General features: G+C 61.3%; 48 protein-coding genes (1 of these 48 running past the window's edge). 23 read left to right on the forward strand and 25 right to left on the reverse strand.

All coding sequences use genetic code 11. The features are described 5' to 3' along the window. Nucleotides 1–478 precede the first annotated feature (478 nt). On the forward strand, nt 479–1333 hold the full coding sequence (locus tag D8U60_RS17685) for a DUF2242 domain-containing protein (protein WP_122612103.1): 855 nt from the start codon (nt 479–481) through the stop codon (nt 1331–1333). Between the two features lie 388 nt (nt 1334–1721). On the opposite strand, the gene D8U60_RS17695 is transcribed toward D8U60_RS17685, so the two are convergent. After that, a complete protein-coding gene (locus D8U60_RS17695) occupies nt 1722–2762 on the reverse strand; it encodes an AraC family transcriptional regulator (protein WP_130900602.1) in 1041 nt (346 codons plus the stop codon). A 3-nt stretch (nt 2763–2765) separates the two neighbouring features. Next, nucleotides 2766–3896, reverse strand: coding sequence for a nitrilase-related carbon-nitrogen hydrolase (locus tag D8U60_RS17700; protein ID WP_122612106.1), 1131 nt, complete (start codon nt 3894–3896; stop codon nt 2766–2768). A gap of 207 nt (nt 3897–4103) precedes the next feature. Between D8U60_RS17700 and D8U60_RS17705 the strand changes: the two genes are divergently transcribed. Both D8U60_RS17705 and D8U60_RS17710 read left to right on the forward strand, forming a co-directional pair. After that, nucleotides 4104–6143, forward strand: coding sequence for an NADPH-dependent 2,4-dienoyl-CoA reductase (locus tag D8U60_RS17705; RefSeq protein ID WP_130900603.1), 2040 nt, complete (start codon nt 4104–4106; stop codon nt 6141–6143). 125 nt (nt 6144–6268) lie between these two features. Further along, nucleotides 6269–7192, forward strand: a complete 924-nt coding sequence (locus tag D8U60_RS17710) for a pyridoxal-phosphate dependent enzyme (RefSeq protein WP_130900604.1) — start codon at nt 6269–6271, stop codon at nt 7190–7192. Between the two features lie 141 nt (nt 7193–7333). On the opposite strand, the gene D8U60_RS27685 is transcribed toward D8U60_RS17710, so the two are convergent. Beyond that, the gene (locus tag D8U60_RS27685) at nt 7334–7696 is read right to left on the reverse strand and encodes a hypothetical protein (protein ID WP_241663551.1); all 363 of its coding nucleotides are present in this window, start codon (nt 7694–7696) and stop codon (nt 7334–7336) included. Here D8U60_RS27685 and D8U60_RS17720 point away from each other — a divergent pair. Next, nucleotides 7674–8015: a hypothetical protein gene (locus D8U60_RS17720; RefSeq protein WP_016770552.1), complete on the forward strand. Its 342-nt coding sequence runs from the start codon at nt 7674–7676 to the stop codon at nt 8013–8015. The genes D8U60_RS27685 and D8U60_RS17720 overlap by 23 nt on opposite strands. An 84-nt stretch (nt 8016–8099) precedes the next feature. Here D8U60_RS17720 and phnX read toward each other — a convergent pair whose 3' ends face one another. After that, nucleotides 8100–8927 (reverse strand): phosphonoacetaldehyde hydrolase, encoded by an 828-nt coding sequence (gene phnX, locus D8U60_RS17725; protein WP_041477139.1) that lies wholly within the window; start codon nt 8925–8927, stop codon nt 8100–8102. 141 nt (nt 8928–9068) lie between these two features. After that, nucleotides 9069–10178, reverse strand: coding sequence for a 2-aminoethylphosphonate--pyruvate transaminase (locus D8U60_RS17730; RefSeq protein WP_130900605.1), 1110 nt, complete (start codon nt 10176–10178; stop codon nt 9069–9071). A gap of 113 nt (nt 10179–10291) precedes the next feature. Here D8U60_RS17730 and D8U60_RS17735 point away from each other — a divergent pair, with 113 nt between their 5' ends. Beyond that, nucleotides 10292–11158 (forward strand): LysR substrate-binding domain-containing protein, encoded by an 867-nt coding sequence (locus D8U60_RS17735; RefSeq protein WP_130900606.1) that lies wholly within the window; start codon nt 10292–10294, stop codon nt 11156–11158. A 125-nt stretch (nt 11159–11283) separates the two neighbouring features. Here D8U60_RS17735 and D8U60_RS17740 read toward each other — a convergent pair whose 3' ends face one another. Further along, a complete protein-coding gene (locus D8U60_RS17740; RefSeq protein WP_130900607.1) occupies nt 11284–12156 on the reverse strand; it encodes a LysR family transcriptional regulator in 873 nt (290 codons plus the stop codon). A gap of 270 nt (nt 12157–12426) precedes the next feature. Here D8U60_RS17740 and D8U60_RS17745 point away from each other — a divergent pair, with 270 nt between their 5' ends. After that, entirely contained in the window at nt 12427–13752 is a 1326-nt protein-coding gene (locus D8U60_RS17745) for an MFS transporter (protein WP_016775327.1), read from the forward strand. Between the two features lie 72 nt (nt 13753–13824). Continuing rightward, the gene (locus tag D8U60_RS17750) at nt 13825–15216 is read left to right on the forward strand and encodes an FAD-dependent oxidoreductase (RefSeq protein WP_130900608.1); all 1392 of its coding nucleotides are present in this window, start codon (nt 13825–13827) and stop codon (nt 15214–15216) included. A gap of 8 nt (nt 15217–15224) precedes the next feature. On the opposite strand, the gene tssI is transcribed toward D8U60_RS17750, so the two are convergent. Beyond that, a complete protein-coding gene (gene tssI, locus D8U60_RS17755) occupies nt 15225–16613 on the reverse strand; it encodes a type VI secretion system tip protein TssI/VgrG (protein ID WP_130900609.1) in 1389 nt (462 codons plus the stop codon). A 221-nt stretch (nt 16614–16834) separates the two neighbouring features. Here tssI and D8U60_RS17760 point away from each other — a divergent pair, with 221 nt between their 5' ends. Next, nucleotides 16835–17539 carry a YebC/PmpR family DNA-binding transcriptional regulator gene (locus D8U60_RS17760; RefSeq protein ID WP_130900610.1) on the forward strand — a complete coding sequence of 235 codons (705 nt, stop codon included), beginning with the start codon at nt 16835–16837 and terminating at the stop codon, nt 17537–17539. Nucleotides 17540–17641: 102 nt separating this feature from the next. Here the strand turns inward: D8U60_RS17760 and D8U60_RS17765 are convergent, their stop codons facing one another. The 4 genes from D8U60_RS17765 to D8U60_RS17780 form a co-directional block, all read right to left on the reverse strand. After that, the gene (locus D8U60_RS17765; protein ID WP_130900611.1) at nt 17642–18955 is read right to left on the reverse strand and encodes a protein kinase; all 1314 of its coding nucleotides are present in this window, start codon (nt 18953–18955) and stop codon (nt 17642–17644) included. Nucleotides 18956–19099: 144 nt separating this feature from the next. Continuing rightward, complete coding sequence (gene zapE / locus D8U60_RS17770) at nt 19100–20230, reverse strand: cell division protein ZapE (protein WP_130900612.1); 1131 nt, start codon at nt 20228–20230, stop codon at nt 19100–19102. 208 nt (nt 20231–20438) lie between these two features. Next, on the reverse strand, nt 20439–21194 hold the full coding sequence (locus D8U60_RS17775) for an anti-sigma factor (RefSeq protein WP_122880189.1): 756 nt from the start codon (nt 21192–21194) through the stop codon (nt 20439–20441). Beyond that, a complete protein-coding gene (locus tag D8U60_RS17780; protein ID WP_016775320.1) occupies nt 21191–21697 on the reverse strand; it encodes a sigma-70 family RNA polymerase sigma factor in 507 nt (168 codons plus the stop codon). Before D8U60_RS17780 ends, D8U60_RS17775 begins: the two co-directional genes overlap by 4 nt. 156 nt (nt 21698–21853) lie before the next feature. Here D8U60_RS17780 and D8U60_RS17785 point away from each other — a divergent pair, with 156 nt between their 5' ends. Further along, the gene (locus D8U60_RS17785; protein ID WP_130900613.1) at nt 21854–22960 is read left to right on the forward strand and encodes a catalase family peroxidase; all 1107 of its coding nucleotides are present in this window, start codon (nt 21854–21856) and stop codon (nt 22958–22960) included. Next, on the forward strand, nt 22957–23502 hold the full coding sequence (locus D8U60_RS17790) for a cytochrome b (RefSeq protein ID WP_122880191.1): 546 nt from the start codon (nt 22957–22959) through the stop codon (nt 23500–23502). The genes D8U60_RS17785 and D8U60_RS17790 overlap by 4 nt, the downstream gene beginning before the upstream one ends. Nucleotides 23503–23562: 60 nt before the next feature. On the opposite strand, the gene D8U60_RS17795 is transcribed toward D8U60_RS17790, so the two are convergent. Next, on the reverse strand, nt 23563–24714 hold the full coding sequence (locus D8U60_RS17795; RefSeq protein WP_073471325.1) for a M14-type cytosolic carboxypeptidase: 1152 nt from the start codon (nt 24712–24714) through the stop codon (nt 23563–23565). Between the two features lie 95 nt (nt 24715–24809). On the opposite strand from D8U60_RS17795, the gene D8U60_RS17800 reads away from it, so the two are divergent. Continuing rightward, nucleotides 24810–25028, forward strand: coding sequence for a hypothetical protein (locus D8U60_RS17800; RefSeq protein WP_125927390.1), 219 nt, complete (start codon nt 24810–24812; stop codon nt 25026–25028). A 104-nt stretch (nt 25029–25132) separates the two neighbouring features. Here the strand turns inward: D8U60_RS17800 and D8U60_RS17805 are convergent, their stop codons facing one another. Beyond that, nucleotides 25133–25531, reverse strand: coding sequence for a DUF3077 domain-containing protein (locus tag D8U60_RS17805; RefSeq protein ID WP_071172941.1), 399 nt, complete (start codon nt 25529–25531; stop codon nt 25133–25135). Nucleotides 25532–25661: 130 nt separating this feature from the next. Here D8U60_RS17805 and D8U60_RS17810 point away from each other — a divergent pair, with 130 nt between their 5' ends. Further along, the gene (locus tag D8U60_RS17810; RefSeq protein ID WP_038861876.1) at nt 25662–26321 is read left to right on the forward strand and encodes a S24 family peptidase; all 660 of its coding nucleotides are present in this window, start codon (nt 25662–25664) and stop codon (nt 26319–26321) included. Nucleotides 26322–26363: 42 nt separating this feature from the next. Here D8U60_RS17810 and D8U60_RS17815 read toward each other — a convergent pair whose 3' ends face one another. The 4 genes from D8U60_RS17815 to D8U60_RS17830 form a co-directional block, all read right to left on the reverse strand. After that, entirely contained in the window at nt 26364–28313 is a 1950-nt protein-coding gene (locus D8U60_RS17815) for an acetyl/propionyl/methylcrotonyl-CoA carboxylase subunit alpha (RefSeq protein ID WP_130900614.1), read from the reverse strand. Continuing rightward, a complete protein-coding gene (locus tag D8U60_RS17820; protein ID WP_122880194.1) occupies nt 28313–29125 on the reverse strand; it encodes a gamma-carboxygeranoyl-CoA hydratase in 813 nt (270 codons plus the stop codon). The genes D8U60_RS17815 and D8U60_RS17820 overlap by 1 nt, the downstream gene beginning before the upstream one ends. 13 nt (nt 29126–29138) lie before the next feature. Next, nucleotides 29139–30743 (reverse strand): carboxyl transferase domain-containing protein, encoded by a 1605-nt coding sequence (locus D8U60_RS17825; protein WP_130900615.1) that lies wholly within the window; start codon nt 30741–30743, stop codon nt 29139–29141. Between the two features lie 107 nt (nt 30744–30850). Continuing rightward, on the reverse strand, nt 30851–32014 hold the full coding sequence (locus D8U60_RS17830; protein ID WP_130900616.1) for an isovaleryl-CoA dehydrogenase: 1164 nt from the start codon (nt 32012–32014) through the stop codon (nt 30851–30853). 299 nt (nt 32015–32313) lie between these two features. Here D8U60_RS17830 and D8U60_RS17835 point away from each other — a divergent pair, with 299 nt between their 5' ends. Further along, the gene (locus D8U60_RS17835; protein WP_130900617.1) at nt 32314–34011 is read left to right on the forward strand and encodes an AMP-binding protein; all 1698 of its coding nucleotides are present in this window, start codon (nt 32314–32316) and stop codon (nt 34009–34011) included. Nucleotides 34012–34663: 652 nt separating this feature from the next. Here D8U60_RS17835 and D8U60_RS17845 read toward each other — a convergent pair. The 3 genes from D8U60_RS17845 to D8U60_RS17855 form a co-directional block, all read right to left on the reverse strand. After that, complete coding sequence (locus tag D8U60_RS17845; protein ID WP_130900618.1) at nt 34664–35563, reverse strand: hydroxymethylglutaryl-CoA lyase; 900 nt, start codon at nt 35561–35563, stop codon at nt 34664–34666. A gap of 145 nt (nt 35564–35708) precedes the next feature. After that, nucleotides 35709–36110 carry a MerR family DNA-binding transcriptional regulator gene (locus tag D8U60_RS17850; protein WP_041477108.1) on the reverse strand — a complete coding sequence of 134 codons (402 nt, stop codon included), beginning with the start codon at nt 36108–36110 and terminating at the stop codon, nt 35709–35711. Between the two features lie 151 nt (nt 36111–36261). Next, nucleotides 36262–37197 carry a LysR family transcriptional regulator gene (locus D8U60_RS17855; RefSeq protein ID WP_071172922.1) on the reverse strand — a complete coding sequence of 312 codons (936 nt, stop codon included), beginning with the start codon at nt 37195–37197 and terminating at the stop codon, nt 36262–36264. Nucleotides 37198–37368: 171 nt separating this feature from the next. Between D8U60_RS17855 and D8U60_RS17860 the strand changes: the two genes are divergently transcribed. Continuing rightward, entirely contained in the window at nt 37369–38598 is a 1230-nt protein-coding gene (locus tag D8U60_RS17860) for an acyl-CoA dehydrogenase (protein WP_024013435.1), read from the forward strand. 149 nt (nt 38599–38747) lie between these two features. Here D8U60_RS17860 and D8U60_RS17865 read toward each other — a convergent pair whose 3' ends face one another. Beyond that, nucleotides 38748–40082, reverse strand: coding sequence for a phosphate ABC transporter substrate-binding/OmpA family protein (locus D8U60_RS17865; RefSeq protein ID WP_130900619.1), 1335 nt, complete (start codon nt 40080–40082; stop codon nt 38748–38750). Nucleotides 40083–40236: 154 nt separating this feature from the next. Continuing rightward, nucleotides 40237–41049 carry an exodeoxyribonuclease III gene (gene xthA / locus D8U60_RS17870; protein WP_122698434.1) on the reverse strand — a complete coding sequence of 271 codons (813 nt, stop codon included), beginning with the start codon at nt 41047–41049 and terminating at the stop codon, nt 40237–40239. A 324-nt stretch (nt 41050–41373) separates the two neighbouring features. Between xthA and D8U60_RS17875 the strand changes: the two genes are divergently transcribed. From D8U60_RS17875 to D8U60_RS17910, 7 genes are all read left to right on the forward strand, one after another. Beyond that, nucleotides 41374–42024: a GNAT family N-acetyltransferase gene (locus D8U60_RS17875; protein ID WP_016775303.1), complete on the forward strand. Its 651-nt coding sequence runs from the start codon at nt 41374–41376 to the stop codon at nt 42022–42024. A 66-nt stretch (nt 42025–42090) separates the two neighbouring features. Next, complete coding sequence (locus D8U60_RS17880) at nt 42091–43818, forward strand: autotransporter assembly complex family protein (protein ID WP_016775302.1); 1728 nt, start codon at nt 42091–42093, stop codon at nt 43816–43818. After that, nucleotides 43815–47489, forward strand: a complete 3675-nt coding sequence (locus D8U60_RS17885; protein WP_130900620.1) for a translocation/assembly module TamB domain-containing protein — start codon at nt 43815–43817, stop codon at nt 47487–47489. Before D8U60_RS17880 ends, D8U60_RS17885 begins: the two co-directional genes overlap by 4 nt. Nucleotides 47490–47739: 250 nt before the next feature. Beyond that, nucleotides 47740–48222 (forward strand): MarR family transcriptional regulator, encoded by a 483-nt coding sequence (locus D8U60_RS17890; RefSeq protein WP_016775300.1) that lies wholly within the window; start codon nt 47740–47742, stop codon nt 48220–48222. Beyond that, nucleotides 48212–49681, forward strand: coding sequence for an efflux transporter outer membrane subunit (locus D8U60_RS17895; RefSeq protein ID WP_130900621.1), 1470 nt, complete (start codon nt 48212–48214; stop codon nt 49679–49681). The genes D8U60_RS17890 and D8U60_RS17895 overlap by 11 nt, the downstream gene beginning before the upstream one ends. A gap of 15 nt (nt 49682–49696) precedes the next feature. Then, nucleotides 49697–50899 (forward strand): HlyD family efflux transporter periplasmic adaptor subunit, encoded by a 1203-nt coding sequence (locus D8U60_RS17900; protein WP_024013427.1) that lies wholly within the window; start codon nt 49697–49699, stop codon nt 50897–50899. Between the two features lie 219 nt (nt 50900–51118). Further along, nucleotides 51119–52648 (forward strand): DHA2 family efflux MFS transporter permease subunit, encoded by a 1530-nt coding sequence (locus D8U60_RS17910; RefSeq protein WP_039763332.1) that lies wholly within the window; start codon nt 51119–51121, stop codon nt 52646–52648. Between the two features lie 120 nt (nt 52649–52768). Here the strand turns inward: D8U60_RS17910 and lpxH are convergent, their stop codons facing one another. Together lpxH and D8U60_RS17925 are read right to left on the reverse strand one after the other, a co-directional pair. Continuing rightward, nucleotides 52769–53521, reverse strand: a complete 753-nt coding sequence (lpxH, locus tag D8U60_RS17920) for a UDP-2,3-diacylglucosamine diphosphatase (RefSeq protein ID WP_024013425.1) — start codon at nt 53519–53521, stop codon at nt 52769–52771. Further along, a complete protein-coding gene (locus tag D8U60_RS17925) occupies nt 53518–54024 on the reverse strand; it encodes a peptidylprolyl isomerase (protein WP_038862220.1) in 507 nt (168 codons plus the stop codon). Before D8U60_RS17925 ends, lpxH begins: the two co-directional genes overlap by 4 nt. Nucleotides 54025–54275: 251 nt before the next feature. Between D8U60_RS17925 and D8U60_RS17930 the strand changes: the two genes are divergently transcribed. Then, complete coding sequence (locus D8U60_RS17930; RefSeq protein WP_024013424.1) at nt 54276–55973, forward strand: glutamine--tRNA ligase/YqeY domain fusion protein; 1698 nt, start codon at nt 54276–54278, stop codon at nt 55971–55973. A gap of 18 nt (nt 55974–55991) precedes the next feature. Further along, complete coding sequence (cysS, locus tag D8U60_RS17935; RefSeq protein ID WP_122612129.1) at nt 55992–57374, forward strand: cysteine--tRNA ligase; 1383 nt, start codon at nt 55992–55994, stop codon at nt 57372–57374. Between the two features lie 162 nt (nt 57375–57536). On the opposite strand, the gene D8U60_RS17940 is transcribed toward cysS, so the two are convergent. After that, nucleotides 57537–57671, reverse strand: partial view of a sigma-54-dependent Fis family transcriptional regulator gene (locus tag D8U60_RS17940; protein ID WP_130900623.1) — the 3' end only. It continues 1701 nt past the right edge of the window; the window shows 135 of its 1836 coding nt (coding positions 1702–1836); the start codon falls outside the window, past its right edge; its stop codon occupies nt 57537–57539.

The raw sequence follows: 57671 nt of genomic DNA on the forward strand, positions 1-57671 counted from the left end.
CGGTTTGCTTCGCTGCACCTCCTTGCGCTGTGTCTGGCTGCGCCAGACGGTCGCTACGCACCCACACCCGGATCAATCCCTCCGCTCAGCCTTCCGACGTCGCCGGTGGATCAAAAGCAAGATCAGAAGCACTCGAGCTTGCGCTCATTGTGTAGGAGCTGCCGAAGGCTGCGATCTTTTGCTTTTGCCTTTCTGTGGGAGCGAGCCTGCTCGCGAAGGCGGCCTGACAGCCGACCTGATTCTTGGATGTACACCGTCCCTTGGCGTTTAGAACGCGTCGGGCGGTTAGGGTGTTATGGCCGTCGAGTGAACAAGCGACAGCGAAATTGCTCGCGTTGATCGATCATTTGTCCACGCGGCTTTTTCCTGGCGGTCATGATCGGTAAAGTTGTAACCGATTCTTGACACTATTCCATGCGCCATGGGGCGGCGATCTGTTGCACAATACGCCCCGGACTGTTTTCCCTCAGGATGTTCAATGTTGATTTCCACTCCCATGCGTGTTGTCGGGCTGGCGCTTTTGTTGACTGCGGTGGCCGGTTGTTCGAAGGACAAGCCGATCTATGAGCATGAGAACTTCGATGACTCCGGCACCTTTTCGCGCAATTACCCGGTAACCGACACCGCCAGTTGCGAAGCGGCCCGGCGCGCTTTGCTCAGTCAGGGCTACATCATTACCAGCAGTGATCCCAAACTGGTCAGCGGGCACAAGAGCTTCCAGCAGACCGGCGAGACCCATCTCGAGATCAGCTTCAACGTGGTCTGCGCCGAAGATGGCAGCGCCGGCCATCATGCGACGGTGTTCGCCAACGCCTTGCAGGATCGTTATGCGTTGAAGAAGACCAACAATTCCGCCAGTCTCGGGGTTGGTGTATTGGGCTCGGTGTCGATGCCGATCGGCTCCTCGGATGATTCGATGGTCAAGGTCGCCAGTGAGACGGTCACGGCGCAGAAGTTCTACGAGCGCTTCTTCACGCTGGTGGAGCAGTTCCTGCCCGCCGATGCGAAGAAAGCTGCACACATCGAAGAAAAGCCGAAAACGGATCTTGGTGTGCCAGAACCAAAAGCGGCACCTGCACCTGCGCCTCTGGTGCCGACACCGGCAGCAGAACCGGTCCCTGCGCCGGCTGCGGAACCTGCACCGGCCCCGGTTGAAGCCGCGCCAGTGAGCTCCGAGCCGGTGGTACCGCCAGCGGAGTCGACGCCGATTACGCCGGCGCCAGCGCCCGTGGAAGAGCCCGCGCCGGCCAGCGAAACCATCACGCCACCGACCAACCCGGATATTCCTCCACCGTCCGAGCCGATTCCGGCGATGCCTGCGTCGGGCCAATAAGAAACCAAGCGAAACCCTGTGGGAGCGAGCCTGCTCGCGAAGGCGGTGTATCAGTCGACAGATGATCAGACTGAGACACCGCCTCCGCGAGCAGGCTCGCTCCCACAGTGGTTTTCGGGTTGGCTTCAGATCTGGTTACATACCTGCGACATCATCGCCGCGATAAATCCCCAGCCACCTGCTACGTTTTATTCATGAAGGCTGCGTTTCACTTTTCCTTCACACGGGCACTTTATGCTCGGGGCACAGGTCGATTGATCAGGCCATTTTCATAGCGGGTAGTTGGGGGATTTATACGATGGATGAGTATCAGGAAGAACTGCTCGAATACCAGGCCTTTGAACTGGATCAACCAGAACCGGCTGACGACGCGACGGAGCTCTGAGCTTCAGGTTCCCGAGCGGTAATTTCGTCGGGATTCGCCGGGCGTCTGCCCGCTCCAGCGCTTGAATGCACGCTGGAAGGCTTCGGCTGAGGCAAAGCCCAGCAGGTAGGCGATCTCGCCGAACGCCAGTTCGGTGTCGCGGATGTAGGTCATCGCCAAATCGCGGCGTGTGTCATTGAGGATCGCGCGAAATTGCGTGCCTTCCTCTGTGAGCTTGCGCCGCAACGTCCAGGTCGGCAGTTTCAGGCGTGCCGCGACTTCCTCCAGATCCGGCTCGCGGCCGCCGTTGAGCAGCGGGCCGAGCAACTGAGTGATGCGCTCGCGCAGGCTGCGGGTGCGGGTCAGTTGTTCCAGCTCCCGCTCGCACAATTGCAGCAGATGTCGCCAGGTGCTCGGGCAATGTTCGGGATTGCGCAGGGCAAGGCTGTTCAGGCTCAGGCGCAGCTGATTGCGTTCGGCGCTGAACTGGATCGGGCAGTCGCCAAGCATTGTGTAGGCGTCGCGGTAATCCGGCGCTTCGAATTCGATTTCGATTCTCTCGGCGCGCAACGTTTCGCCGCACAGGCTCGACAACTGATGCAGCCAGCCGGCGAGGATCGAGTCGACCACGAAGCGGTTATAGGCGTTGTAAGGGCTGATCGAGTAGAAGCGCAGCCACGCACCGTTGGCATCTTCGTGAAAACTGGACTGCCCGCGATAGTTGGAGCCGTATAGCGGTTCGAAGCGCGTCAGGCAGCGGGCCGCCTCGCGCACGGTCGGCGCTTGCGCGGCGGTGATGCCGGCCAGCCCAGCCTGATTCAAGCGGATCATCCGGCCCATGCGCAGGCCCAGGGCCGGATCGCCGGTCAGTTGAATCGCCGCATGGCCCAGGCGCATGTAACGCGGGATCGACAAGCGTGCCCCGGCCTCGGCCAGTCGCGCGGCATCGAGGCCGTATTGCTCGAGCAGAGGCAGCGGATCGGCGTCGTGGCTGCGCACGGCGTCGGCCAGACTGTGGACGAAGCCCACCGACAGATCCCCGAGGCGCATCGGCTGCGGCTTCATGGTTTACAGCCAGACGTTCAGCAAGCGCGCACCACGGGCCTCGCCATCGGCGAACTGCTGGCCGTTGCTGCTGAGAAAGCTTGTGCCGGTACTCGGCTTGTCCCAGAACTGCCCGCGCATGAACACACTCATGCCGGCAATCGCGTGGCTGCTCGGTGGTTGTGCGGTGAGGGTCAGTCGGTGCCAGGCCTGACCTTCACTGAGGTCGCCGGGCTTGAGGCTGACCGAGCCCGGCGTGCTCGAACCCTTGTAGCCGCGCCATGGCTTGTCCCAGGCGCCTTGGCCGATAACCTGCGCCGGCACCGCCACCAGTTGCGCGCCTTGCTCATCGAGGGTGCGGTAGTTGGCGGGATACCAGCTGTCACTGCCGATCAGAATGCCCAGGCGTCCGGCCGGTGTGTCGACGACCTGGATGGCGTGTTTGTCTTCGGCCTGAATCACACCTTGCTGATCGAAGATCGGATGCATCTGCCGTTGCGGCTGGCCCAATGGCACGCCGTCGCGACCAAACACCACGCTGCTGTTGAACAGGGCGCCGCTGCCGGGCTTGAGCCGGCCGTCGCGGATGCTTGGCTCCGGCAGCACGATGGAGCCGGCCACCAGGGTGACCTGGAACTCCTTGGCCAGACCGCCGAACAGCGCCTGGTAATCCTTGGCCATGGCCTTCGCTTTCATCCGCAGATAAGCATCATCCAGCCGTTGCTCGCCCTTGGCCCGCAGCCACGCTCGGGCAAACAGCAGTGGATTGCTCGCCGCCAGCCAGTTCATTGCCTCCGCCAGCGTTGGCGCCTGATAAAGCTCGTCTTTCTCGCCGCTGATCATCAGCCAGGTGCCGACGTGCTCGGGCAACACCACCACGGTTTTTTCGTTGAGCAAGCCCTGATCGCGGGCCTGCTGCAAATACGCCGCGAGTTTGCGGTGCAGGCGTGCGGAGCTTTGGTAATCGGTGGGGAACAGTTCGGGCTGAATGCCGAGCAGATTGCCTCGGTCGGCGGGCGTGCCCTGATTGACGGCGAGCTTGATGCGCAGGTCCGACAGGTAATGTCCCGCCGGCCGGTCTGCCGCCCACATGGCGTAGGTGGTCAGGGCGGCAACGAGGGCCATGGAGAAAAACAGATACAGAAGTTTGCGCATGAAAACCAACAACAGCCGGGTACAGAGTGTGGCGCCTAGGGTAGGGCCCATGGCCCTGATTGCCAAGGGGCGCTGTGCATTTGGATCAATAACTTGTCAGTTACGGTCATTGAGTGACAGCGGTGCGACTCTTAGTCTGTCGAACATGACTGACGGGGGACGCAGAGCTCCCGCAACTTTCCGTGATCGCTCGTTGTGGAGTTACCGATGACCGCCGCTCATTACCCGCACCTGCTGGCCCCGCTGGACCTGGGATTCACCACGCTGCGCAACCGCACCCTGATGGGCTCGATGCACACCGGCCTGGAAGAAAAGCCGGGTGGCTTCGAGCGCATGGCGGCGTACTTCGCCGAACGTGCCCGTGGCGGTGTCGGCCTGATGGTCACCGGCGGCATCGGCCCGAATGATGAGGGCGGGGTGTATTCCGGCGCGGCCAAGCTCACTACCGAGGAAGAGGCGCTCAAGCACCGCATCGTCACTCGCGCGGTGCACGAGGCGGGCGGCAAGATCTGCATGCAGATTCTCCACGCCGGCCGCTATGCCTATAGCCCGAAGCAAGTAGCGCCGAGCGCGATTCAAGCGCCGATCAACCCGTTCAAGCCCAAAGAGCTGGACGAAGAGGGCATCGAGAAGCAGATCAGCGATTTCGTCACCTGCTCGGTATTGGCGCAAACCGCCGAATACGACGGCGTCGAAATCATGGGTTCGGAAGGTTACTTCATTAACCAGTTCCTCGCCGCGCACACCAACCACCGCACCGACCGCTGGGGTGGCAGCTACGAAAACCGCATGCGCCTGCCGGTAGAAATTGTCCGTCGTGTGCGCGAAGCGGTCGGGCCGAATTTCATCATCATCTTCCGCCTGTCGATGCTCGATCTGGTCGAAGGTGGCAGCACCTGGGATGAAATCGTCATGCTGGCCAAAGCCATCGAACAGGCCGGCGCGACGATCATCAACACCGGTATCGGCTGGCACGAAGCGCGGATTCCGACCATCGCCACCAAGGTTCCGCGTGCAGCGTTCAGCAAGGTCACGGCCAAGTTGCGCGGCTCGGTGAGCATTCCGCTGATCACCACCAACCGCATCAATACCCCGGAAATTGCCGAGCAGATTCTTGCTGAAGGCGATGCCGACATGGTCTCCATGGCCCGCCCATTCCTCGCCGATCCGGACTTCGTCAACAAGGCCGCCGCCGGCCGTGCCGACGAAATCAACACCTGCATCGGCTGCAACCAGGCGTGCCTCGACCACACCTTTGGCGGCAAGCTCACCAGTTGCCTGGTCAACCCGCGCGCCTGCCACGAAACCGAACTCAATTACCTGCCGGTGCAGCAGATCAAGAAAATCGCCGTGGTCGGTGCCGGCCCTGCCGGTTTGTCCGCCGCCACCGTGGCCGCCGAGCGCGGTCATCAGGTGACGCTGTTCGATTCAGCCAGTGAGATCGGTGGCCAGTTCAACATTGCCAAGCGCGTACCGGGCAAGGAAGAGTTTTTCGAAACCCTGCGCTACTTCAACCGCAAGCTGCAAACCACCCATGTCGAGGTGTGCCTGAACACCCGCGTCGACGTGGCCAAGTTGGTTGACGGCGGTTACGACGAGATCATCCTCGCCACCGGTATCGCGCCGCGCGTGCCGGCGATTCCGGGCGTCGAGAATGCCAAGGTCCTGAGTTATCTGGACGTGATCCTCGAGCGCAAACCGGTCGGCAAGCGTGTCGCGGTGATCGGTGCGGGCGGGATCGGTTTCGATGTCTCGGAATTTCTCGTTCATCAAGGCGTAGCCACCAGTCTGGATCGCGCGGCGTTCTGGAAAGAGTGGGGCATCGACATGCAACTGGAGGCCCGTGGTGGTGTGGCGGGAATCAAAGCGGCACCGCATGCGCCGGCCCGTGAGGTGTTCCTGTTGCAGCGCAAGAAAACCAAGGTCGGCGACGGTCTGGGTAAAACCACCGGCTGGATTCACCGCACCGGTCTGAAGAACAAGCAGGTGCAGATGCTCAACAGCGTCGAATACCTGAGCATCGATGACCAAGGCTTGCACATTCGCATCGGCGAAAGCGGTGAGCCGCAACTGCTGGCGGTGGACAACATCGTGATCTGTGCGGGGCAGGATCCGTTGCGTGAGTTGCACGATGGTCTGGTTGAAGCCGGGCAGAACGTGCACTTGATCGGCGGCGCGGATGTCGCGGCGGAGCTGGACGCCAAGCGCGCGATCAATCAGGGTTCGCGGCTGGCGGCTGAGTTGTAAACACATTCTGTAGGAGCTGCCGAAGGCTGCGATCTGTTGATCCTGATTTCAAAAGCAAGATCAAAAGATCGCAGCCTGCGGCAGCTCCTACTAGTATGTGGTCTTTTCCAGATTGTGCAGTGCCCATGCTTTTGCCTCCCCCCAACTGGCTAGCCCAAGCCCCCCTCGAACCGCTCCGTCTAGGCTGGCTGGCAGACGCCGGCATCGAGGTCGCGATCCTGCGCCTGGACCGCATCGACCCACTGATCAGTGGCAATAAGTGGTTCAAACTCGTTGAACATCTCAAAGCCGCCGAGCGTGCCGGCGCCGAGGGCATCATCAGCCTTGGCGGTGCGCATTCCAATCACCTGCACGCGCTGGCGGCGGCGGGCAAGCGGCTGGGATTCAAAACCGTGGGGCTGCTGCGCGGGCACCCGCAGGACACGCCGACAGTGCGGGATTTGCAAACGTTCGGCATGCAGTTGCATTGGCTCGGTTACGCCGGCTACCGCGCGCGGCACGAAGCGGGATTCTGGGTGCCATGGCAAGCGCAATTTCCGACGCTGCATGCGGTGCCCGAGGGCGGTGGTGGACTGGCCGGCGCCTTGGGTTGCGCAGCGATCAGGCAGCAGGCCGAAGAGCAATTGGCCAAGCTGGGCTGGAATGATTTCGACGCCTGGTGGCTGGCCTGTGGCACCGGCACGACACTGGCCGGACTGGCGCTCGCCGAGCAAGGCAAGCGCGTGGTGTACGGTGCTCTGGCAGTGCCGGATGATCACGGCGTAGCGCCGAACATCGAGTCGATCCTCGCGCACGCCACCGAGCCTGCGGCTGACTATCAACTGATCGATGCCAGCCGTGGTGGTTTCGCCAAAGTTGACCAGGCGTTGCTGACCTTCATCGATCAGACCGAGCAAACCAGCGGCATCCCTTTGGAACCGCTGTACACCGGCAAGGCCTTGCTGGCGCTCAAGCAGCATGTCGAGTCAGGCGAATTCGCGGTCGGCACGCGTCTGGTCTTTGCCCACACGGGTGGCCTGCAGGGACGGCGCGGATTTGCAGCGATGTAGCCGATGGTCGCGATCAATACATGCCAACCTTCGGCGTGATGATATTTGCAATCAATCGAAGTGCAAGTTTTACGGTTTATGACTTCTGTTTATTGAAAGTTATTGTTGTACGTTGGTCTGCGCAGCGTAACTCTATGTTGTTTATATCTTGTGGTTTCTTTTGGTTTGAATAGTTTGTTGTGCGTGATTATTGTCGGCTCGGCTCTTTAGTTTGTTATTAAAGATCAAAACTATATTTATCAATTTGAGTGTGAATATGAAAAGTCCGATCTCGAAGCCTCGCCCTACTACCACTACGTCAAAGCCGGTAACACCAACAAAGCCAGTTGCGCCAACCAAACCAGTTGTCCCAACCAGACCAGTTGCGCCAACCAAGCCAGTAATTCCAACCAAACCAGTGGCGCCGACCAAGCCAGTGGCGCCAACCAAGCCAGTAGCGCCAACCAAACCAGTGGCCCCGGTTGACACCAAGCGTCCGCCAATGCCATGGCCGACCCTTAACATCAACATCGATCCTGTGGCCTTGATAACGCTGATTCAAACAATTGGTGCGAAAGTCAATGTCGATGGCTCCACCACACTGCCTGACGGCAGCGTAGTCGCTGTAGATAAAACTTCGATCAAGCGTCCCGACGGCATCATTCAATATGAAGACGGCCGGGTAGAGTATCCGGACGGGCGAATCGTCTGGCCGGATAATACCGTTGAATATCCGGATGGCCGTATTGTCTGGGAAGATGGAACTGAACAATTGCCGGACGGAAGTGTTAAACATCCCGATGGTCTTGCGTACGATGCGCAAGGTAACCTTATTTCCGAATAAGTCATAACCAAGCGATGTCTTTACTCAAGACAGTGCAAAAAAAACACCGCTGATTACCATCAGCGGTGTTTTAGTTTTTCAGCCTCAGGCGTTTTGCGGCATCTCCCCGTTGGCCAGACGCTTGTTGATGTCGGCGATCACTTCCGGCAGATCGCTGATGGTGTCGATCATGTAATGCGGGCGCGAGCTTTCAAACAGCGCGTGGATGCGCTTGCGCTCGCTGGCCAGTTCATCGCTGCCCAGCGCGCGGAAACCCTCATAATCCAGACCCAGCGCGTTGCCCGAGCAAATCAGCGCAACCGTCCACATGCCGGCCCGGCGGCCTTCGAGAATGCCCGGCACGGTGTCGTCGATCTTCACGCACGCTGCAACATCGTCGATGCCCAGAGCGATGACATTGGCCAACGCTTGCGCCGGCCATGGACGTCCGTTTGGCACTTCGTCGGTGGCGACCACGTGGTCGGCGACGTAGCCGTTGCTGGCGGCGAGTTCGACGACTTTGTCCATCACCGCTTTCGGGTAGCCGGAGCAGGAACCGATCTTGATGCCTTGCGCGCGCAGTTGGGCGATGGCGTCCAGCGCGCCGGGAATCAGGGCCGAGTGCTCGGCGATTTTCTCGATCTGCAACGGCATGAAGCGGTTGTAGATAGCGGTGACGTCATCGTCGGTCGGCGTGCGACCGAACACCTTGCGATAACGCTCGGCCACTTGCGGCTGATCACAGAGGGTGCGGATGTGGTCCCACTTGCCCATCCCCATCGGCCCACGGGCTTCTTCGATCGATACCTGAACATCGAACTCGGCGAAGGCTTCGACGAAGATCTGCGTCGGCGCGAACGAGCCGAAATCGACCACGGTACCGGCCCAGTCGAGGATCGCGGCTTGCAGCTTGCTTGGATTGGTGTAGTTCATGGCGTGAATTCCTGATTTGAATATGAGATCAAAATGTGGGAGCGAGCCTGCTCGCGAAAGCGGTCTGACATCAGCCTATGTGTCGCCTAAGACGACGCTTTCGCGAGCAGGCTCGCTCCCACAGGGGATTTATGGTGAGGCTCAGATGTCGAGTACTTCCATTTCGCGCAGCACTTCACCCACTGCTGCTACGGCCTGGCGCATTTCGTCCGGGGTGACGTGGCCGATGCAGCCGACGCGGAAAGTTTCGACCTGGGTCAGCTTGCCGGGGTAGAGGATGTAACCCTTGGCCTTGACCCGCTCGTAGAACTCCTTGAACTGGTAACGCGGATCCTGCGGGGCATGGAACGTGGCGATGATCGGCGCCTGAATCGCCGCCGGCAGGAAGCTGCGCAAACCGAGCTTGTTCATCTCTTCCATCAGCGCCTGACAGTTGGCCGCATAACGCGCATGCCGCGCCGGCAGGCCGCCTTCTTCGCTGTATTGCAGTAGCGCTTCGTGCAGCGCCGCGACCACATGGGTGGGCGGGGTGAAGCGCCATTGCCCGGTTTTCATCATGTAGGCGTGCTGGTCGTACAGGTCCATCGCCAGCGAGTGCGAGTTGCCAGCCGCGGCGGCCAGCGATTCCTTGCGGGCGAAGACAAAACCCATCCCCGGTACGCCTTCCAGGCACTTGCCGGAGGCGGCGATCAGCGCGTCGAACGGTACTTTTTGCGCATCCACGGGCAATGCGCCGAATGAGCTCATGGCGTCGATGATCAGACGTTTGCCGTGTTGCGCAACGACCTCGGCGATTTCTGCCAGCGGATTGAGAATGCCGGTGCTGGTTTCGCAGTGGATCAGCGCCACGTGGGTGATGTCAGCGTCGGCGCGCAGCAAGCGGTCGACGTCGGCGGCGGTGGTCGGTTCGTCTTCGGCGGTTTCGAAGGTGCTGAACGACCGGCCGAGCACTTCGCAGATCTTCGCCAGACGCTTGCCATACGCGCCATTGATCAGCACGAGGATTTTGCCGTCGCGCGGTACCAACGTGCCGATCGCCGCTTCGACGGCAAAGGTGCCGCTGCCCTGTAACGGTACGCAATGGTGGCTGGCGGCGCCGTTGAGGATGGCCAGCAATTGCTCGCACAGGCTGGCGGTCAGCTGGTTGAAGCGGTCATCCCAGGAACCCCAGTCGACCATCATGGCCTGACGGGTGCGGGCCGAAGTGGTCAACGGGCCGGGAGTGAGCAGAATCGGTGCGGCGGTACTCATTCGTGTGTCCTCGCGAAAACGCTGTGGGATGAAGCTACAGGGCCTACGTTGCAATTCGCCGTTGCATCAATCAAATTGTTTGTTGTTATGCCAGCCATCAGTGAGGTTTATCCATGAACCTGTTTCAGCTGCGCGCCTTCGATGCCGTGGCCCGCGAAGGCAGCTTCACCCGCGCGGCTGCGCGGTTGTTCATCAGCCAGCCGGCAGTCACCGGACACATCAAGGCACTGGAGGAGCATTACCAGATCACTTTGCTGCGGCGTACCGCGCGACGGGTGGAACTGACCGAGGAGGGCACCAAACTGGCAGCGATCACCCGCGCCATGTTCGGCCTGGCGGAAGAAGCGCAGACGCTGCTCGAGGCCAATCGGCAGTTACTGACCGGGCGTCTGGAGGTGGCGGCGGATGGGCCGCACATGGTCATGCCGATGCTGGCAAGCCTGCGCGCACGCTATCCGGGCATCACCGTCAACCTGCGTCTGGGCAACGCGCAGGAAACCCTGGCGGCGCTGTTGTCGGAACACGCCGATGTCGCGGTGCTGACCGAGGTCGAGCCGCGCAAGGGCCTGCATCTGCAAGCGCTGAGCGAATCGCGGATCTGCGCGCTGGTGCCGGCGGGGCATCGCTGGGCGAATCGCTCCGCTGACGTGAAACTCAAGGAGCTGGACCAAGTGATCATGGTCCTGCGCGAGCCGACTTCGATTACCCGGCGCACGTTTGACCAGGCGTGTATGCAGGCGTCGATTCAGCCGCGGGTGTTGCTGGAGCTGGACAGTCGCGAGGCGGTGACCGAAGCGGTCGCGGCCGAGTTGGGGGTCGGTGTGGTGTCATCGGTGGAGGTCAGTCATGACCCGCGCGTGGTGGCGGTCCCGATTGCCGGGGAAGGGCTGGTGAACCGGCACATGATTGGCTGCATGGAGCGCCGGCGCGAGTTGCGCCTGATTCAGGCGTTTTTTGATCTGGCGCCAGCCGCACCGTGATCGTTCCCACGCTCTGCGTGGGAACGCAGCCCGGGACGCTCTGCGTCCCATCCAATAGCCGAACGCGGAGCGTCCGTTGAGGCATTCCCACGCAGAGCGTGGGAACGATCAGGACAGGGAGTGAGTCAGGTCAGGCTCTCGCGAACCATATCGAGAAACGTCGCCACCACCCGCCGCGAACTCTGTTCGCGCAAGCACACCAGGGTTTCGGTCAGGCGCCTCGTGCAGTCGGTGATCGGCAACGCGCAGACCCGTGAGTCGGCGCCGAACTCCGCCGCTGAAACCACACCAACCCCGATCCCCACCACCACGGCTTCGCGCGCCGCTTCCCGACCTTCAACCTGAATCGCCGGGCGTATGCGCAAGCCCGCTCGAGCCATTTCCTCTTCCAGGGTCTGCCGGGTTACTGAACCGATCTCACGCAGCACCAGTGGCGTGTCATCCAGATCGGCCAGACAGATCGATTCGCGCTCGGCCCACGGATGATTGCGCGAAACGAACGCCACCATCGGATCGTTGCGCAACGGCACACACAGCAAGCGTTCATCGTTTACGTCGCGGCCGAGCAGCGCCAGATCGGCCTGATAGTTGAACAGGCGAAACAGCGATTCATCGGTATTGCCGGTTTCGATTTTCACGCTGATGCCCGGGTAGCGCTCGCAGAACCGCGCGATTTGCGGCAACACGTGGATCGGCGCGTCCACCGCGAGAATCAGGCTGCCGGTCTGCAGGGCCTGGGATTCCTGCAGCAATTCCTGCGCTTCGGCTTCGATCACGAACAGGCGCTGGGTGATCGCCAGCAGACGCTCGCCCAGGTCGGTCAGGCGTACGGAACGTTTATTGCGGTGAAACAGCAGCACGCCGAAGCGTTCTTCGAGTTTGCGTACCTGGTCGGAAATCGCCGGTTGCGTCAGATAAAGCCGCTCGGCGGCGCGGGTGAAGCTGCCATGGACGGCCACCGCGTGGAACGCTTTGAGTTGGGCATGAGAGACGGACATGGTGGCTCCAGTAACAAGCTCAGCTTATGTGTGAAATACGATAAATCGATTTTATTTATTAAACAGTAATTGCTTTGATCGGCTCACGCCATCGCTGACTGCTCGGTCGAACAGCAGCGCCGGCCCATGAGCCTGTGCGTGCAACAGCAGACTCATCTGACCGCTATCGCCGAAGGGAAGGGGCGGTAACGCAGTGCTCAACAATAAAAAACACAGGCGTTTTTCTTAACGATTCTGCCGGCACACTCACACCCTGAGGTCAGAACCACCATGAACAAGCACATCGGCACCCTGGCGCGTTGGCGCGTGCAGATCTTCGCTATTACCTGGCTCGCGTACGCCGCGTTCTACTTCACCCGCAAAGCATTTTCGGTAGCCAAACTGGGCATCGCCGAAGACCCTGATTTCACCCTCGACAAAATGGCCATGGCCAACCTTGACGCGATCTATCTGGCGGCGTATGCCCTCGGACAGTTCACTTGGGGCATGCTCGCCGATCGCTTCGGTCCGCGAGTGGTGGTGCTTGGCGGTTTGCTGATATCCGCCGCTGCGGCGCTGGTGATGGGCAGTTTCGCTACATTGCCGATCTTCGCCACGTGCATGTTGATTCAGGGTTTGGCGCAGTCCACTGGCTGGTCGGGGCTGTGTAAAAATCTTGGCAGCTTCTTCCCGTCTGAGCAGCGCGGGCGGGTGCTCGGCTTGTGGAGTTCCTGTTACGCGTTTGGTGGCCTGGTCGCCTCGCCGTTCGCCGGCTGGTGGGCCTACACGCTGGTCGGCACCTGGCACGCGGCATTCATTTCCAGCGCGGCGGTGGTCGCGGTGGTCGCCGTGCTGTTCTTTATCTTCCAGCGCAACAAACCGGAAGACGTCGGCTTGCCGGCGGTGGAGCCCGAGCCGGAACTGACCGCCGAAGAAACCGCAGCCAACAGCAAACTCAGCGTCTGGGAGCCACTGAAGGAAATCCTGCGCAACCGCACGGTGCTGGTGCTGGGCCTGGCGTATTTCCTGCTGAAACCGGCGCGCTACGCGATTCTGTTGTGGGGCCCTGTGATTGTTTTCGAACAGATGCCCAGTGTCGGCAAGGTCGGCGCGGCGATCATTCCCACCGCGTTTGAACTGGCCGGATTGCTCGGGCCGATCATGATCGGCCTGGCCTCGGACAAACTCTTCGGCGCCCGACGCATGCCGGCCTGCGTGCTGAGTCTGCTGGCGCTGACCGTGACGCTGGCGTTGTTCATGGCTGCGCTGAACACCGGCAGCGTGTTGTTGGTCGTCGCGTTGCTGTTCGTCATGGGCCTGACGTTGTATGGCCCGGACTCGATGATCAGCGGTGCGGCGGCCATCGATTTCGGCAAGGCCAAGGCCGGTGCCACCGCCGCCGGTTTCGTCAACGGCTGCGGCTCCGTTGGCGCGGTGCTCGGCGGTTTGCTGCCGGGCTACTTCGACTCGGTGACGGTGTTTATCGTCTTCGCCGGATGCGCGCTGTTCTCGGCGCTGGTGCTGATTCCGCACTGGAACAGTCGGCCGGTCGGCGTGATGGAGCCGCGCGCGGCGATCCCCAACTGCCCGCTGAGCGTCAAACCGCTGCGTTCCTGAAACCCTTCGCCCCGTGGCCTGCTGCGCGGTGCGCGGCAGGCTGCGTCGTGGCTTTCTGACTGGAGATTTCCCATGCGACCGTTCTGGCTCGAGCAAGCCTTGCAGGCCGACCCATCCGAGCAGTGTCCACCGCTGCAAGGCGAGGTGCGCACGGATGTGTGCATCGTTGGCGGTGGTTACACCGGATTGTGGACGGCGATCATGCTCAAGCAGCAAAACCCGGAGCTGGATGTGCTGCTGATCGAAGCAGACATCTGCGGTGCCGGCGCCAGTGGCCGTAACGGTGGTTGCGCACTGTCATGGTCGGCCAAGTATTTCACCCTGGAGCGCTTGTTCGGCGTCGACGAGGCGGTGCGTCTGGTCAGGGAATCGGAGCGCAGCATCCATGCGATCGGCGAGTTCTGCGAGCAGTACGGGGTCGATGCCGACTACCGCCTCGACGGCACGCTGTACACCGCGACCAATCGCGCCCAGGTCGGCGCAACTGACGCGGTGATCGCGGCGCTGGAGCGTAACGGCATCAACTCGTTCAGCCAGCGCCCGCTTGCCGATGTGCAGCGCATGGCTGGCTCAGCAAAACATCTGGAGGGCTGGTTTTCCCCGGCGGCTGCCAGCGTGCAACCGGGCAAACTGGTGCGCGGTCTGCGCCGGGTGGCACTGCAATTGGGCGTGAAAATCCATGAAGGCACGGCGATGACCGGGCTGGAAGAGGGCCGCCCGGCACGCATCCACACGCCCGGCGGCAAGGTCATCGCCGACCGAGTGGTACTGGCGATGAATGCATGGATGGCCCGCGCGTTTCCTCAGTTCGAGCGCAGTGTGGCGATTGTTTCCAGTGACATGCTGATCACCGAACCGCGCCCGGACCTGCTGCAGCAAATCGGTTTGACCAGCGGCGTCAGCGTCCTCGATTCGCGGATTTTCGTGCATTACTACCACAACACCCCGGACGGTCGGATCATGCTCGGCAAGGGCGGCAACACCTTCGCCTATGGCGGGCGGATGCTGCCGGTGTTCGATCAGCCGTCGCCTTATGCCGGATTGCTCAAGCGCAGTCTCGCGGATTTTTTCCCGGCGTTCACCGAGGTCAAAATCGACGCGACGTGGAACGGCCCGTCGGATCGTTCGGTGACCGGTTTGCCGTTTTTCGGCCAGATGAGCTCGGCGGGCAACGTGTTTTACGGCTTCGGTTATTCCGGCAGCGGCGTCGGCCCGTGTCACATGGGCGGGCAGATTCTCGCCGCGCTGGTGCAGGGCCTGGATAACCCGTGGACCCGTTCGCCGCTGGTCAACGGGCCGCTGGGTTATTTCCCGCCGGAACCGATTCGCTACCTCGGCTCGCTGATGGTGCGCAACGCCATCCGCCGCAAGGAGCGCGCCGAAGATTACGGGCGCCGGCCTCGGCATCTGGATGTGCGCCTGGCGAAATTCGCGGCGGCGGCGGGCAAGGCGGACAAAGGCTGAGGCGCCAATCAATGCTCGGCGCGGTGGCTCAGCCAGTCGAGCAACAGGCTGTCGCGCGCGGGTTCTGATTCGCGCTCCGGCGGCTGGCGTGCGTGGCTGAGGCACAGGATCGGTCGGTCCGGATCACTGTCGAGGAAACTCACCCACACTTCACTGCCGGCACGCGGTAATTGATCGACCGCGACGGGGCCGCTGAACCGGCTCATGGCGATCGGCAGCCACAGGGCGTCGCTGGCGGATTTATCCGCAGACGGCCACAGGCTTACAGCGAGGCAGCCGTTTTCGTCCACTTGCGCAGGTTGCCCAGGCGCACCCGCGACTTTCGCCAAGTGATAACCGGCAATATTCGGGCGAGCTTGTTTGAGTGGCGGACGGAAATCGGTCGACCAGGGCTGCGCAGTGAAGTCGTTGTGATAACGCTGAACGCTTGGCGTCGGGTCAAGGATCGAAGGGTGCTGCCCTTGGTGGCGCACGGCGCATATCAGCCATTGTTCGTTGAAATGATGGATCGGGTGATCGGCCACAAGCAGCAGTCGGCCACTGAGCAAATCGCTGCAATCACTGCGCCCGTGAATGGAACGCAACTGGCAGCGCTGGCGTTGCAGATGGCGCCGGCTGCGCTGTTCGGCGTGCAGACGTTCCGGCGATCGCGCGGGCATCGGCAACTCGGTCGAGACTTCGTTGGCGGCTTCGGCGTTGCCGGTTGGCTGGCCACGATTGCGCACCGCATGCAGCATCGGCACGGGCGCCGCGCGATGCTGTTGATAGAGTGCGCTGACGCAGGGCGATGGTGGTTGCTCATCAGCATTGAAAGGGATTTCAACCGGTTCCTGCGGCAGGCTCAGGCTGTCGTCGGCGAACACCACGACGTGTCCGTCCGGCCCGTGTTCGAAGTGATAGTGGATGCCTTCTTCTTCGCATAGCCGCTGCAGCAATGCCAGATCGCTTTCTTCGTACTGAATGCAAAACGCCCTTGCCGGGTAGTGACCGACGCTCATTTCAATGCGGTAGCTGTGCGCTGGCAGAGCATGTTCTTCGAGCAGTTGCTGGATGATCTGCGGCGTACTCCGGTGAGTAAACACGCGGCGCTTGTGCGTATGCGCCAGTTGTTGCAGATGCGGCACCAGAATCAGTCGATAGCCGACCCGATGGGTCCCGCGATGTTCGCAGCTGGCGCTGGAAATGACGCCGTGGAACCCGTGCTGCTCACTGAGCCGCAGAAAGGCCGGCCGGTGCAGAAAGGATCCCGGGACGATGGCCGGGGCCAGGCCGAGCAGTTCGATGTCGAAACGGTAAGGCTGGTTCAGCGCTTCCTCGCCGCGAAAACGCACCACCGGCAGGCGCAATCCGCTGTCGGTCAGCGTAAGGGTGAAGGGACTTTCCTTGTCATTGAGCATTCGAGCAGGCCCTGTCAGGCGATACGGGGTTTCAAGGGTACGAAACCGTCGGGCTGAATAGTCATGTCGAAGGCGCTTTTCAGAATCCCCCTACATGCTTTGGTGAAGATGTCGATTCCGTCGGCTGTTTTTTTGGTCGATTGCCGACTTTAGGCCGTATAAACTTGCCGCCACGCGTCGGCCAATAGATGTCTCGGCGCCACAGATCAAGAGAGTGAGTAATGGGCGCACAGTGGAAGGTTAAACACAAAGAAGCGGCAGCCAACGCCAAAGGGAAGATCTTCGGCAAACTGGTGAAGGAAATCACCATTGCTGCACGCAACGGTGCCGATACCGCCACCAACGCACACCTGCGTCTGGTGGTCGAGCAGGCGAAGAAAGCCTCGATGCCAAAAGAAACCCTCGATCGCGCGATCAAGAAAGGCGCCGGTCTGCTGGGTGAAACCGTGCAATACCATCGCGTGACCTACGAAGGCTTCGCCCCGCATCAGGTGCCGCTGATCGTTGAATGCGTCACCGACAACGTCAACCGCACCGTCGCGGAAATTCGTGTGGCGTTCCGCAAGGGCCAGTTGGGCGCTTCCGGTTCGGTGGCGTGGATGTTCAACCACGTCGGCATGATCGAAGCCGCGCCGGACAGCCCGGATGCCGATCCGGAAATGGCTGCGATCGAAGCCGGTGCCCAGGATTTCGAGCCGGGTGAAGAGGGCGCGACGCTGTTCCTCACCGACCCGACCGACCTCGACGCCGTGCAGAAAGCCCTGCCGGAACAAGGCTTCACCGTGCTCTCGGCCAAGCTCGGCTACCAGCCGAAGAACCCGGTCAGCGGCTTGAGCGACGAGCAGATGGCTGAAGTCGAAGCGTTCCTCGAAGGCCTCGACAACCATGATGACGTGCAGGACATGTTTGTTGGTCTGGCTGGCTGATCTGTCGCGCCAGTGATGACCTCTTCGCGAGCAGGCTCGCTCCCACACTGGAATGTATTTCAACTGTGGGAGCGAGCCTGCTGGCGATTGACCGTGCTGCGGTCACAGATTCTCCAGCACCTCGATCACTTCACTGAACCCCGGCCGCCCCAGCACATCGGCCTGACAGCAACGTCGTTCCAGCGCCTGCAGTTGCGCGCGGCGCTCCGTACTCAATCCTGAGTCGACACGCTCCAGCAATTCCCCCAACAACACACCGAACGCACGGACTTCCAGGCGCTGCAATGCGCGCGTCTGCACATCATCGCCGGTGGCATGAAACGACGCCGCGCCGAAGTCCCCCAGCAGACAATCGCCACGATCGTTCAACAGAATGTTGTGGCCATAGAGATCGCCGTGGGTAATGCCTTGGCGGTGCAGGTGCTCGGCCGCTGAGGCGATGCCTTTGGCGACGCGCAGGGCAACCTCGGCGGAGAACCGGCAATCTTCGGCATAAACATCCCGCGAACACGAGTCCAGGCTCGGCAAACCGGCGAGATTGCCGAAGCTCGGATCAATCAGTTGCATCACCAGCCCCTGCTGTTGATCGGGATGGCCGCTGATGCGCCCTTCGACGCGGATCAGGTTCGGGTGCAGGCCTGCGGTGATGCAAGCGTTCATCTCATGCAACGGCGAGCCGTCGCTGGTCATCTCGCCTTTGTACAGCTTCACCGCAACCGCCTGCGCCGTGTCGTCGTCGCGCTGCCAGACTGCCTTGGAAATCACCCCGGAAGCGCCTTCGCCCAGTTGCTGCTCCAGGCGCAGCGCCGACCAGTCGATCAGCGGCGTGGCCTCAAGGGCAGCGGCATCGGCTTCGGTCTCCAGCGGATTGCCGGCGTAGGCCAGCCAGGTCAGGCTCGGCAAGGTCAGCAACCACTGCGGCAGTTCGCTGAGTTGGTTGGCAGCGATGCGCAGCAATTCCAGCCGATGGCAGTGGCGCAGGGAGTCTGGCAGCGATTGCAGGCGATTGCCGGCGAGCATGAGCTTCTGCAAAGCGGGGCGTTCACCGAGTTCGCCGGGCAGGCTTTCGATGCGGTTATCGGTGAGGATCAGCCAGCGCAGCTGCGGCGGCAGGCCGGTACCGGGCACATTGACGATGCGGTTGGCCTTGAAGCCGACCATGGTCAGCGCGGTGCACTGGCCGAGGCAGGCCGGCAGTTCGCTGAACTGGTTGTCGGAGCAGAACAGCACGCGCAGGCGGGTCAGGCGATGCAGGTCAGCGGGCAAGCTGGATAACGCGTTGCCGCTGAGGTTGAGCACTTCCAGCGTGTCGGCCAGTTGGAAAATTTCGTTGGGGAATTCGGTCAGCCCGCAGGACAGGTCGAGGCGGGTGATGCCGGACAGCTCGCCGGCGCGTAGTTGAGCAAGGGTGTGCATGTCTGGTTTCGCTATTGATCGGTGGAGCGACGCGGGGGGCGCTGGAATGGGCGACATGATAGCGGTAAAGCGGATGCTGAACGGATTTTGAGTTGTCCCGGGACCCTGTGAGAGCGAGCAGGCTCGTTCTCACAGGGTGGGGTGTCAGTTGGATTCGTGAATTTCCTGCAATTGCCCCAACCGGCTGCGCGTGCGCGCCAGGTCGATGGCGTGACCTTCCAGGCTCTGGCCCAGCGGCAGTTGGCCGAGCAGGGTCAGGTGTTTGTCCTGATCGTAGAGCACGTCAATCAGATTGATGAAGCGCTGCTGCACGGCGATCGGACATTCGCCGAGCTGCGGCAGCTCATCGATGATCCACTGGTCGAAACGCTGGCACAGTTGCAGATAATCCATCACTGCCGTTGGCTGTTCGCACAGGTCGTTGAAGGTGAAAGCGACTCGCCGGCCTTGGCAAAAACGGGCCTGAAGCTGGCGCTTGCCAACTTCGAGGGCAAGGGCAGGCGCGTCGGCCGGTGGCAGGTCCAGTGTCTGACGTTGAGCTGCCGTCGCCGGCCATACGTAATGTCCTTGGGTAAACACTTGATGCGTGTGTTGGCGGTTGAGTGCGCGGTAGTCGTGGGCGCCGCCGACTTCCATCACTTGCATGCGCGTGTTGATCAGCTCGATCACCGGTTTGAAGCGCGCGTGATACAGCGGATTGGGCAGCAGGCCCTCGGGTGCATAGTTGGAGGTCACCAGCAGCATGATCTGCCGTTTGAACAGGGCCTTGAACAGCCGCGTGATCAGCATCGCGTCGCCGATGTCATGCACGTGAAACTCGTCGAAACACAGCACCTGGCAATCTTCCAGCAGTTCGTCCAAGGTGATTTCCAGCGCGTCTTCCTCCTGGCGATGACGGAACATGCCGTCGTGCAACCGAGCGAAGAACTGATGGAAATGCAGGCGGCGTTTGCGCGTGATCGGCAGCGCCTGGAAGAAACCGTCGAGCAACCAGCTCTTACCGCGCCCGACGGCGCCGTACAGGTACAGACTCGGCGGGGTGTGGCCGCTGTCGCCGAGCAGCACGCTGGCTTGCTGCGCCATGCAGTCGATGACGTGCTGCTGACTGCGGCTGAGGGTGTAGCCCTGGCTTTTGGCCTTGTCACGGAAATAATCGCGGATGTTCGCGGCATGAGCATCGTGCCCGGCGCTGGCGGGCAGGCCTTTGCCGAACAGGCGGCGCAGCAACGGCCAGCGTTGGCTCAGTCGTGATCGTTTCGGCGTTCGGGCGGGCACGCGGGACAGGCTCCTGGTTGATTGGGTGCGCTTCACCGGGAGCGCGGTGGCCCAAGTGTAACCAGAGCCCGGGCGTCGGCTCCATGAAATATGTGCACGGTCCCCTGTAGGAGCTGACGAATGCAACGAGGCTGCGATCTTTTGATCTTGGTTGCCACCAACAGATCGCAGCCTCGTTGCACTCGTCAGCTCCTACCAGAGGCGGATTTCAGAACGGTGGCGATTGCTTGAGCAACTCTGCCGCCGGCGAGTCGGTCGGGCTGACCACCGCATAGTTGTAGCCCGGCCCTGACCAGTAATCGGCCTGCAGATCGCCATCGCTGCGCGAGCCACGCGGCAGCAGGGTGTTTTTCGGCCCCGGTGGACGCAGGTAGAAACTGACCTTGTGACCGCTGCCATCCTCATACATCACCATCGCCGCCGCGCCTTCATCGGTGCTGAGCAAGCGCCCGCTGACCGGCTCGAATCCGGCAGCTTTCAAGTCCGGCAAGCGCCCGGCACCGCTGAAGTAGCGGTCGAGCCAACGCTGCATGTCGCCGTCGCTGTCGACCTTGTAATCGGCGGGCAGTACGCCTTGCTGGGCGATCAGGCGATAGGCTTGCAACGCGTCAGTCATCGGCAATGGCGCAGGGCGCGTCAGGGTCATTTCCCGGGCCTGCCAGCCACTGAAACCGCCGATGCTCACGGCAATGAGCAACACCGCCGCGCTGGCCAGGTGCCGACGGGACTGCTGGCGGCGGCGCTGGCGAATCATCATCGGGTCGAGCGCCGGATTGGCCGGTTGCTGCAAGGCGCCACTCAGCGCTGCGCGCAACTGCTGGGCGTCGCGTTGCCAGGCGCGCACCTGAGCCGCTTCTTCAGGGTGGCTGGCCAGCCAGGTCTCGAGCACGCGCCGATCGGCGTCGCTGAGCTGGTGGTCGACATAGGCGTGCAAATCACGTTCGTTGGGAGGCAGGCTGATCATTTGAGTATCCGCAAGGAAGGGCTGCTGATTTCGCCGTCGCTGAGTTGGCGCAAGGCCTGGCGGGCGCGGGACAGGCGCGACATCACGGTGCCGATCGGGGCGCCGAGGATCTCGGCGACCTCTTTATAGGACAGGCCTTCCACCGAGACCATCAGCAGCAAAGCGCGCTGCTCGGTGGGCAGGCGTTCGAAGGCTTGCAGGGTCGACTGAGCAATCACGGTGCGTTCCACCGACGGCTCGGCATCGTCGCGACCGGTGAAAAATTCCAGCATGCGCGCATAGCGCCGCGAGCGACGGTGCGCATCGAGAAATTGCCGATAGAGAATTGCGAACAGCCAGGCGCGCAAGTCGCCCTCAGCGCGTTTCTCGCCCCAGGCCGACAGCGCCCGCTCGAGGCTGGCCTGGACCAGATCGTCAGCGCTGCTGCTGTTGCGCGTCAACGACACGGCGAAGCGGCGCAATCTGGGAATGATTTCTCTCAACTGTTCGTCGAATTCGCTCATGAATGTCTGCTGGTCGCTACGCTGTGGACTAGGAAGACGCCCGTCAGCGCAGGTTATTCCCCGTGCGCAAAAATAAATACCGCGCCGTGGAATAAACCCGGACGGGGTGCGTCTTGCTGACTCTTTCCACTTGTGGCCGATGGCCTGGAGATATTCATGGTTGATCGCTCGTCCCCCAACGCTGCACCGCCCGGCAGGCCGCCGCGCCAGCCACTGAGCGCCGCGAGCCTGATTTTTCGCCTGGGCGGCATTGCCGTGATTGTCGCCGCCGTGGCCGGGGCGTTTGCCTACGTGCGTGGCAACCTTGACCCACAACGACTGACGCCAAAAGCGTTGGTCGATGTGCTGGAAAAGAACAACGGCGTGCATCCCGGCTTTCGTCGCAATCACGCCAAGGGTGTCTGCGTGATCGGCCATTTCGAAAGCAGCGGCGAGGCGCGCGCGTTCTCCACGGCACAGGTGTTCAACCTGCCGCAGACACCGGTGGTGGGGCGTTTCGCCTTGCCGGCGGGCAATCCCTATGCGCCGGACAGCGCCGTACCGATCCGCAGTCTGGCGCTGCGCTTCACCCAGGCGAACGGTCAGCAATGGCGCACCGGCATGAACAGCATGCCGGTGTTTCCGGTGGGCACGCCTGAAGCGTTCTACCAATTGCAGCAGGCGCAGTCGCCGGATCCAGCCACTGGCAAGCCCGACCCGACGAAGGTGCCGGCGTTCTTCGCTGCACACCCGGAAGCCGTGCCGTTCTTGACGTGGGTAAAGACCGCCAAGCCTTCGGCCAGCTACGCGACCGAAACCTATAACAGCATCAATGCGTTCTATCTGGTCGATGGCAACGGCAAGAAACAGGCCGTGCGCTGGAGCATGACCCCGTTGGCGCAGGACGCGGCAGGTGCCACGGCCCCTGAAGGCGCGGACTTTCTCGAGAAGGATCTGGTGCAACGCCTGGCCGCCGCACCCTTGCGCTTCCAGTTGAACATCACCCTGGCCAACGCCGACGACCCGGTCAACGATGCCAGCAAGACCTGGCCCGCAAATCGCAAAGTGCTGAACGCCGGGACTTTGGTGCTGGAGAAAACCCAGCCGCAGCTCAGCGGTGAATGCCGCGACATCAACTACGACCCGCTGGTGCTGCCGGCCGGGATTCAAGGCTCGGAAGATCCACTGCTGGCCGCGCGTTCTGCTGGCTACGCCGATTCCTACCTGCGTCGCACCAGCGAAGTCAGCCAGTTGCCCGCCGCCAAACAGGAGGCTCGTCCATGAACAAGCAACCGACGCATTTCGTTTTGCTGGCGCGCCTGCTGCACTGGCTGATGGCGCTGATGATCATCGCCATGCTGTTTATCGGCGCGGGCATGGTCACTTCGGTGTCGTCTCGCCATGAATGGCTGATTCATTTGCACAAGCCGCTGGGCATCGCGATTCTGGCGCTGGTGATCGTGCGCCTGCTGGTGCGCTTCACCACACGACAACCGCCACTGCCGGATGATCTGCCGGGCTGGCAGGTGCTGGCAGCCAAGGCTTCCCACGTCTTGTTGTATGCGTTGATGCTGGTGTTGCCGTTGCTCGGCTGGGCGATGATCAGTGCCTCGGGCGAGCCGGTGATGCTGACGGCGTCGCTGCATCTGCCGTCGATTGTGCCGGCTGACGCGCAACTGTTTGCGGTGCTGCGCAAGTCCCATGGCTATCTGGCGTATCTGCTGTTTCTGACGGTGCTGCTGCACCTGGCGGCGGCGCTGTTTCATGGCTGGGTGCGTCGTGACGAAGTGCTCGACAGCATGTTGCGCGGGCGTGATCGCGGCTGACGGGTTTAAAGCAAAAGATCGCAGGCCGGCTGCGATCTTTTGTCGTTACAGAGGAGGGGATCAGCGCAGGGTGTCGACCATGTCGGCGAGGGTGGTCAGCACATCCTTGCCCAATTGCTTGGAACGTTTGCCCGACCAGCCGGTGATCTTGTCCGGGTGGTCGTCGTGGTCCTTGAAGGGCATCTCCAGGGTCAGCGACAGGCAATCGTATTTCTGCCCGACGCTGTTGCAGGCCAGGGTCATGTTGGCCTGTCCCGGTTCGTCGCGGGTGTAGCCGTAGGTGGTCTGGAAGTCTTTGGTGGTGTGCTTCAGATGGCTGCGGAAATGCTCTTCAAGCTTTTCGATGCGAGGTGTAAAGCCAGGATTACCTTCACAGCCGGCGGTAAAGACGTGGGGGATTTCCTCGTCGCCGTGCACGTCGATAAACGCATCGACGCCATATTTTTCCATCTGCTGCTGGACGAAAAGCACTTCCGGACTGATGTCCTGGCTGGCGTTCTGCCAGGCCCGGTTCAAGTCCTGACCCATGGCATTGGTGCGCAGGTGGCCATGGAAGGCGCCGTCCGGGTTCATGTTCGGCACCAGATACAGATCGGCGCTGGCCAGCAGTTTGTTCAATACCGGATCGTCCTGGCGCTCCAGACGCTCAATCACGCCTTCCATGAACCATTCCGCCATGTGCTCGCCCGGATGCTGCTGGGCAATGATCCAGATCTTGCGCTGGCCTTCGGCACCGGTGCCTTTGCGCAGCAGCTGAATGTCCCGGCCCTCGACACTTTTGCCGGTCGCCAGCAATTCGGTGCCAGCCTTGCTCAGCGCCTGCTCGATCAACCAGTCGTGGCGGCCGCGGCTGTAGGGCTCGAAGTAGGCGAACCAGGCGTGGGTCTGTTCGGCTTCGAGGCAAAAGCGCAGGCTGTCGCCTTCGAAGCTGGTGGGGATGCGGAACCAGTTGACGTGGTCGTAGGAGGCGACTGCCTGATAGCCGGTCCAGGCCTTGTTATAGGAGGACTGGCTGGCGTTGACCAGACGAAACCAGTGTTCCTGATGCACATGCAGACCGCTGGCCTTGAAGTGGAACCACTGAAAATGAGCGCTGCGGGTGTCCGGGCGGATGGCCAGAACCGGATTGAGCGGGTTGCTGATGTCGATGACTTGGATATTGCCGCTGTCGAAATTGGCGCTGATGTCGAACGAAGATTTGGCCACGGTCATAATCGCTTCCAGAGCAGGATTTTTATGACCGGTACTTTACACGCAGGCAGGGCTGAAACCGAGGGGAATTGCGGGTGTAGCGGGGGGCGTCTTCCGTGACGCGCCAGCAGCTTAGAGGCTATGCGATTGATTCTCAAGTGCTGATTGCCATTAGTTTTGCCCAATGTGGCCGGGCTCGGCTTGCCAATCAATATTCTTTTGATATTATCCGCGCCATCGAATTTGCAGCACCCAAAGACTTCATTAGCCTGAAGACACAAGCCCGAAAAACGGGCAAAAAAAGACCCGGCAAAAAGCCGGGTCAAAAACCGTGATTAGCCTGATGAGGAGATAGTCCAGAAGACCGACCTAAGGTCTCTGGTCCATCGACTGATCTCGCGACCAGCTGCTTGCAATAATAATCATTATCATTTGCAAGTCAAATGTTTTTATCTGCGCGATGGGAAAATTCTTTCCTGTCCGCCCGTACCTTGTCCGCCGTGACTTCGTCGTTGTCGATCGAATGGTCGACCATCGCCCGCGCCATATCCACCATGTGCACCACCGAAAAGGCCAGATCGCGATTGGTGCCTTGCAGGTTTTCTGCGGCCTTGAACGCGGTTGCGGCTGCACATCGCAACAGATCCGAGGCATGCACCAGCGCTTCCTCGCCGCTGAGATGGCCTTTGACATTGAAAAAACGTTCGTCCGTCTCGGGTTCTGAAACAGCCGGTTTCAAGTAGTAGTCCAGCGCGCGCTGTGCGGCGGCATTGCCTTGAGGGGAGGTGAAGCTGGTGTCGATTTGCAGATCGGGCAGGTCTTTGCTGCTGATGTTCATCATGAAACGTCACTCCATGTTCGATTGAAAGTCCGTTTCCTTAGGATAGTACCGCCTGTATTTGTGACGAGAATTTAAATACTACAATATGTGTTTTGCCGGTCGAAGACGTCCGCGTAAGGTGCGGCACATGGATAAATGGATTGAGTTGGTCAAGGCCAAGATGAGTGAACTCAAAGTCACTCAAACAGAGCTCGGAGAGCGCGTCGGCATGTCCCAGGGCGGGATCGGTCATTGGCTGAACAAGCGTCGCGAACCCGGTGTTACCGAAATGAACCGCGTGCTCAAGGCGCTGGGAATGGACTTCCTTGAAGTCGTTCTGGTGATTCGCGAACCGCAGCCGACGCCGGAAGACGAGATGCCGCTGGCGCAGAAGTACAACCCGTACTTCCGTTATCCGGTCTGCGATTGGCGTGCACCGTGCGAAGTGCGTGACACTGCGGCGAGCTATCCCGGAGCATCAGCGAAGCAGCGCTTCGAACTGACGGATTACCATGCTCGCGGCGGTGCGGCGTTCTGGCTGACGGTGACGGGGGATTCGATGACCGCGCCCAGCGGCCAGAGCATTGCCGAGGGCATGCTGATTCTGGTTGACCCAGAGTTGGAGGCAGTGCCTGGCAAACTGGTGATCGCCCAGTGGCCGGACAGCGAAGAAGCGATTTTCCGCAAACTCGACGAACAGGCCGGCCAGCGCTACCTGGTGCCGCTCAACCCGACCTGGCCGAAAACCCTGCTCACCGATGAATGCCGGATTATCGGCGTGGTGGTTCAGGCAACGGCGCGTTACTGAGCGGATCGATCCTCGCTCAAGGCGAGGGTCGATCCTTTTATTTCATCCCTCTTCCAGTTCAACCAAAGCGCTGCCTTCGCTGACCATATCGCCTTCCTGGCAATACAGCGCTTTGATCACACCGGCGTGCGGCGCGCGGATGCTGTGTTCCATCTTCATGGCTTCCAGCACCACCAGTTGCGCCCCGGCCTCAACCGACTGTCCCGTTTCGACCAGCACGCGCACGATACTGCCGTTCATTGGCGCGGTCAGACCGCCCTGATGGCTGTGGCTGGCTTCAACGGCACTGATCGGATCGAACGCTTCGATGCGCCGCAACTCGCCGTCCCATTCCAGATACAACGCGCCACCCTGACGAATCGCCCGCAAAGTGCGGCGCACGCCGTCATGCTCGACGGTCAGCGCCTCGCCCAGCAGTTTTGCAGGGGCCGCAGTTCTCAAGGTCAACGCGCGATCCTGTCCCTCGCAACTCAAATGCAAGGTGATTTCCGCCGGCAAGCCTGCGCGCAAACCACTGGTGCAAGACCAGGGGGAGGCGGCATCATCCGCCCGCGCACGCTTCGGCAAACTCTGCGCAAACGCCTGCGCCGCCGCCTGCCAGAACTCATCGCTCAACGCGGCTGGTGCTGGCAGCAATTGCTCCTGATAGCGCGGAATGAACCCGGTATCCAGCTCTGCCGCCGCAAACGCCGGATGCGCGATGATCCGGCGCAGGAAATTGATGTTGGTCTTCAGCCCGCCAATCGCAAACTCGTCGAGCATGCTCAACAAACGCAAGCGCGCCTGTTCGCGATCTTCACCCCAGGCAATCAGTTTGCCGAGCATCGGATCGTAGAACGGCGAAATCTCGTCACCTTCCTCAACGCCGCTGTCTACCCGCCGCCCCGGTCCCTGTGCCGATTCGCGGTACAAATCCAGACGCCCGGTGGCCGGCAGGAAAGCATTCGCCGGATCTTCGGCATACAAACGCACTTCGATCGCGTGACCATTGAGCGGTACCTGCGCCTGGGTGATCGGCAGCACTTCCCCACGGGCGACGCGAATCTGCCAGGCGACCAGATCCAGTCCGGTGATTGCTTCGGTTACCGGGTGCTCGACTTGCAGCCGCGTATTCATCTCCATAAAGAAAAACTCGCCGCGCGCATCCAGCAAAAACTCCACGGTGCCGGCGCCGACATAACCGATCGCCTGCGCCGAACGCACAGCCGCTTCGCCCATTGCCCGGCGCAACTCGGGCGTCAGACCCGGCGCCGGGGCTTCTTCTACGACTTTCTGGTGCCGACGCTGGATCGAGCAGTCGCGCTCGTTGAGGTACAGGCAGTTGCCGTGCTGATCGGCGAACACCTGAATCTCCACATGACGCGGCTTGAGCAAATACTTTTCCACCAGCATCCGCGAATCGCCAAACGACGATTGCGCTTCGCGCTGCGCCGAGGCGAGGGCTTCAGCGAGTTGGCTGACATCCTCGACCACTTTCATGCCTTTGCCGCCGCCCCCCGCAGTGGCCTTGAGCAGCACCGGATAACCGATGCGTTCGCAGGCTTCGCGGAAGGTGTCGAGGTCCTGCGCTTCGCCGTGATAGCCCGGCACCAGTGGCACGCCAGCCTTTTCCATCAGCGCCTTGGCGGCGGATTTGCTGCCCATCGCATCGATGGCCGCGGCGGGCGGGCCGAGGAAGATCAGCCCGGCGCCTTCGATGGCGCGGGCGAATCCAGCGTTCTCCGAGAGAAAACCGTAGCCGGGATGAATCGCCTGGGCACCGCTGGCCTTGGCGGCGGCGATCAATTTATCAATTTGCAGATAACTCTCGGCAGCCTTGCTGCCGCCCAGATCCACACGGATATCGGCTTCACGGCTGTGCCGCGCATCGCGGTCGGTGGCGCTGTGCACGGCGACGGTGGTCAGGCCCAAAGCCTTGGCAGTGCGCATCACGCGGCAGGCGATTTCGCCGCGGTTGGCCACCAGCAGGGTGGTAATCACAGGTGCGCTCATCAACGCGACTCCTTGGTGGATGCGGCTTGCCAGTTCGGTGGGCGTTTTTGCAGGAAGGCACGCAAGCCTTCCTGACCTTCAGGGCTGACGCGAATCCGCGCGATGGCATTTTCGGTGTAGCGGCGCAGGGCCGGGGTCAGCGCGCCGTTGCCGACTTCGCGCAGCAAGTCCTTGCTGGCGCGCATGGCGGCGGGGCTGTTGAGCAACAGGTTGTCGATCCACTGTTCGACCTGTTGCTCCAGTTCCGCCGCAGGATAGCTTTCTGCGAGCAAGCCGATCTCCCGCGCCCGCTGCCCGCTGAAGCGCTCGGCAGTCAGCGCATAACGCCGCGCCGCCCGCTCACCGATCGCCTGCACCACGAACGGGCTGATCACGGCCGGTGCCAGACCGATGCGCACTTCCGACAGGCAGAACTGCGCGTCATCGGCGCCGATCGCCATGTCGCAGCAACTGATCAAGCCCAGCGCGCCACCGAACGCCGCGCCCTGAACCACGGCCAGCGTGGGGACTTTCAGTTTGGCGAGGTTGTACATCAGCTCGGCCAGCTCGCGGGCGTCGTCGAGGTTGGTGTGGTAATCGAGTTCCGCTGATTGCTGCATCCACGCCAGGTCAGCGCCGGCACTGAAGTGCTTGCCGCGCCCGCGCAGCAGCAGGAAGCGCAGGCTTGAATCGCTGGCGACCTTGTCGAGGGCGAGGATCAGTTCGCGGATCATCTCGGCGTTGAACGCGTTGTTTTTCTCGGCGCGATTGAGCCACAGCGTCGCGAAACCGCGTGGGTCGTTTTGCAGTTCGAGGGTATTGAAGTCGTTCATCAGATTCTCCCCATCACATCCGGAACACGCCGAAGCGGCTCGGTTCGATTGGCGCGTTCAGCGACGCGGACAAGGCCAGGGCCAGTACGTCGCGGGTCTGCGCCGGGTCGATGACGCCGTCGTCCCACAGCCGCGCGCTGGAGTAGTAGGGGTGACCCTGTTCTTCGTACTGGTCGAGAATCGGCTGCTTGATCTCGGTCTCCTGCTCGGCGCTGAACGCGTGACCGCTGCGTTCGGCTTGTTCGCGTTTGACCTGCACCAGAACGCCTGCGGCCTGTTCGGCGCCCATCACGCCGATCCGCGCGTTCGGCCACATCCACAAAAAACGCGGATCGTAAGCGCGCCCGCACATGCCGTAGTTGCCGGCACCAAAGCTGCCGCCGATGATCACGGTGAATTTCGGCACCTTGGCGCAGGCCACTGCGGTCACCAGTTTCGCGCCGTGCTTGGCGATGCCGCCGGCTTCGTACTTCTGGCCGACCATGAAACCGGTGATGTTCTGCAGAAAAAGCAGCGGGATGCCGCGCTGGCAGGCCAGTTCGATGAAGTGCGCGCCTTTCTGCGCGGCTTCGGCGAAGAGGATGCCGTTGTTTGCCAGAATCGCGATCGGGTAGCCGTGCAAGTGCGCGAAACCGCAGACCAGCGTGGTGCCGAACAGCGCTTTGAATTCATCGAACACCGAACCGTCGACCAGCCGCGCGATCACTTCGCGCACATCGAATGGCTGCTTGGCGTCAGCCGGAACCACGCCGTACAACTCGTCGCTGGCGTACAGCGGCGCAATCGGCGTGCGCTGCTGCACCTCGCCGAGCTTGCGCCAGTTGAGGTTGGCAACGCTGCGGCGGGCGAGGGCGAGGGCGTGTTCATCGTTCTCGGCGTAATGGTCGGCCACACCAGAAGTCTTGCAATGCACATCGGCGCCGCCGAGGTCTTCGGCGCTGACCACTTCACCGGTCGCGGCTTTCACCAGCGGCGGGCCGGCGAGGAAAATCGTCGCCTGGTTGCGCACCATGATCGCTTCGTCCGCCATCGCCGGCACATACGCGCCGCCGGCGGTGCACGAGCCCATGACCACGGCGATCTGCGGGATGCCCATGGCGCTCATGTTGGCCTGATTGAAAAAGATCCGCCCGAAGTGCTCGCGATCCGGAAACACTTCGTCCTGACGCGGCAGGTTGGCGCCGCCCGAGTCCACCAGATAAATGCACGGCAGGCGATTCTGCTGGGCGATGGTCTGCGCACGCAGGTGCTTCTTCACGGTGAGCGGGTAATACGAGCCACCTTTCACCGTCGCATCGTTGGCGACGATCATGCACTCCACGCCTTCAACGCGACCAATCCCGGCGATCACCCCGGCAGCCGGGACGTCTTCGCCATACACGGCGTGAGCCGCCAGTTGGCTGATTTCGAGAAACGGCGAGCCCGGATCGAGCAAGCGATTGATGCGCTCGCGCGGCAGCAATTTTCCGCGTGAGGTGTGGCGTTCCTGAGCTTTGACGCCGCCACCCTGCGCCACTTGGGCGAGCAGGGTGTGCAGCGCGTCGACCTGTTTGAGCATCGCCGCACTGTTGGCGGCGAACTCCGCTGAACGCGGGTTGAGCTGAGTGTGCAGAATCATGGGGCTTACTCCGTAAGCAGCTTCTAGCTACAAGCGGCAAGCTGCAAGTCGGGGCAAGAGCGTGGATCTCTTGCAGCTTGTAGCTTGCGGCTTGCAGCTGACGAAATTCATTTCGTCTCGTTGAACAGTTCGCGGCCAATCAGCATGCGGCGGATCTCGCTGGTGCCGGCGCCGATTTCGTAGAGCTTGGCGTCGCGCAGCAGGCGGCCGGCGGGGAATTCGTTGATGTAGCCGTTGCCGCCGAGAATCTGGATCGCGTCGAGGGCCATTTGCGTGGCGCGTTCGGCGGTGTAGAGGATCACCCCGGCCGCGTCCTTGCGCGTGGTTTCGCCGCGCTCGCAGGCCTGGGCCACCGCGTACAGATAAGCGCGGCTGGCGTTGAGCTGGGTATACATGTCGGCGACTTTGCCCTGGATCAGCTGGAATTCGCCGATGCTCTGGCCGAACTGCTTGCGGTCGTGGATGTACGGCACGATCAGGTCCATGCACGACTGCATGATTCCGGTCGGGCCGCCGGAGAGCACCACGCGTTCGTAATCGAGGCCGCTCATCAGCACTTTCACGCCACCGTTGAGCACGCCGAGAATGTTCTCCTCGGGTACTTCGACGTCATCGAAAAACAGCTCGCAGGTGTTGGAGCCGCGCATGCCGAGCTTGTCGAACTTGTTGCTGCGGCTGAAGCCTTTCCAGTCACACTCGACGATGAACGCGGTGATGCCGTGGGGGCCTTTTTCCAGGTCGGTCTTGGCGTAGATCACGTAGGTGTTGGCGTCCGGACCGTTGGTGATCCAGGTTTTGCTGCCGTTGAGGACGAAGCGGTCGCCGCGTTTGTCGGCGCGCAGTTTCATCGAGACCACGTCGGAACCGGCGTTGGGCTCGCTCATCGCCAGCGCGCCGACGTGCTCGCCGCTGATCAGTTTCGGCAGGTATTTGCTTTTCTGTTCGTGATTGCCGTTGCGGTTGATCTGGTTGACGCAAAGGTTGGAGTGCGCGCCATAGGACAACGCCACCGACGCCGAGCCACGGCTGATTTCTTCCATCGCCACCACGTGCGCCAGATAACCCAGACCCGCGCCGCCGTACTCTTCCGGCACGGTGATGCCGAGCAGGCCCATGTCACCGAATTTGCGCCACATGTCGGCGGGGAACAGGTTGTCGTGGTCGATCTGCGCAGCACGCGGGGCGATCTGATCGGCGACGAAGGACTGCACCTGATCGCGCAGCATGTCGATGGTTTCACCGAGGGCGAAATTCAGGGATGGATAGCTCATGTGGCACCTTTTGGCTTTTTTATCGGGTGGAGCGCACGACGAATCGGCGTTCAGCTTTACGTTAACGTAAAGCTTCCACAGTTCGACTGTCAATCGGCTTTACGTAAGCGTCAACTTGGGCGAGAGTAAGGGCAGTTCAGGATCAGATATCGGTTTGATTCTGGTGGGAGCGAGCCTGCTCGCGAAAGCGCTGTATCAGTCGCCCTAAAGGGTGAATGACGCAGCGTATTCGCGAGCAGGCTTGCTCCCACAGGATTCAAAACCGGGAAAACCCACTAATAAAGACAATAGGGGTCGTCATGGATCAACCCAGTGCAAACCCGCAGCGCAGCTACACCCGTGGCTCTCAGGACCAAGCCCTGCTGGCGATGACCATCGGTCAGCGCTTCGATCAGACTGTCGCGCAGTACCCGGACGGTGAGGCTTTGGTGGTACGCCATCAGCAGTTGCGTTACTCCTGGCGGCAACTGGCCGACGCGGTGGATGAGCAGGCCAGAGCCTTGCTCGCTCTGGGCTTGCAGACCGGCGATCGCCTCGGCATCTGGGCGCCGAATTGCGCGCAGTGGTGCATCACTCAGTTCGCCACGGCGAAGATCGGCGTGATCCTGGTCAATATCAATCCCGCCTATCGCAGCTCCGAACTCGAGTACGTGCTAAAGCAGTCCGGCTGCCAGTGGCTGGTCTGTGCCGGAGCGTTCAAAACCTCGAATTACCACGCAATGCTCCAGAGCCTGGCGCCAGAATTGGCCGAGCACGCCATCGGTCAGCTGCGCAGCGAACGCCTGCCGGAGCTGCGCGGCGTGATCAGCCTCGATGCCAATCCGCTGCCCGGTTTTCTGCCGTGGTCGCAGCTCAGCGATCTGGCGGTCAGCGTCTCGCCCGATCAATTGCGTGAACGCAGTGCCAGCCTGCATTTCGATCAACCGGTGAACATCCAGTACACCTCCGGCACTACCGGTTTCCCCAAGGGCGCGACCCTCAGTCACTACAACATTCTCAACAACGGCTACATGGTCGGCGAAAGCCTCGGCCTGACGGCTGCCGATCGTCTGGTAATTCCGGTGCCGCTGTATCACTGCTTCGGCATGGTCATGGGCAACCTCGGTTGCGTCACCCATGGCAGCACGATGATTTACCCCAATGACGCGTTCGATCCGGCGCTGACCCTGCAAGCGGTGGCCGAGGAAAAAGCTACGGCGCTGTACGGTGTGCCGACCATGTTCATCGCCATGCTCGATCAGCCGCAGCGGCAGACCTTCGACCTGTCGAGCCTGCGCACCGGGATCATGGCCGGCGCCACCTGTCCGATCGAGGTCATGCGCCGGGTGATCAACGAAATGCACATGAGCGAAGTGCAGATTGCCTACGGCATGACCGAAACCAGTCCGGTGTCGTTGCAGACCGGGCCGGAGGATGAGCTGGAATTGCGTGTCACCACGGTCGGGCGCACCCAGCCGCAACTGGAAAGCAAGATCATCGACACCGCCGGCAACCTCGTGCCGCGCGGCACCATTGGCGAATTGTGCACGCGCGGTTACAGCGTGATGCTCGGTTACTGGAACAACCCGCAGGCCACCGCCGAAGCCATCGATGAGGCCGGCTGGATGCACACCGGCGACCTGGCGAGCATGAACGAGGAGGGTTACGTCAACATCGCCGGGCGTAACAAAGACATGATCATTCGTGGCGGCGAGAATGTTTATCCCCGTGAGCTGGAGGAATTCTTCTTCACCCATCCGGCGGTGGCGGACGTGCAGGTGATCGGTATTCCCTGCTCACGCTACGGTGAGGAAATCGTCGCCTGGATCAAATTCCACCCCGGCCATAGCGCCTCGGAGCTGGAGCTGCAAACGTGGTGCAAGGAACGCATCGCCCATTTCAAGACACCGCGTTACTTCAAGTTCGTCGACGCGTTTCCGATGACGGTGACGGGCAAGATCCAGAAATTCAGGATGCGCGAGATCAGTATCGAGGAGCTGAAAACAATCGACCGATAACCGAAACCCTGTGGGAGCTGGCTTGCCAGCGATGGCGTCAGGTCAGCCAGGATCAATATTGAATGATCTGCCGCATTCGCTGGCAAGCCAGCTCCCACAGTCATCAGGGTGAATTCAGGAATCGCAGAAAGCACAAAGGGGAGCCGAAGCTCCCCTTTAATTTGTCGTTGCGTGCTCTTTTTATTATTGAGGGTCGGTCTGTTGTTGTTTTTGGCAACCGTGGCCCTGTACAGCTTTTGGCGACCCCCATCCGGGGTCAAGAGCAAACGTATTTTTTTGAGCGCTGATCTGCTTTCTCGTTTAACGATCCAACCGATTCGGGAGCTACCTGAAGGTAGTTTTATTGTTCTCTGCCCGGTTGCGGGTCACTCCTGAGAGCACCCTGAAAAGCACACCTTCTCCAAAAAAATCTGTTAGCTGCGTCTCTGCCGTGTTGTTCTTGTTATGTCAGAGTCGTTTCGTCTTGTTTTTATTGGTTTGCGGCTTTTTATTCTTGTTATGCCATAGAGATAGCAGGTGTCGTGCCAACTCTTAAAAGTCTTTGTAAATCAACCGCTTAACGTTTTCAGGCTTTTTCGACTCCAGGCAAAGCCAGACAATTTGTTTCCGTGTTACTCGCTTTTGCCCACATCGCTGACGCAGCGGTAACACCTCACTGCGCGCTGCGCGCCTTGGCCACCCGCGAACCGCTCGGACGGCCGAGCACTGCGCTGATCTGCTGGCCCGCGCCAATCAAGGCGTCCAGGTCGATACCGGTCTCGATCCCCAGGCCGTTGAGCAGGTACACCACGTCTTCGGTGGCAACGTTACCGCTCGCGCCTTTGGCGTACGGGCAGCCGCCGAGGCCGGCGATAGAGCTGTCGAACACCGCAATGCCTTCGAGCAGGCTGGCGTAGATGTTGGCCATGGCCTGGCCATAGGTGTCGTGGAAATGCCCGGCGAGTCTGTCCCGTGGCACCTGCGCCGAAACCACCTCGAACAGGCGTCGGGTCGCGCCCGCCGTGCCGGTGCCGATGGTGTCGCCCAGCGACACTTCGTAGCAGCCCATCGCGTACAGCTCGCGCGCGACCATCGCCACTTGCTCCGGCGCAACCGTGCCTTCATACGGGCAGCCCAGCACACAGGAAACGTAACCGCGCACGGTAACGCCGTGTTGTTTCGCGGCCTCCATGATCGGCGCAAACCGCGCCAGGCTTTCGCTGATCGAGCAATTGATGTTGCGCTGCGAGAACGCCTCGGAGGCGGCGGCGAACACCGCGACTTCCTTGACCCCGGCGGCGAGCGCGTCTTCAAAACCGCGCAGGTTCGGCGCCAGCGCGCCATAGATGACGCCGGGCTTGCGCTGAATCTGCGCGAACACCTCGGCGGAACCGGCCATCTGCGGCACCCATTTCGGCGAAACGAAACTGCCGACTTCGATGTAGCCGAGCCCGGCGGCGCTCAGGGCATCGACCAGTTGCACTTTGTCAGCGACGCTGATCGGCTGGGCTTCGTTCTGCAGGCCATCGCGCGGGCCGACTTCGATCAGGCGTACTTGGGAGGGGAGGGACATGGGCGGGACCTGCTTCGTGGATTCGTGGTGATCCCTGTGGGAGCGGGCTTGCCCGCGATGAGGCCGGAACATCCTGCAATGATGTTGACTGACCCGACGCCATCGCGGGCAAGCCCGCTCCCACAGGGAAAGGTGTAGTGCCAGACTACTGGGCTATCTGCTGGCTCTTGAGCGTCTGCTCCAGCGCCTGCACACAGCGCTCTTCGGCTGTGTCCAGCTCGAGCTTCATCTGTTCGATATCCAGCAACTGCTGTTCGAGCTGTTCGCGACGTTCGCTGATTTTCGCCAGCATGCTGTTGAGCTGTTTGGTGTTACCGCCGCTAGGGTCATAGAGCTCGATCAGCTCGCGGCATTCGGCCAGGGAAAAACCGATGCGCTTGCCACGCAGGATCAGCTTCAGGGTGACCTTGTCGCGTGGCGAATAGATCCGTTCCTGGCCACGACGCTCGGGGCTGAGCAGGCCTTGCTCTTCATAAAAGCGGATCGCCCGGGTGGTGATGTCCAGCTCGCGGGCGAGGTCGGAAATGCTGTAGGTCTGACTGCTCATGAAAGCGCTCGGAAAAGGGGCATGGCGCTAAGCTAATCGGTGGTTTACGTTTACGTCAAGCAAGAAAAAGATCGCAGCCTTCGGCGGCTCCTACAGGGGGAATGCATTCCAAATGTAGGAGCCGCCGAAGGCTGCGATCTTTTGATTTTCCTCAGACCGCCTGCTTCTCCAGCTTCTTCTCCTGCGCCGTCACCTGCTGGCACAACTCGATCATCTGCTCGCGCATCCAGCGGTTGGCCGGGTCCTGGTCGGTGCTTTCGTGCCAGTACAAATGCGTTTCCACCGACGGCACATCATTCACCGGCAAATTGAACGACTGCAAATCATGGCGGCGGGCGAAGCGTTCCGGCACGGTCATGACCATGTCGGTCTGCTGCATCACTTGCGAAGCCATCAGATAGTGCTGCGAGCGCAGGGCGATCTTGCGCTGGATGCCCATTTTGCCCAGCGCCAGATCGACATAACCCAGACCGCTGCGGCGGCTGGAAATATGGATGTGGGTCAGCGACAGGTAGTCATCGAGGCTGAGTTTTTCCTTGCCCGCCATTGGATGGCCCTTGCGCATGGCGCAGACGTAACGGTCGTCCATCAGCTTGACGTGGCGCACCTGCGGGTCGGTATTGAGCGGAGCATCCACGGCGAAATCCAGACGCCCGGCCGCGAGTTCCTTGGTGGTTTCCCGGCGTTTCGACAGAAAGCTTTCGATGATCACCGTTGGCGCGAGGCGGCGCAGGCGCTGGAACAGTGGCGGCAGAATGATTGCTTCCGTCAGGTCGGTCATGCTGATGCGGTAGGTCTTGACCGCCTGCGCCGGGTTGAAGATGCGACTTTCCTGCACCGACACGCGCAGCAGCGACAGGGCGTTGCGCACCGGGCCGATGATGTTCTGCGCCATCGGCGTGGGCACCATGCCCTGAGCGGTACGCACGAAGAGCGGGTCGTTGAAGGTTTCGCGCAACCGCGCCAGCGCGTTGGACACCGCCGGCTGGGTGATTCCGACAATCTGCCCGGCGCGGGTCAGGTTGGCTTCGGTGTAGATCGCGTCGAAGACGATGAAAAGGTTCAGGTCGACCTTGCTCAGATTCATAACGCGGCTTCTCTTGTTATTAAGTGCAAGTGTTTTGGGGCTGACGATCAGCGGATCATATATTGGTGATGAATGTTTATACACGCCGAGAATAGGCTAGGTAAATGATCAGCGCTGTTCTAGCATCGATTGCATGACTTGAACAACCTCTGCCCGAGAAGGTAACTACCCATGGATTTCGCTTATTCGCCCAAGGTTCAGGAACTGCGTGAGCGCGTGACTGCGTTCATGGACACTTACGTTTACCCGGCCGAAGCGGTGTTCGAACGCCAGGTCGCCGAGGGCGATCGCTGGCAGCCGACCGCGATCATGGAAGAGCTCAAGGCCAAGGCCAAGGCTGAAGGGCTGTGGAATTTGTTTCTGCCTGAGTCCGAGCTGGGCGCCGGCCTGAGCAACCTCGAATATGCGCCATTGGCGGAAATCATGGGCCGTTCCCTGCTGGGGCCCGAGCCGTTCAACTGCTCGGCGCCGGACACCGGCAACATGGAAGTGTTGGTGCGCTACGCCAATGAAGAACAGAAACAGCGCTGGCTCGAGCCGCTGCTGCGCGGCGAGATCCGTTCGGCGTTCGCCATGACCGAGCCTGACGTGGCGTCTTCCGACGCGACCAACATGGCCGCCCGTGCCGTGCGTGATGGCGATCAGTGGGTAATCAACGGCAAGAAATGGTGGACTTCCGGCGCTTGCGATCCGCGCTGCAAGATTCTGATCTTCATGGGCCTGAGCAACCCCGACGCGCCGCGTCACGCCCAGCACTCGATGATCCTCGTGCCGGTCGACACCCCCGGTGTGAAAATCGTCCGGCCGCTGCCGGTGTTCGGTTACGACGACGCACCGCACGGTCACGCCGAAGTGCTGTTCGATAACGTGCGGGTGCCGTACGAAAACGTCCTGCTCGGTGAAGGACGCGGCTTCGAAATCGCCCAGGGTCGCCTTGGCCCAGGGCGGATTCACCACTGCATGCGTTCGATCGGCATGGCCGAACGTGCGCTGGAACTGATGTGCAAACGCTCGGTGAGCCGCACCGCATTCGGCAAACCGCTGGCGCGTCTGGGCGGCAACATCGACAAGATCGCCGACTCGCGGATGGAGATCGACATGGCGCGTCTGCTGACGTTGAAAGCGGCGTACATGATGGACACCGTCGGCAACAAAGTGGCGAAAAGCGAGATTGCGCAGATCAAAGTCGTCGCGCCGAACGTGGCCTTGCGGGTGATCGACCGGGCGATTCAGATGCACGGCGGGGCAGGGGTGTCGAACGATTTCCCGCTGGCCTACATGTATGCGATGCAACGAACCCTGCGTCTGGCCGACGGCCCGGACGAAGTGCACCGCGCGGCGATTGGCAAGTTCGAGATCGGCAAGTATGTGCCGAAGGAGATGATGCGCAGCGGCCAGTAACACCGCGTCGCCTCATTCACATTCCCCCCAGTCTGATCGTTCCCACGCTCTGCGTGGGAATGCCGCCACGGACGCTCTGCGTCCACTGTGACGCGGAGCGTCACGGGATGCGTTCCTTTGCTGCGCGTGGGAACGATCAGGCGTCAGGATCAATACACCCAAACCTCAACCCGCCGATTCTTGATCCGCCCTTCGTCCGCGCTGTTGGTCGCCACCGGCATCAGCGCACCAAAGCCGCGTACTTCGCGCATGACCACACCGTTTTTGACCAGCTCGCGCCGCACCGCCATCGCTCGCAGCTTCGACAGCAGATCGGCCCGCGCCGGGTCATCCTTCAAATCACCAAACCCCACCAGCGTCACCGCCCGCTCGGTCTTGCCATTGCGCTTTATATAGTCGAGCACCCGCGCCAGATCCTGCCGCGCCTTGTTGTCCAGACTGGCGCTGCCCTCGGCAAAACGAAAATTCACTGTCAGACGCTGAGCATGTCGGCTGAGGGATTGGTAACCCTCGGGCATCAGCGCGTTCGGCGCCACGCTCATGGCTTGCACGGTCTGGCTGACAAAACCGCTAGTCGCGACGATCGCCTGTCCCTGGGGACTTTGCGCGAACGTTGCCAACGCCTGCGCCCACGGATTGCGGCTGTCCGGCGGTAGATAAAAGAACAAGCGCCGCGACAGCGGATAATCTTCCGTGGCGATCAGACTGTTCAGCGGCAACATCGCTTGCGAGGCGCCGTCGGCAATCGCCACGGCTTTGGCCTGACGCACGTAAGGCAAGCCGATGAAGCCGATACCTTGCGGATCGTTGCTGACCGCATCAGACAATTGCTCGCTGGATTCGAAACGTTTCGCCGCGCTGCTCAGACTTTTCCCACGCCGGCTCAGGACCAGTTCCTTGAAGGTGTCGTACGTCCCGGACTGATCATCCCGCGCATATAAATGGATGGCGCCGCCACGGCTACCGAGCTCTTCCCAGGTTTTCACTTCGCCGGCAAAAATCCGCGCCAATTGCTCGGTGTCCAGATGCTGTAACGGATTGGCCGGGTTGAGGATGATCGCCAGGCCGTCGATGGCAATGACTTGCTCGGCCGCCGGACTTTTCAGATCGCCGAGGGTTTGCAGGGCAAGCAGTTCGCTGTCCTTGATCTCACGGGAAGAGGCGGCCAGATCGGCGCTGGCGTTTTTCAATGCAGTGAAGCCAGTGCTGGAACCGTGGGCGGCGACTTCGATGACCACGCGTTGCCCTTGTGCGGTCTGGCCGACGATGCGTTGTTCGTTGGCAGTGTCCGGGGTTTCACGGTGGATTTTCAGCAGGCCTTGTTCCTGCAACAGGCCTTCGACCAGCGCCGGGCCAAGTTCGGCGCCGATGGTGTTGGAGCCTTGAATGCGTAATGCCGGGCCGTTTTCGGGGATCGGCAGGGCGGCGGCGGACACCGACAGCCAGCCACTCAACAGGAAAACGCAGAGAACACGCAGGGTCATTCCGGCACCGAATCAAGCCAAGGGGATTGCCGGGGAGATTAAGTCAGGCGCGTGACCGAAATATGACAGATCAAAAGATCGCAGCCTTCGGCAGCTCCTACAGGGAAAATGCATTCCAAATGTAGGAGCTGCCGAAGGCTGCGATCTTTTGCTTTTAGCTCAATTCAAGCCAGATCGGCGCATGGTCCGACGGTTTTTCCATGCCGCGCAGTTCGTAGTCCACGCCGGCATCCTTGACCCGTGGCAGCAGGCCATGGGACGCCAGAATCACATCGATGCGCAGGCCACGCTTCGGTTCATCTTCGAAACCACGGCTGCGATAGTCGAACCAGCTGAACATGTCGCTCACCTCGGGGTTGAGGTGACGATAGCTGTCGGTCAGGCCCCAGTTCTTCAGGCGCGCCATCCACTCGCGCTCCTCCGGCAGGAAGCTGCATTTGCCGGTTTTCAGCCAGCGCTTCATGTTGTCCGGGCCGATGCCGATGTCGCAGTCTTCCGGGGAAATGTTCACATCACCCATCACCACCAGTGGCTGTTCATTGTGGAACTGGCTTTCCAGCAGCGCTTGCAGATCGCTGTAGAAACGCTCCTTGGCGGGGAATTTGGTTGGGTGGTCGCGGCTTTCACCTTGTGGGAAATAGCCGTTCATGATCGTCACCGGCACGCCGTTGGCATCGGCAAAAGTGCCCCAGATAAAGCGCCGTTGCGCGTCTTCTTCGTCAGTGGCAAAGCCTTTATGGATGGCGATCGGTTCGTTGCGCGAGAGCAGGGCGACACCGTAATGGCCCTTCTGGCCATGGAAGTGCACGTGGTAGCCGAGGGCGCGGATGTCTTCGTGGGGGAACTGGTCGTCGTGGACCTTGGTTTCCTGCAGGCCGATCACGTCGGGCTGATGTTTTTCGATCAGCGCTGCCAGCTGATGCGGACGGGCACGCAGTCCGTTGATGTTGAAGGAAACAATCTTCATGGTCGGCAGTCCTGGCAAAAGGGCGATGCTAGCTGACATGGGGAAGATGGGCCAGTGTGGGAGAAATCAATTTCACCTGTGGGATTTGTAGCGCTTGTCCCGGCCCCATCGCTGGCAAGCCAGCTCCCACAGGTTTCTGTGGTGTATGTAAATGTTGTGAACGACGCGGACACTGTGGGAGCTGGCTTGCCAGCGATGAGGCCCGCCCCAGTCGATGAAGATCCGAGGCTGGTCTAACCTGACAGGGGAACCACCACATCCGCCCAAGGTTCGTACCAACAAGCGCGCCAGCCTCCGAGCGCGCCTCCGGGGAGAATCACTGCAATGCCTGAAACCCAGTCCGCCGTTGCCGACATCCACATGCTCGACCGCGGCTATTCACGCGAAGCCCGCTCGTTGCTGTATCAGGCCTATCGCCACGAGCCGACCTTCGGCTACCTGTTCGAAGCCGAGCGTCCCGGCTACGAACAGCGCGTGCGCGCCACGGTGCGCGAGCTGGTCAAACAGCATTTTCTGCAGGACCTGCCGGCGATCGGCCTGCTGGTCAACGACCGCCTGATCGGCATTGCCCTGATCGCACCGCCGCAACGGCGCCTGGGCGTTACCGAAAGTTGGGCGTGGCGCTTGCGCATGGTGCTCAGCACCGGTTTTCGCTGCACCCGGCGTTATCTGGAATACCACGATGCCGTCGCCGCGTGCGTGCCGGGTGACTCGGTGCACATGCTGCCGCTGCTCGGCGTTCACCCGCAGTTTCAGGGCAAGCACTACGGCGAACAGTTGCTCACCGCCGTGCACAACTGGTGCGCGGTCGATGAAACCTCGCAAGGGGTGGTGCTCGACACCGGCAACCCGCGCTACCTGGAATTCTATAAAAGGCAGGGTTATCAGGAGATCGGCGAGGTTGCCGTCGGGCCGGTGCGTGAACACGTATTTTTCCACGCCAATCCGCAGGTGTTACAAACAGCGACGGGATAACGATCGAACTTCTTCACAAATTACCTGTTCTATCAGGCTCCCGAGCCCGTGATAGCATCCGCGCCTATGAAGTTTCCACGAAGATTTACCAGCGGCGTGCTGATGCTGTTATCCAGCTGCGCGGCGCTGGCGCAAAGTGAATTGGATGTACGGATCAAGCCGTCCAACGATGAACTCAAGGCCAATATAGAAGGCTATATCGGCAGCCTCGGCGATCGCGACGAAGAAGCCTTGCTGCGTTTCAGTCGCGGTGCCGAAGAGCAGGCGCGCAAAGCGGCGCAGGCGCTGGGCTACTATCAGCCGCAGATCGACAGTGACGTCAAGGGCGGGGAAAAACCGCGTCTGGTGCTGAACATCGATCCCGGCGAACCGATTCGCCTGCGCAACGTCACCGTGCGTGTCGACGGCCCGGCGGCCTCGCTGAAATCCTTTCGCGTACCGAAAAGCGACCTGCTCAAGTCCGGCGCCGTGCTCAACCATGGCCGTTACGAAGACGCCAAACGGGTGATCCAGAACCAGGCCTCGCGCTTCGGTTACTTCAGCGGTCATTTCACCAGCCAGAAACTCATGGTCGATCCCCGCGCGGGCGTGGCCGACATCGAATTGATCTACGACAGCGGCCCGCGTTATGCGCTGGGCAAAGTCAGCTTCGAGGGCGACACGCCGTTCGACGAAGACCTGCTGCAACGCATGGTGCCGTTCAAGGCAGGCGAGCCATACGACTCGGAACTGATCGCCGAACTCAATCGCGACCTGCAATCGAGCGGCTATTTCGAAGGCGTGCGCGTCGATGCAGCACCGACGGCAGCGCAGAACGATGTGATTCCGGTCGCCGTCAAACTCGACACGCGCAAGCCGCGCACCATGGGTCTGGGCCTCGGTTATTCGACCGACGTCGGGCCACGGATCAAGGCCAACTGGACGCGCCACTGGGTCAACCCGCAGGGCGACAGCTATGGCTGGGAGGCCGAACTCTCGGCGCCCCGGCAGAACGTCGGGCTGTTCTACGACATCCCGCTCGACCCACCACTGACCGACAAACTGCGCTGGGCCGGCGGCTATCAGTTCGAAGACATCGAAGGCTCCGACACCCTCAGCAAGCTGCTGACCTTCGGCCCGGAATGGCACAGCAAGTTGCCCAGCGGCTGGCAGCGGGTGATCTCGCTGAAATGGCAACGTGAAGAATACGAACTCGGCGACGACTCCGGCCTGAGCACGTTGCTGATGCCCGGCATCAGTTATTCGTACCTCAAAAGCGACAACCGTATCGACCCGCGCAACGGCTATCGCCTGAGCTTCGAAAGCAAAGTCGCCAAGGAAGGCCTCGGTTCGGACAACAACCTTTTATATGGCACCGCGCTGGTCAAAGGCCTGACCACGGTGTTCGACAAGCACCGCTTGCTCGGCCGCGTGCAGGTCGGCGGCAGCGCCACCAACGGCTACAACTCTATTCCGCCATCGCTGCGCTTTTTTGCCGGTGGCGATCAGAGCGTGCGCGGTTACGACTATCAGAGCCTGTCGCCGAAAAATTCCGATGGCAAACGGATTGGCGGTCGCTACATGGTGGCCGGCAGCGTCGAGTATCAATATTCGATCGCCGAGAAATGGCGGGTCGCGACCTTCGTCGACCAAGGCAACTCTTTCAACAAACTCGAACTGCCCGACCTCAAGACCGGGGTCGGTGTGGGTGTGCGCTGGGTCTCGCCGGTCGGGCCGATCCGCCTTGACCTGGCCCATGCGCTGGACGACGACGGCGGCATCCGGCTGCACTTTTCCATGGGGCCTGAGCTGTGAAGCGTGGTTTGAAAATAACAGCGCTGACTTTGTTGGCGCTGGTCTTGTTGATCGTCTTGAGCTTGGCCGCACTGCTTGGCACGCAGGCCGGCAGTCGTTGGGCGCTGGGCCTGGTGCCGGGCCTGAGCGTGGAGAATTTCCACGGTCGCCTCGCTGGGCAATGGAGCGCCGATCACCTGGTGTGGCAGCAGGACACCAGCCGAGTCGAGCTGAACAAGGCGATCTTCGCCTGGTCGCCACTGTGCCTGACGCGCATGACCTTGTGCATCGATCAGCTCAAGGCCGATCAGGTAATCCTGCAATTCCCGCCGAGCGAAGAAACCACCGAGAGCGGCCCGATCACACTGCCGGACCTGCAATTGCCGTTGGCCATTGAACTGGGCGATGTCGAAGTCGGCAGCCTGTTGTTCAACGGCAGCGAACAGCTCAAGGGCTTGCAACTGGCGGCGCACTGGACCGCTCAGGGCCTGCAGATCGACAGCGTGAAATTGCAGCGCGACGAGCTCAGCCTGAACCTGTCCGGCCTGCTGCAACCGAGCGGCAACTGGCCGCTGACGATTCAGGGCGATTTGACTTTGCCTTCTCCCGGCAGCGAGCCGTGGACGCTGGCGCTGAAAGTCGACGGCGACCTGCTGAAAACCCTCAACCTGCACGCCGACAGCCGTGGCTACCTCGACGGCCAGTTGAACGGTGAACTGCAAGCGCTGGCGGAAAACCTGCCGGCCAAGGTGCGCATCACCAGCGACGCGTTCAAGCCGAGCGCCGATCTGCCGGACACCCTGCAATTCAATCAGCTTGTGCTCACGGGCGAAGGCGACCTGAAAAACGGTTATCAACTGCTCGGCAATGCCACGCTGCCCGCCGAAAAATCGCCAGTGGCGCTGCTGCTCAAGGGCAAGGTTGACGCCAATGGCGCGCAGATCGCCGGCCTCGACCTCAATGCCAACGACAAGCAAAGCCTCAAGCTCACCGGCAACGTCGACTGGAGCAAGGGCCTCAGCGCTCAGGCCAATATCAACTGGCAAGACTTCCCGTGGCATCGGCTTTATCCGGAAATCGACGAGCCGCAAGTGATGTTGCGTACCTTCACCGGCGAAGTGTCCTACACCGACGGCCAGTACCTCGGTAATTTCGATGCTGCGCTGGATGGCCCGGCGGGGGCGTTCACCCTGAGCAGTCCGTTCAGCGGCAGCCTCGAACAGATCGCCTTGCCGCAACTGGTCATGCAGGCCGGCCAGGGCAAGGCCGAAGGGCACGTCAATGTACGATTCGCCGACGGCATCGCCTGGGATACCGCGCTGGATCTGTCGGCGCTCAACCCGGCGTACTGGGTCGCCGAACTGCCGGGCACGCTGGCCGGGCCGTTGCAGAGCAAAGGCGAGATGAAGAATGATCAGCTCAGCCTCAGCGCCGACCTCGACCTCAAAGGCAAATTGCGCGGCCAACCGGCGATTCTGCAAGCCAAGGCTGACGGCGCGGGCGAACGCTGGAACCTCAATGCCCTGCAGATCCGCCTCGGCGACAACAGCATCAATGGCAAGGGCAGCCTGCAGGACAAACTCGGCGGACAGATCGACATCAAGCTGCCGCGTCTCGCGCAGTTGTGGCCGCAATTGCGCGGGCAGGTCAACGGTCAGGTCAACGTCGCCGGTACGCTGAAGGCGCCGCAAGGCAAGCTCGATCTGCAAGGTTCGCAACTGGCCTTCCAGGACAATCGCCTGCAAAGCCTCAACCTCGACGCCACGCTCGACAGTGCGCAGCGGGCGAAGATCAATCTCAAAGGCAGCGGCATTCAGACTGGCGATACCTCGTTGGGCACCCTGACCGCCAGTGCTCAGGGCGATATCAAAAGCCAGAAACTCAACCTCGACCTGATCGGACCGAAGCTGAAACTGGCGCTGGGGCTGGACGGCAATCTGGACAAGGGCAACTGGCGCGGACGCTTGGCCAGTGGCGACATTCAGGCCGGTGGCCAGGACTGGAAGCTGCAAAGCCCGGCCAGACTGGAACGCCTGGCGGACGGTCAGATCAATTTCGGCGCGCATTGCTGGCTGTCCGGCAATGCCAGCCTGTGTGGCGAAGACCAGCGCCTGATGCCCGAGCCGAAGCTGCGTTATCACCTCAAGCAATTCCCGATCGAAAGCCTTGCGCAGTGGCTGCCCAAGGACTTCGCCTGGCAGGGCCGACTCAACGCCGATCTGCAACTGGACTTGCCGGCGAGCGGCCCGAACGGCGTGGTCAGTGTCGATGCCAGCGGCGGCACCCTGCGCGTGCGCGACAAGGATCAGTGGCTGGATTTCCCCTACCAGACCCTCAAACTCAGCAGCAAGCTCACGCCCAAGCGCGTCGACACCGAGCTCAATTTTGTCGGCGGCAAACTCGGCGAATTGCTGGTCCAGGCGCAGCTCAATCCGCTGCCGAAAAACAAACCGCTGAGCGGCTCGTTCCGCCTCTCTGGCCTCGATCTGTCGGTGGCGCGGCCATTCGTGCCGATGGTGGAAAAACTCACCGGCCGGCTCAACGGCAGCGGCACTATTTCCGGTGGCCTGCTCGCGCCGCTGGTCAACGGCACTGTGCAGCTCAGCGATGGCGAAGTGTCCGGCGCCGAACTGCCGATGGAGCTGCAGAATCTGCAACTGACTGCAGCGATCGCCGGCGAATCGGTGCGACTGGACGGCGGCTGGAACAGCGGCAAGACTGGCAAGGGCAGCCTCAACGGCAACGTCGCCTGGGGTCAGGCACTGGTGGTCGATCTGGCGCTCAAGGGCTCGCAATTGCCGGTCAGCGTCGAACCCTACGCCAAACTGGAAATGGCCCCGGACCTGAAGATTTCCATGGCCGGCGATGAGCTGAAAGTTGCCGGCAAGGTGCTGGTGCCGAAAGGCGAAATCACCGTGCGCGAGCTGCCGCCATCAACCGTGAAAGTCTCCGACGACACGATCATCGTTGGTGCGCAGACGGAAGAGGGCAAACCACCGATCGCGATGAAAATGGACATCGACGTGATCGTCGGCCAGGACAAGCTGAGCTTCGCCGGTTTCGGCCTGACCGCCAATCTGCAAGGTCAGGTGCACATCGGCGACAACATGGACACCCGTGGCGAACTCTGGCTCAACGACGGCCGCTATCGCGCCTATGGCCAGCGCCTGACGGTGCGTCGCGCGCGTCTGTTGTTCGCCGGTCCCATCGACCAGCCGTATCTGGACATCGAAGCGATCCGCCAGACCGACGACGTCATCGCCGGTATTCGCCTGAGCGGCAGCGCCGAACAACCGACCACGCAGATCTTCTCCGAACCGGCGATGAGTCAGGAACAGGCGCTGTCGTACCTGGTGCTGGGCCGTCCGCTGAGCACCAGCGGCGAAGATAACAATATGCTCGCGCAAGCGGCATTGGGTCTGGGTCTGATGGGCAGCGCCGGGATCACCAGCGGCCTGGCCAAGGATCTGGGTATTCAGGACTTCCAACTCGACACCCAAGGCAGCGGCAACGACACCAGCGTCGTCGCCAGCGGCAACATCTCGGAAAAACTCAGCCTGCGCTATGGAGTGGGTGTATTCGAACCGGCCAGCACCATCGCCCTGCGCTACAAGCTGAGCAAGAAGGTCTACGTCGAAGCGGCGAGCGGCGTGGCGAGCTCGCTGGATATCTTCTACAAGCGGGATTTCTAGCTCTCGCTCCCTTCAATGATCGTTCCCACGCTCTGCGTGGGAATGCCTCAAGGGACGCTCTGCGTCCCCGCTCTCAAAAAAATGGACGCAGAGCGTCCCCGGCTGCATTCCCACGCGGAGCGTGGGAACGATTCAGCGTGACCGGTCAGCGACTAATTACCAAGCCCCCTAACTATTGCGTTGACATTCGCTGCCTAAGCAGTAACATCTCGACATACATTCACTGCCTAGGCAGTTATCAGGTCGACCCATGAAGCATTTCACCCCGGAAGAATTCAAACATTGCCACCTCGGCCTGTTGCTCGGTCGTGCCGCGTTGCTCAAGGATCGGATCATCGATACCCACATGGAACCGCACGGCATCACCGCCGCGCAGTTCAAGGTGTTGATCATTATGGCCCAGTTCGGCGTCGACACCCCGGCCGAGCTGTGCCGGCATCTGTCGCTGGACAGCGGGTCGATGACGCGCATGCTCGATCGCCTCGAGCAGAAGGCTTTTCTGCTTCGTCAGCGCAGCGAAGGCGACCGCCGTCAGGTGCAGTTGAAACTGACCGAGCAGGGCCAGCAACTGGCTGATCGTCTGCCGCACATCGGTGCCGATGCGATGAATGAACTGGCCGGCGCGATCTCCCGCGAAGAGCTGAAAACCCTGGAATATATCCTGAAGAAAATCCTGCTGGCCGCCGGTGACCCGATCACCATCCAGCGTCTAGGTGATCACAATGAGCGCTAACATTTTGCGCAGCAGTCTGACGCTGCTGTTGTCGGCGATGATCCTCGCCGGTTGCGCCAACTACAGCGGCCTCGACACTCAAGGCCAACGCCTCGACGCGAAGAGCCTGAAGACAGCGCAGTCTCTGGACGGCGTCACCCTGTCGCCGGCGGCGTGGCCGAAAAGCGATTGGTGGAGCAGCCTCGGCGATCCGCAGCTCGACGGCCTGATCCGTGAAGCCCTGCACGACAGCCCGGACATGCAGATCGCCGCAGCCCGCGCCCATCAGGCCAGTGCCGCCGCCTATGCCGCCGATGCCGAGCGCTATCCGACCCTCGACGCCAGCGCCGGCATCAGCCGTTCGCGGCTGGCTCGTGATCAGGATCCGCTGGGGCAGGGCGGCGCCTATGCGACGGTGCGCAATGTCAGCGCCGGTTTCAATTACAACTTCGATTTGTGGGGCGGCCAGCGCGATGCCTGGGAAGCCGCACTCGGCGAGGCTCGCGCTGCTGAAGTCGACCGTCAGGCCGCGCAACTGACCCTCGCCGCTGACGTCGCCCGTGCGTATAGCGATCTCGGTCAGGCGCACATCGTTTACGACCTCGCCAGCGAAGACCTCAAGCGCACCCGGCAAATGCTCGACCTCAGTCAGCGCCGCTTGAGTTCGGGGATCGACAGCCAGTACCAGTTCCAGCAAACCCAGAGTCTGGAAGCCAGTTCTCAGGCCAGCCTGATCGACGCGGAAAAACGCTTGAACAGCGCGAAAATCGCCTTGGCGGTATTGCTCGGCAAAGGCCCGGATCGTGGCAACGAAATCGCTCGACCGAAAGTCCTGCAAGCCAGCGCCGTGGCGGTGCCGTCGGTGTTGCCGGCGGAACTGCTCGGACGCCGCCCGGATCTGGTCGCGGCACGCTGGCGTGTCGAAGCGGCGAGCAAAGACATCGATGCGGCGAAAACCCGTTTCTATCCCAACCTCAATCTGTCGGCCTCGGCCGGCGCCGAGTCGTTGCTGGGTGATGCGATGTTCGGTTCGGCCAGCCGCTTCTTCAACATCGCGCCGACCGTATCGCTGCCGATTTTCGATGGCGGACGCTTGCGCGCCAACCTTGATGCGCGCGACGCCGATTACGATCTGGCGGTGGCGCAGTACAACAAAAGTCTGGTGAAAGCCCTCGGCGATGTCGGCGATACCATCAATCAGCTGCGCGATATCGGCCGGCAGATCGGCGCGCAGCAACACGCCACCGACATTGCTCAGGACTCTTACAACACCGTCGTCCAGCGTTACGGTTCCGGCATCGGCAACTACCTGGACGTGCTCAGCATCGAGCAGCAATTGCTCCAGGCCCAGCGTCAGCTGGCGACCCTCAATGCCGAGCAGATCGACCTGTCGATTCAACTGATGCAAGCGCTGGGCGGCGGCTTTCAGGGTGAAAACCTGAACGCAGCCAACGCCAGCCCAGCCTCGTCGCACCATTAATTCAAGGTATTTGTCATGGCCACTGCCGAAAACACCCAAGCTCAAGACAACACCCCGGACACCGGCAACCCGCGCAAACGCAAGGTGATGCTGCTGGCCCTCGCCGTGGTCGTCCTGCTCGCCATTGCCGGCGTCTGGGCCTATCACGAGTTCATCGGGCGCTTTAACGAAAGCACCGACGATGCCTACGTCAATGGCAACGTCGTGGAGATCACGCCGCTGGTCACCGGCACCGTGGTCAGCATCGGCGCCGACGACGGGGATCTGGTCCAGGAAGGCCAGGTGCTGGTCAACTTCGACCCCAACGATGCCGAAGTCGGCCTGCAAAGTGCCAAGGCGAAACTGGCCCGCACCGTGCGTCAGGTGCGCGGCCTGTATAGCAACGTCGACGGCATGAAAGCTCAGGTCAATGCGCAGCAGGCCGAAGTGCAGAAGGCCCAGGACAACTACAACCGGCGGAAAAATCTCGCCCAGGGCGGGGCGATTTCCCAGGAAGAGCTGTCCCACGCCCGCGACGACCTGACCTCGGCGCAGAACGCTCTGGCCAACGCCAAACAGCAACTGAAAACCACCAGCGCACTGGTCGACGACACCGTGGTCTCGTCGCATCCAGACGTAATGTCGGCCGCTGCCGATCTGCGTCAGGCCTACCTGACCAATGCCCGCAGCACCTTGATCGCGCCGGTCACCGGTTACGTCGCCAAGCGCACCGTGCAACTCGGTCAGCGTGTGCAGCCGGGCACCGCGCTGATGGCGGTGATTCCGCTGGATCAGCTGTGGATCGACGCCAACTTCAAGGAAACCCAACTGCGTGACATGCGCATCGGTCAGCCAGTGGATATCGAGGCCGACATTTACGGCAGCGACGTGAAATACAGCGGCACCGTCGACAGCCTCGGCGCCGGTACCGGCAGCGCATTTGCCTTGCTGCCGGCACAGAACGCCACCGGTAACTGGATCAAGATCGTCCAGCGCGTGCCAGTGCGTATCCACATCAATGCCGAAGAGCTGGCCAAGCACCCGCTGCGTGTCGGTCTGTCGACCAATGTCGAGGTCAATCTGCACGACCAGAGCGGCCCGGTGCTGGCCCAGCAACCGCCGCAAAAAGCCTCGTTCAGCACCAATGTGTATGACCGCCAACTGGCCGAGGCGGACGCGATGATTGCCCAGTTGATTCACGACAACAGCGCAGCAGCAGGCAAGACCGCACAGCGCTGAGAGCACACCGGATCAGAAGCGGGCTCTGTGGTGAGGGGTTATCTGTGGCGAGGGGATTTATCCCCGCTGGACTGCGCAGCAGGCCCGCTTTTCCTGAGCCAAAAGAGGGGCCGCTTCGCGACCCAGCGGGGATAAATCCCCTCGCCACAAGGGCCTGTTCCCACAGGGCCGGCTGTGTTCATCAGGCCGCAGCGACCATCAGGTTTCATAGGATTCACAATGAGCAATAACGCTTCTTTCACGCCGCCCAGCCTGTTGCTCAGCACCATCGGCCTGTCGCTGGCGACGTTCATGCAAGTGCTCGACACGACCATCGCCAACGTGGCGCTGCCGACGATTTCCGGCAACCTCGGGGTGAGTTCGGAGCAGGGCACCTGGGTTATTACTTCGTTCGCCGTGAGCAACGCGATTGCGCTGCCACTGACCGGTTGGCTAAGCCGCCGCTTCGGCGAGGTGAAGCTGTTTCTGTGGGCGACGATGCTGTTTGTGCTGGCGTCGTTTCTTTGCGGTATCTCGACCTCAATGCCCGAGCTGATCGGCTTTCGCGTGCTGCAAGGCCTGGTCGCCGGGCCGCTGTACCCAATGACGCAGACGCTGTTGATCGCGGTGTATCCGCCGGCGAAACGCGGGATGGCCCTGGCGCTGTTGGCGATGGTCACGGTGGTTGCGCCCATTGCAGGTCCCATTCTCGGCGGCTGGATCACCGATAGTTACAGCTGGCCGTGGATCTTCTTTATCAACGTGCCGATCGGCATCTTTGCGGTGATGGTGGTGCGTTCGCAACTGGCGAAACGGCCGGTGGTGACCAGTCGCCAGCCGATGGATTACGTCGGCCTGATCACACTGATCATTGGCGTCGGCGCGTTGCAGGTGATCCTCGACAAGGGCAATGACCTGGACTGGTTCGAGTCGAATTTCATCATCGTCGGCGCGGCGATTTCCGTGGTCGCCCTGGCGGTGTTCGTGATCTGGGAAATGACCGACCGCCATCCAGTGGTCAACCTGCGCCTGTTCGCCTATCGCAACTTCCGCATCGGCACGCTGGTGCTGGTCTTGGGTTACGCAGGCTTCTTCGGCATCAACCTGATCCTGCCGCAGTGGTTGCAGACGCAAATGGGCTACACCGCGACTTGGGCAGGTCTGGCGGTGGCTCCGATCGGGATTCTGCCGGTGCTGCTGTCGCCGTTTGTCGGCAAATACGCGCACAAGTTCGACCTGCGTCTGCTCGCCGGCATTGCGTTTCTGGCGATCGGCCTGAGCTGCTTCATGCGTGCCGAGTTCACCAACGAAGTCGACTTCCAGCACATTGCGCTGGTGCAGTTGTTCATGGGCATCGGCGTGGCGCTGTTCTTCATGCCGACCTTGAGCATTCTGATGTCGGACTTGCCGCCAAGCCAGATCGCTGACGGCGCAGGCCTGGCGACTTTCCTGCGGACACTGGGCGGCAGCTTCGCAGCCTCACTGACCACCTGGATCTGGATTCGCCGGGCCGATCAGCATCATGCGTATATGAGCGAGAGCATCAGCACGTTCGAGCCAGCTACCCGCGAGACCTTGAATCAATTGGGCGGGGCGAGCCAGTCGGCGTATGCGCAGATGGATCAGATCCTCACGAGCCAGGCGTACATGCTCTCCACCGTGGATTACTTCACGTTGCTGGGCTGGGGATTCATGGGGTTGATTCTGATCGTGTGGCTGGCTAAGCCGCCGTTTGCCGCCAAGGCAGGGCCTGCCGCGTCCGGACATTGAGGCAACACATAACCTGTGGGAGCGGGCTTGCCCGCGATGGCGGATTTTCAGTCAACAGAGATGTTGAATGTGATGGCCTCATCGCGGGCAAGCCCGCTCCCACAGGGATAGCAGTGATCCTTAGGCGCTCGGGGCAGGCAGGGCGGGTGGCGGGGCGAAATCGAACGGCGCCAAGGCATACCCGCTCTCATCCACCTGCAACGCCCAACCCTGACGATCCCAATCCCCCAGCACAATCCGCTTCGCCGCCTGCTCACCAAGCTGCAACTTGTGAATTGCCGGGCGGTGGGTGTGGCCGTGGATCAGAGTCTTCACGCCGAATGCCTGCATCACTCGCGGAATCTCTTCCGGGGTGACATCGACAATGTCATTGGCTTTCATCCGCGTCTGTGCACGGCTTTCGCTGCGTAGCTTGCGCGCCAGTTTGTGGCGGCTGCTCAGCGGCAGATGGCGGAGGATGAACAGGGTAATCGGGTTGCGCAGGTAGCGGCGCAGCTTCATGTAGCCAACGTCGCGGGTGCACAGGCTGTCGCCGTGCATCAGCAGCACCGGTTCGCCGTAGAACTGCACGACACTCGGATCCTTCAGCAAGGTGCAGCCGGCCTGTTTGCAGAAGGCCTTGCCAAGCATGAAATCGCGATTGCCGTGCATCAGGAATATGGCCGTGCCGCTGTCGCTCAAATCGCGCAGGGCCTGGCAGATGGAACGCTGAAAGGGCGTCATGGCGTCGTCGCCGATCCATGCCTCGAAGAAGTCGCCGAGGATGTACAACGCACTCGCCGAGCGGGCGCGTCCGGCGAGCAAATCCAGAAACGCCCGGGTAATGTCCGGGCGCTCCTCTTCCAGATGCAAGTCTGAAATCAGCAATATCACGCTGCGATGATCTCGGCTTTCTCGATGATCACGTCGTCTGCTGGTACGTCCTGGTGGCCGGCCTTGGAAGTGGTCGACACGCCTTTGATCTTGTCGACAACGTCGGTGCCGGCGGTCACTTTACCGAATACCGCGTAGCCCCAGCCCTGAGTGGTCTTGCCGCTGTGGTTGAGGAAGGTGTTGTCGGCGACGTTGATGAAGAACTGCGCCGATGCCGAATGCGGCTCCATGGTGCGGGCCATGGCGACGGTGTATTTGTCGTTGGAGAGACCGTTGTCCGCTTCGTTCTGGATGCTTGCGCGCTTGTCTTTCTTCTCTTTCATGCCTGGCTCGAAACCGCCGCCCTGGATCATGAAGTTGCCGATGACGCGGTGGAATACGGTGTTGGTGTAGTGACCGGCGTTGACGTACTCGATGAAGTTGGCAACGGTGATCGGCGCCTTTTCAGCGTTCAGTTCGATGACGATGTCGCCATGGTTGGTGGTCAGTTTGACTTGAGTCATGGTCATTACTCTTCATAGGGAATTCGTGGTTCTGGGACATTGAGCCCCACAACCGGTTCAGCCTGCTTCGGCCAAGGTGCGCAGTTTAGCGTGACAGGCGCGAATTTCGAGGCGGTTTTTCATTTCCCGGCGATTAAATGCGTGCCTTTATAAGAGCTGCTCTGTCAGGCCCTTGACAGCATCGGCTATGATAGCGGCTTTGTTTTGTCTGGCCCCTCTTTGCGGCCGCGCACCTGTACGTCAAGGATCCTATGAGCAAGCCCACTGTCGACCCTACCTCGAATGCCAAGTCCGGCCCTGCCGTGCCGGTCAACTTCCTGCGGCCGATCATCCAGGCAGACCTGGACTCGGGCAAGCACACCCAGATCGTGACTCGCTTCCCGCCGGAGCCCAACGGCTACCTGCACATCGGCCACGCCAAGTCGATCTGCGTCAACTTCGGCCTGGCCCAGGAGTTCGGTGGCGTCACGCACCTGCGTTTCGACGACACCAACCCGGCCAAGGAAGATCAGGAATACATCGACGCGATCGAAAGCGACGTCAAATGGCTGGGCTTCGAATGGTCCGGTGAAGTGCGCTACGCCTCGCAGTATTTCGACCAGTTGCACGACTGGGCGGTCGAGCTGATCAAGGCCGGCAAGGCCTACGTTGACGACCTCACTCCGGAGCAGGCCAAGGAATACCGTGGCAGCCTGACCGAGCCGGGCAAGAACAGCCCGTTCCGTGACCGTTCGGTTGAGGAAAACCTCGACCTGTTCGCGCGCATGAAGGCCGGTGAATTCCCGGACGGCGCGCGCGTGCTGCGGGCGAAGATCGACATGGCCTCGCCGAACATGAACCTGCGCGACCCGATCATGTATCGCATCCGTCACGCGCATCACCACCAGACCGGCGACAAGTGGTGCATCTACCCGAACTACGACTTCACCCATGGGCAGTCGGACGCCATCGAAGGCATCACCCATTCGATCTGCACCCTCGAGTTCGAAAGCCATCGCCCGCTGTACGAGTGGTTCCTGGAGAACCTGCCGGTGCCGGCGAACCCGCGCCAGTACGAGTTCAGCCGTCTGAACCTGAACTACACGATCACCAGCAAGCGCAAGCTCAAGCAACTGGTTGACGAGAAGCACGTCAATGGCTGGGACGATCCGCGGATGTCCACGCTGTCGGGCTTCCGCCGCCGTGGCTACACGCCGAAATCGATCCGCAACTTCTGCGAAATGATCGGCACCAACCGTTCCGACGGCGTGGTCGATTTCGGCATGCTCGAATTCAGCATCCGTGACGACCTCGACCACAGCGCCCCGCGCGCGATGTGCGTGCTGCGTCCGCTGAAAGTGGTCATCACCAACTACCCGGAAGGCCAAGTCGAAAACCTCGAACTGCCACGCCACCCGAAAGAAGACATGGGCGTGCGCGCGCTGCCGTTTGCCCGGGAAATCTACATCGACCGTGAAGACTTCATGGAAGAGCCGCCGAAGGGCTACAAGCGCCTGGAACCGGCCGGTGAAGTGCGTCTGCGCGGCAGCTACGTGATCCGCGCCGACGAAGCGATCAAGGACGCCGACGGCAACATCGTCGAACTGCGTTGCTCGTACGACCCGGACACCCTCGGCAAGAACCCGGAAGGGCGCAAGGTCAAAGGCGTGATCCACTGGGTGCCGGCCGCCGCCAGCGTCGAGTGCGAAGTGCGTCTGTACGATCGCCTGTTCCGTTCGCCGAACCCGGAGAAGGCCGAAGACAGCGCCAGCTTCCTCGACAACATCAACCCTGACTCGCTGCAAGTGCTGACCGGTTGTCGCGCTGAGCCATCGCTCGGCAACGCCCAGCCGGAAGACCGTTTCCAGTTCGAGCGCGAAGGCTACTTCGTCGCAGACCTGAAGGACTCGAAACCCGGTCAGCCGGTATTCAACCGTACCGTGACCCTGCGTGATTCGTGGGGCCAGTGAGTGAGTCAAGGAACTAACGTGCTAACGATCTACAACACGCTCAGCAAGAGCAAAGAAGTCTTCAAGCCGCTGGATGGCAACAAGGTGCGCATGTACGTCTGCGGGATGACCGTGTACGACTACTGCCACCTCGGCCACGGCCGCAGCATGGTCGCGTTCGACCTGGTGACCCGCTGGCTGCGCTTCAGCGGTTACGACCTGACCTACGTGCGCAACATCACCGATATCGACGACAAGATCATCAATCGCGCCCGCGAGAACGGTGAGTCGTTCGAAGCGCTGACCGAGCGCATGATCGCCGCGATGCACGAAGACGAAGCGCGCCTGAACATCCAGAAGCCGGACATGGAACCGCGCGCCACCGATCATATCGCCGGCATGCACGCAATGATCCAGACCCTGATCGACAAGGGCTACGCCTATGCGCCGGGCAATGGCGACGTGTACTACCGCGTTGCCAAATTCATGGGCTACGGCAAGCTGTCGCGCAAGAAGATCGAAGATTTGCGCATTGGCGCGCGCATCGAAGTCGATGAGTCGAAACAAGACCCGCTCGATTTCGTCCTGTGGAAAGCCGCCAAGCCGGGCGAGCCGAGCTGGGAATCGCCATGGGGCGCCGGACGTCCGGGCTGGCACATCGAGTGCTCGGTGATGTCGACCTGCTGCCTCGGCGAGACTTTCGATATTCATGGCGGCGGCAGCGACCTGGAGTTCCCGCACCATGAAAACGAAATCGCCCAGAGCGAAGCGGCCACCGGCAAGACCTACGCCAACGCGTGGATGCATTGCGGCATGATTCGCATCAATGGCGAGAAGATGTCCAAGTCCCTGAACAACTTCTTCACCATCCGCGACGTACTCGACAAGTACCACCCGGAAGTCGTGCGTTACCTGCTGGTATCGAGCCACTACCGCAGCGCGATCAACTATTCGGAAGACAACCTCAAGGACGCCAAGGGCGCACTGGAGCGTTTCTACCATGCGCTGAAAGGCCTGCCGAGCGTGGCGCCGGCGGGCGGCGAAGCGTTTGTCGAGCGTTTCACCACGGTGATGAACGACGACTTCGGCACCCCTGAAGCCTGCGCCGTGCTGTTCGAGATGGTCCGTGAGATCAACCGTCTGCGTGAGAGCGATCTCGATGCAGCGGCGGGGCTGGCGGCACGTCTGAAAGAACTGGCGAGTGTGCTCGGTGTGTTGCAGTTGGAGGCGGATGACTTCCTGCAGGCCGGTGCTGAAGGGCGGGTCGATGCGGCTGAAGTCGATGCACTGATTGCGGCGCGCCTGGCAGCTCGGGCGGCGAAAGACTGGGCCGAGTCGGACCGGATTCGTGATCAGCTGACGGCGATGGGTGTCGTGCTGGAAGATGGCAAGGGTGGGACTACGTGGCGTCTGGCTGACTGAGGCCCACAGCCCCTCCCATGATCGTTCCCACGCTCTGCGTGGGAATGCCTCAACGGACGCTCCGCGTTCGGCTCTGTAGGGACGCAGAGCGTCCCGGGCTGCATTCCCACGCAGAGCGTGGGAACGATCGACTTTCAACGCACGACACAAATGCCCTGTGGGTCATTCAGCCTGCCGCAACCGCTTGTACAGCGTATTCCGACTCACCCCCAACCGTCGCGCCAGGTGCGAGATATTCCCTCCAGCCGCCTTCAACTCCCTGTTCAACGCCTCCACATCATTCAAATCCAGCCCCAG

Origin of the sequence: Pseudomonas sp. Sample_11 (assembly GCF_004307505.1) — a bacterium.
In the GTDB taxonomy this organism is placed as follows: domain Bacteria; phylum Pseudomonadota; class Gammaproteobacteria; order Pseudomonadales; family Pseudomonadaceae; genus Aquipseudomonas; species Aquipseudomonas atacamensis.

What these genes read in the sequence shown, in the direction of transcription:
- D8U60_RS17855 (WP_071172922.1), bottom strand. Translation starts at nt 37,197, where the DNA reads ATGAATCTGAGCAAGGTCGACCTGAACCTTTTCATCGTCTTCGACGCG.
- D8U60_RS17805 (WP_071172941.1), bottom strand. Translation starts at nt 25,531, where the DNA reads ATGAACATCAGCAGCAAAGACCTGCCCGATCTGCAAATCGACACCAGC.
- D8U60_RS17875 (WP_016775303.1), top strand. Translation starts at nt 41,374, where the DNA reads ATGCCTGAAACCCAGTCCGCCGTTGCCGACATCCACATGCTCGACCGC.
- D8U60_RS17810 (WP_038861876.1), top strand. Translation starts at nt 25,662, where the DNA reads ATGGATAAATGGATTGAGTTGGTCAAGGCCAAGATGAGTGAACTCAAA.
- D8U60_RS17890 (WP_016775300.1), top strand. Translation starts at nt 47,740, where the DNA reads ATGAAGCATTTCACCCCGGAAGAATTCAAACATTGCCACCTCGGCCTG.
- D8U60_RS17730 (WP_130900605.1), bottom strand. Translation starts at nt 10,178, where the DNA reads ATGAGTACCGCCGCACCGATTCTGCTCACTCCCGGCCCGTTGACCACT.
- D8U60_RS17815 (WP_130900614.1), bottom strand. Translation starts at nt 28,313, where the DNA reads ATGAGCGCACCTGTGATTACCACCCTGCTGGTGGCCAACCGCGGCGAA.
- D8U60_RS17850 (WP_041477108.1), bottom strand. Translation starts at nt 36,110, where the DNA reads ATGAGCAGTCAGACCTACAGCATTTCCGACCTCGCCCGCGAGCTGGAC.
- phnX (WP_041477139.1), bottom strand. Translation starts at nt 8,927, where the DNA reads ATGAACTACACCAATCCAAGCAAGCTGCAAGCCGCGATCCTCGACTGG.
- D8U60_RS17830 (WP_130900616.1), bottom strand. Translation starts at nt 32,014, where the DNA reads ATGAGCTATCCATCCCTGAATTTCGCCCTCGGTGAAACCATCGACATG.
- D8U60_RS17705 (WP_130900603.1), top strand. Translation starts at nt 4,104, where the DNA reads ATGACCGCCGCTCATTACCCGCACCTGCTGGCCCCGCTGGACCTGGGA.
- xthA (WP_122698434.1), bottom strand. Translation starts at nt 41,049, where the DNA reads ATGAAGATTGTTTCCTTCAACATCAACGGACTGCGTGCCCGTCCGCAT.
- D8U60_RS17695 (WP_130900602.1), bottom strand. Translation starts at nt 2,762, where the DNA reads ATGAAGCCGCAGCCGATGCGCCTCGGGGATCTGTCGGTGGGCTTCGTC.
- D8U60_RS17795 (WP_073471325.1), bottom strand. Translation starts at nt 24,714, where the DNA reads ATGACCGTGGCCAAATCTTCGTTCGACATCAGCGCCAATTTCGACAGC.
- D8U60_RS17835 (WP_130900617.1), top strand. Translation starts at nt 32,314, where the DNA reads ATGGATCAACCCAGTGCAAACCCGCAGCGCAGCTACACCCGTGGCTCT.
- D8U60_RS17765 (WP_130900611.1), bottom strand. Translation starts at nt 18,955, where the DNA reads ATGCACACCCTTGCTCAACTACGCGCCGGCGAGCTGTCCGGCATCACC.
- D8U60_RS17880 (WP_016775302.1), top strand. Translation starts at nt 42,091, where the DNA reads ATGAAGTTTCCACGAAGATTTACCAGCGGCGTGCTGATGCTGTTATCC.
- D8U60_RS17895 (WP_130900621.1), top strand. Translation starts at nt 48,212, where the DNA reads ATGAGCGCTAACATTTTGCGCAGCAGTCTGACGCTGCTGTTGTCGGCG.
- D8U60_RS17740 (WP_130900607.1), bottom strand. Translation starts at nt 12,156, where the DNA reads ATGTCCGTCTCTCATGCCCAACTCAAAGCGTTCCACGCGGTGGCCGTC.
- D8U60_RS27685 (WP_241663551.1), bottom strand. Translation starts at nt 7,696, where the DNA reads ATGTTAAGGGTCGGCCATGGCATTGGCGGACGCTTGGTGTCAACCGGG.
- D8U60_RS17925 (WP_038862220.1), bottom strand. Translation starts at nt 54,024, where the DNA reads ATGACTCAAGTCAAACTGACCACCAACCATGGCGACATCGTCATCGAA.
- D8U60_RS17820 (WP_122880194.1), bottom strand. Translation starts at nt 29,125, where the DNA reads ATGAACGACTTCAATACCCTCGAACTGCAAAACGACCCACGCGGTTTC.
- D8U60_RS17775 (WP_122880189.1), bottom strand. Translation starts at nt 21,194, where the DNA reads ATGATCAGCCTGCCTCCCAACGAACGTGATTTGCACGCCTATGTCGAC.
- D8U60_RS17860 (WP_024013435.1), top strand. Translation starts at nt 37,369, where the DNA reads ATGGATTTCGCTTATTCGCCCAAGGTTCAGGAACTGCGTGAGCGCGTG.
- D8U60_RS17745 (WP_016775327.1), top strand. Translation starts at nt 12,427, where the DNA reads ATGAACAAGCACATCGGCACCCTGGCGCGTTGGCGCGTGCAGATCTTC.
- D8U60_RS17720 (WP_016770552.1), top strand. Translation starts at nt 7,674, where the DNA reads ATGCCATGGCCGACCCTTAACATCAACATCGATCCTGTGGCCTTGATA.
- D8U60_RS17785 (WP_130900613.1), top strand. Translation starts at nt 21,854, where the DNA reads ATGGTTGATCGCTCGTCCCCCAACGCTGCACCGCCCGGCAGGCCGCCG.
- D8U60_RS17700 (WP_122612106.1), bottom strand. Translation starts at nt 3,896, where the DNA reads ATGCGCAAACTTCTGTATCTGTTTTTCTCCATGGCCCTCGTTGCCGCC.
- D8U60_RS17750 (WP_130900608.1), top strand. Translation starts at nt 13,825, where the DNA reads ATGCGACCGTTCTGGCTCGAGCAAGCCTTGCAGGCCGACCCATCCGAG.
- D8U60_RS17790 (WP_122880191.1), top strand. Translation starts at nt 22,957, where the DNA reads ATGAACAAGCAACCGACGCATTTCGTTTTGCTGGCGCGCCTGCTGCAC.
- D8U60_RS17900 (WP_024013427.1), top strand. Translation starts at nt 49,697, where the DNA reads ATGGCCACTGCCGAAAACACCCAAGCTCAAGACAACACCCCGGACACC.
- D8U60_RS17845 (WP_130900618.1), bottom strand. Translation starts at nt 35,563, where the DNA reads ATGTCCCTCCCCTCCCAAGTACGCCTGATCGAAGTCGGCCCGCGCGAT.
- D8U60_RS17685 (WP_122612103.1), top strand. Translation starts at nt 479, where the DNA reads ATGTTGATTTCCACTCCCATGCGTGTTGTCGGGCTGGCGCTTTTGTTG.
- D8U60_RS17760 (WP_130900610.1), top strand. Translation starts at nt 16,835, where the DNA reads ATGGGCGCACAGTGGAAGGTTAAACACAAAGAAGCGGCAGCCAACGCC.
- D8U60_RS17910 (WP_039763332.1), top strand. Translation starts at nt 51,119, where the DNA reads ATGAGCAATAACGCTTCTTTCACGCCGCCCAGCCTGTTGCTCAGCACC.
- D8U60_RS17825 (WP_130900615.1), bottom strand. Translation starts at nt 30,743, where the DNA reads ATGATTCTGCACACTCAGCTCAACCCGCGTTCAGCGGAGTTCGCCGCC.
- D8U60_RS17865 (WP_130900619.1), bottom strand. Translation starts at nt 40,082, where the DNA reads ATGACCCTGCGTGTTCTCTGCGTTTTCCTGTTGAGTGGCTGGCTGTCG.
- D8U60_RS17780 (WP_016775320.1), bottom strand. Translation starts at nt 21,697, where the DNA reads ATGAGCGAATTCGACGAACAGTTGAGAGAAATCATTCCCAGATTGCGC.
- tssI (WP_130900609.1), bottom strand. Translation starts at nt 16,613, where the DNA reads ATGCTCAATGACAAGGAAAGTCCCTTCACCCTTACGCTGACCGACAGC.
- D8U60_RS17930 (WP_024013424.1), top strand. Translation starts at nt 54,276, where the DNA reads ATGAGCAAGCCCACTGTCGACCCTACCTCGAATGCCAAGTCCGGCCCT.
- D8U60_RS17710 (WP_130900604.1), top strand. Translation starts at nt 6,269, where the DNA reads ATGCTTTTGCCTCCCCCCAACTGGCTAGCCCAAGCCCCCCTCGAACCG.
- D8U60_RS17735 (WP_130900606.1), top strand. Translation starts at nt 10,292, where the DNA reads ATGAACCTGTTTCAGCTGCGCGCCTTCGATGCCGTGGCCCGCGAAGGC.